This window comes from uncultured Parasphingorhabdus sp., from assembly GCF_963677535.2.
Classification (GTDB): Bacteria; Pseudomonadota; Alphaproteobacteria; order Sphingomonadales; family Sphingomonadaceae; genus Parasphingorhabdus.
The window spans coordinates 512,163-568,783 of the sequence record NZ_CAXXUT010000003.1; the positions used below are offsets into that span (position 1 = coordinate 512,163).

Annotated in this window: 53 protein-coding genes and 1 pseudogene (2 of these 54 cut by a window edge); 25 read left to right on the forward strand and 29 right to left on the reverse strand. The window is 58.8% G+C overall.

All coding sequences use genetic code 11. The features are described from left to right. The 4 genes from ACHZCJ_RS09410 to rplL form a co-directional block, all read left to right on the forward strand. Positions 1-561, forward strand: partial view of a transglutaminase family protein gene (locus ACHZCJ_RS09410; protein ID WP_321325873.1) — the 3' portion only. It extends 219 nt beyond the left edge of the window; only the last 561 of its 780 coding nucleotides appear in the window; the start codon falls outside the window, past its left edge; the stop codon is at positions 559-561. Between the two features lie 81 nt (positions 562-642). Continuing rightward, positions 643-1,023, forward strand: coding sequence for a GFA family protein (locus ACHZCJ_RS09415; RefSeq protein ID WP_321325875.1), 381 nt, complete (start codon positions 643-645; stop codon positions 1,021-1,023). A 523-nt stretch (positions 1,024-1,546) separates the two neighbouring features. Next, positions 1,547-2,059, forward strand: coding sequence for a 50S ribosomal protein L10 (rplJ, locus tag ACHZCJ_RS09420; RefSeq protein WP_159645938.1), 513 nt, complete (start codon positions 1,547-1,549; stop codon positions 2,057-2,059). Positions 2,060-2,101: 42 nt separating this feature from the next. After that, positions 2,102-2,476 carry a 50S ribosomal protein L7/L12 gene (rplL, locus tag ACHZCJ_RS09425; RefSeq protein ID WP_159645941.1) on the forward strand — a complete coding sequence of 125 codons (375 nt, stop codon included), beginning with the start codon at positions 2,102-2,104 and terminating at the stop codon, positions 2,474-2,476. Positions 2,477-2,578: 102 nt separating this feature from the next. Here rplL and ACHZCJ_RS09430 read toward each other — a convergent pair whose 3' ends face one another. Beyond that, entirely contained in the window at positions 2,579-3,814 is a 1,236-nt protein-coding gene (locus ACHZCJ_RS09430; RefSeq protein ID WP_321325879.1) for a cytochrome P450, read from the reverse strand. Between the two features lie 90 nt (positions 3,815-3,904). Between ACHZCJ_RS09430 and ACHZCJ_RS09435 the strand changes: the two genes are divergently transcribed. Next, on the forward strand, positions 3,905-4,444 hold the full coding sequence (locus ACHZCJ_RS09435; protein ID WP_321325881.1) for an adenine phosphoribosyltransferase: 540 nt from the start codon (positions 3,905-3,907) through the stop codon (positions 4,442-4,444). Continuing rightward, positions 4,437-5,156, forward strand: coding sequence for a 5'-methylthioadenosine/S-adenosylhomocysteine nucleosidase (locus ACHZCJ_RS09440; RefSeq protein WP_321325883.1), 720 nt, complete (start codon positions 4,437-4,439; stop codon positions 5,154-5,156). The genes ACHZCJ_RS09435 and ACHZCJ_RS09440 overlap by 8 nt, the downstream gene beginning before the upstream one ends. 65 nt (positions 5,157-5,221) lie before the next feature. Here the strand turns inward: ACHZCJ_RS09440 and ACHZCJ_RS09445 are convergent, their stop codons facing one another. After that, entirely contained in the window at positions 5,222-6,664 is a 1,443-nt protein-coding gene (locus ACHZCJ_RS09445) for a carotenoid oxygenase family protein (protein ID WP_321325885.1), read from the reverse strand. 113 nt (positions 6,665-6,777) lie between these two features. On the opposite strand from ACHZCJ_RS09445, the gene ACHZCJ_RS09450 reads away from it, so the two are divergent. Together ACHZCJ_RS09450 and ACHZCJ_RS09455 are read left to right on the forward strand one after the other, a co-directional pair. Further along, entirely contained in the window at positions 6,778-7,365 is a 588-nt protein-coding gene (locus ACHZCJ_RS09450) for a TetR/AcrR family transcriptional regulator (protein ID WP_394700087.1), read from the forward strand. 159 nt (positions 7,366-7,524) lie between these two features. Continuing rightward, on the forward strand, positions 7,525-9,453 hold the full coding sequence (locus ACHZCJ_RS09455; protein ID WP_321325887.1) for a sulfatase-like hydrolase/transferase: 1,929 nt from the start codon (positions 7,525-7,527) through the stop codon (positions 9,451-9,453). 81 nt (positions 9,454-9,534) lie between these two features. On the opposite strand, the gene ACHZCJ_RS09460 is transcribed toward ACHZCJ_RS09455, so the two are convergent. After that, a complete protein-coding gene (locus ACHZCJ_RS09460; protein ID WP_321325889.1) occupies positions 9,535-9,759 on the reverse strand; it encodes a helix-turn-helix transcriptional regulator in 225 nt (74 codons plus the stop codon). Continuing rightward, on the reverse strand, positions 9,759-10,319 hold the full coding sequence (locus ACHZCJ_RS09465; RefSeq protein WP_321325891.1) for a DUF2975 domain-containing protein: 561 nt from the start codon (positions 10,317-10,319) through the stop codon (positions 9,759-9,761). Before ACHZCJ_RS09465 ends, ACHZCJ_RS09460 begins: the two co-directional genes overlap by 1 nt. A gap of 199 nt (positions 10,320-10,518) precedes the next feature. On the opposite strand from ACHZCJ_RS09465, the gene ACHZCJ_RS09470 reads away from it, so the two are divergent. The 3 genes from ACHZCJ_RS09470 to rpoC all read left to right on the forward strand — a co-directional run bounded on the left by ACHZCJ_RS09470 (position 10,519) and on the right by rpoC (position 20,237). After that, positions 10,519-11,160, forward strand: a complete 642-nt coding sequence (locus ACHZCJ_RS09470; protein ID WP_321325894.1) for a hypothetical protein — start codon at positions 10,519-10,521, stop codon at positions 11,158-11,160. A gap of 221 nt (positions 11,161-11,381) precedes the next feature. Beyond that, a complete protein-coding gene (rpoB, locus tag ACHZCJ_RS09475) occupies positions 11,382-15,785 on the forward strand; it encodes a DNA-directed RNA polymerase subunit beta (RefSeq protein ID WP_394700088.1) in 4,404 nt (1,467 codons plus the stop codon). Positions 15,786-15,848: 63 nt separating this feature from the next. After that, positions 15,849-20,237 (forward strand): DNA-directed RNA polymerase subunit beta', encoded by a 4,389-nt coding sequence (gene rpoC / locus ACHZCJ_RS09480; RefSeq protein WP_321325896.1) that lies wholly within the window; start codon positions 15,849-15,851, stop codon positions 20,235-20,237. Positions 20,238-20,341: 104 nt separating this feature from the next. On the opposite strand, the gene ACHZCJ_RS09485 is transcribed toward rpoC, so the two are convergent. From ACHZCJ_RS09485 to ACHZCJ_RS09495, 3 genes are all read right to left on the reverse strand, one after another. After that, positions 20,342-21,220 (reverse strand): mannan-binding lectin, encoded by an 879-nt coding sequence (locus ACHZCJ_RS09485; protein WP_201295661.1) that lies wholly within the window; start codon positions 21,218-21,220, stop codon positions 20,342-20,344. A gap of 138 nt (positions 21,221-21,358) precedes the next feature. Then, positions 21,359-21,940, reverse strand: a complete 582-nt coding sequence (locus ACHZCJ_RS09490; protein WP_159645974.1) for an FMN-dependent NADH-azoreductase — start codon at positions 21,938-21,940, stop codon at positions 21,359-21,361. 91 nt (positions 21,941-22,031) lie between these two features. Then, positions 22,032-22,748, reverse strand: coding sequence for a pirin family protein (locus ACHZCJ_RS09495; protein ID WP_321325900.1), 717 nt, complete (start codon positions 22,746-22,748; stop codon positions 22,032-22,034). A 126-nt stretch (positions 22,749-22,874) separates the two neighbouring features. Here ACHZCJ_RS09495 and ACHZCJ_RS09500 point away from each other — a divergent pair. The 3 genes and pseudogenes from ACHZCJ_RS09500 to ACHZCJ_RS09510 form a co-directional block, all read left to right on the forward strand. Continuing rightward, a pseudogene (locus tag ACHZCJ_RS09500) lies at positions 22,875-23,501 on the forward strand (LysR family transcriptional regulator); the annotation flags it as partial. A gap of 52 nt (positions 23,502-23,553) precedes the next feature. Then, positions 23,554-23,769, forward strand: coding sequence for a LysR substrate-binding domain-containing protein (locus ACHZCJ_RS09505; RefSeq protein ID WP_321327770.1), 216 nt, complete (start codon positions 23,554-23,556; stop codon positions 23,767-23,769). A 372-nt stretch (positions 23,770-24,141) separates the two neighbouring features. Beyond that, entirely contained in the window at positions 24,142-25,161 is a 1,020-nt protein-coding gene (locus tag ACHZCJ_RS09510) for a M48 family metalloprotease (protein ID WP_394700089.1), read from the forward strand. 1 nt (position 25,162) lies between these two features. On the opposite strand, the gene ACHZCJ_RS09515 is transcribed toward ACHZCJ_RS09510, so the two are convergent. The 7 genes from ACHZCJ_RS09515 to ACHZCJ_RS09545 form a co-directional block, all read right to left on the reverse strand. Further along, positions 25,163-25,432, reverse strand: coding sequence for a DUF6726 family protein (locus ACHZCJ_RS09515; protein ID WP_321325903.1), 270 nt, complete (start codon positions 25,430-25,432; stop codon positions 25,163-25,165). Positions 25,433-25,481: 49 nt separating this feature from the next. Then, entirely contained in the window at positions 25,482-26,351 is an 870-nt protein-coding gene (locus ACHZCJ_RS09520) for a UTP--glucose-1-phosphate uridylyltransferase (protein ID WP_159645989.1), read from the reverse strand. 9 nt (positions 26,352-26,360) lie between these two features. Further along, entirely contained in the window at positions 26,361-26,894 is a 534-nt protein-coding gene (msrA, locus tag ACHZCJ_RS09525) for a peptide-methionine (S)-S-oxide reductase MsrA (protein ID WP_100092828.1), read from the reverse strand. Between the two features lie 10 nt (positions 26,895-26,904). Further along, positions 26,905-29,982 (reverse strand): efflux RND transporter permease subunit, encoded by a 3,078-nt coding sequence (locus ACHZCJ_RS09530; RefSeq protein WP_321325909.1) that lies wholly within the window; start codon positions 29,980-29,982, stop codon positions 26,905-26,907. A gap of 36 nt (positions 29,983-30,018) precedes the next feature. After that, positions 30,019-31,041 carry an efflux RND transporter periplasmic adaptor subunit gene (locus tag ACHZCJ_RS09535; protein ID WP_321325911.1) on the reverse strand — a complete coding sequence of 341 codons (1,023 nt, stop codon included), beginning with the start codon at positions 31,039-31,041 and terminating at the stop codon, positions 30,019-30,021. 166 nt (positions 31,042-31,207) lie between these two features. After that, the gene (gene aqpZ, locus ACHZCJ_RS09540; protein WP_321325913.1) at positions 31,208-31,930 is read right to left on the reverse strand and encodes an aquaporin Z; all 723 of its coding nucleotides are present in this window, start codon (positions 31,928-31,930) and stop codon (positions 31,208-31,210) included. Between the two features lie 116 nt (positions 31,931-32,046). After that, positions 32,047-33,006, reverse strand: a complete 960-nt coding sequence (locus ACHZCJ_RS09545) for an L-threonylcarbamoyladenylate synthase (RefSeq protein WP_321325915.1) — start codon at positions 33,004-33,006, stop codon at positions 32,047-32,049. A gap of 52 nt (positions 33,007-33,058) precedes the next feature. Here ACHZCJ_RS09545 and ACHZCJ_RS09550 point away from each other — a divergent pair, with 52 nt between their 5' ends. Both ACHZCJ_RS09550 and ACHZCJ_RS09555 read left to right on the forward strand, forming a co-directional pair. Beyond that, positions 33,059-34,810 (forward strand): acyl-CoA dehydrogenase, encoded by a 1,752-nt coding sequence (locus ACHZCJ_RS09550; protein ID WP_321325917.1) that lies wholly within the window; start codon positions 33,059-33,061, stop codon positions 34,808-34,810. Continuing rightward, positions 34,810-35,643, forward strand: a complete 834-nt coding sequence (locus tag ACHZCJ_RS09555) for an ATP-binding protein (protein WP_394700090.1) — start codon at positions 34,810-34,812, stop codon at positions 35,641-35,643. The genes ACHZCJ_RS09550 and ACHZCJ_RS09555 overlap by 1 nt, the downstream gene beginning before the upstream one ends. Position 35,644: 1 nt before the next feature. Here the strand turns inward: ACHZCJ_RS09555 and ACHZCJ_RS09560 are convergent, their stop codons facing one another. Beyond that, entirely contained in the window at positions 35,645-37,003 is a 1,359-nt protein-coding gene (locus ACHZCJ_RS09560) for a sorbosone dehydrogenase family protein (protein ID WP_321325920.1), read from the reverse strand. Between the two features lie 51 nt (positions 37,004-37,054). Continuing rightward, positions 37,055-37,258, reverse strand: coding sequence for a hypothetical protein (locus tag ACHZCJ_RS09565; protein WP_321325922.1), 204 nt, complete (start codon positions 37,256-37,258; stop codon positions 37,055-37,057). Between the two features lie 162 nt (positions 37,259-37,420). Between ACHZCJ_RS09565 and ACHZCJ_RS09570 the strand changes: the two genes are divergently transcribed. After that, positions 37,421-37,630: a hypothetical protein gene (locus ACHZCJ_RS09570; RefSeq protein WP_159646016.1), complete on the forward strand. Its 210-nt coding sequence runs from the start codon at positions 37,421-37,423 to the stop codon at positions 37,628-37,630. 1 nt (position 37,631) lies between these two features. Here ACHZCJ_RS09570 and ACHZCJ_RS09575 read toward each other — a convergent pair whose 3' ends face one another. From ACHZCJ_RS09575 to ACHZCJ_RS09605, 7 genes are all read right to left on the reverse strand, one after another. Continuing rightward, positions 37,632-38,339, reverse strand: coding sequence for a GIN domain-containing protein (locus tag ACHZCJ_RS09575; protein WP_321325925.1), 708 nt, complete (start codon positions 38,337-38,339; stop codon positions 37,632-37,634). Continuing rightward, positions 38,336-38,890, reverse strand: a complete 555-nt coding sequence (locus ACHZCJ_RS09580) for a class I SAM-dependent methyltransferase (RefSeq protein WP_321325927.1) — start codon at positions 38,888-38,890, stop codon at positions 38,336-38,338. Before ACHZCJ_RS09580 ends, ACHZCJ_RS09575 begins: the two co-directional genes overlap by 4 nt. A gap of 132 nt (positions 38,891-39,022) precedes the next feature. Next, positions 39,023-39,769: a head GIN domain-containing protein gene (locus tag ACHZCJ_RS09585; protein WP_321325929.1), complete on the reverse strand. Its 747-nt coding sequence runs from the start codon at positions 39,767-39,769 to the stop codon at positions 39,023-39,025. Positions 39,770-39,921: 152 nt separating this feature from the next. After that, the gene (locus tag ACHZCJ_RS09590; protein WP_159646029.1) at positions 39,922-40,452 is read right to left on the reverse strand and encodes a CarD family transcriptional regulator; all 531 of its coding nucleotides are present in this window, start codon (positions 40,450-40,452) and stop codon (positions 39,922-39,924) included. 290 nt (positions 40,453-40,742) lie between these two features. Further along, the gene (gene fdxA, locus ACHZCJ_RS09595; protein WP_159646032.1) at positions 40,743-41,081 is read right to left on the reverse strand and encodes a ferredoxin FdxA; all 339 of its coding nucleotides are present in this window, start codon (positions 41,079-41,081) and stop codon (positions 40,743-40,745) included. Positions 41,082-41,185: 104 nt separating this feature from the next. After that, positions 41,186-41,488: an RNA-binding S4 domain-containing protein gene (locus tag ACHZCJ_RS09600; RefSeq protein ID WP_394700091.1), complete on the reverse strand. Its 303-nt coding sequence runs from the start codon at positions 41,486-41,488 to the stop codon at positions 41,186-41,188. 9 nt (positions 41,489-41,497) lie between these two features. Further along, the gene (locus ACHZCJ_RS09605; protein ID WP_321325932.1) at positions 41,498-44,281 is read right to left on the reverse strand and encodes a helicase-related protein; all 2,784 of its coding nucleotides are present in this window, start codon (positions 44,279-44,281) and stop codon (positions 41,498-41,500) included. Positions 44,282-44,487: 206 nt separating this feature from the next. Between ACHZCJ_RS09605 and ACHZCJ_RS09610 the strand changes: the two genes are divergently transcribed. From ACHZCJ_RS09610 to ACHZCJ_RS09630, 5 genes are all read left to right on the forward strand, one after another. After that, a complete protein-coding gene (locus ACHZCJ_RS09610) occupies positions 44,488-46,056 on the forward strand; it encodes a M23 family metallopeptidase (RefSeq protein WP_321325934.1) in 1,569 nt (522 codons plus the stop codon). Between the two features lie 72 nt (positions 46,057-46,128). Then, positions 46,129-47,130 (forward strand): porphobilinogen synthase, encoded by a 1,002-nt coding sequence (gene hemB, locus ACHZCJ_RS09615; RefSeq protein WP_321325936.1) that lies wholly within the window; start codon positions 46,129-46,131, stop codon positions 47,128-47,130. Beyond that, on the forward strand, positions 47,123-47,692 hold the full coding sequence (locus tag ACHZCJ_RS09620) for a GNAT family N-acetyltransferase (protein WP_321325938.1): 570 nt from the start codon (positions 47,123-47,125) through the stop codon (positions 47,690-47,692). Before hemB ends, ACHZCJ_RS09620 begins: the two co-directional genes overlap by 8 nt. Then, entirely contained in the window at positions 47,689-48,240 is a 552-nt protein-coding gene (locus ACHZCJ_RS09625; protein ID WP_159646044.1) for a gamma carbonic anhydrase family protein, read from the forward strand. Before ACHZCJ_RS09620 ends, ACHZCJ_RS09625 begins: the two co-directional genes overlap by 4 nt. 59 nt (positions 48,241-48,299) lie before the next feature. Beyond that, a complete protein-coding gene (locus tag ACHZCJ_RS09630; RefSeq protein WP_321325942.1) occupies positions 48,300-49,361 on the forward strand; it encodes a class I SAM-dependent methyltransferase in 1,062 nt (353 codons plus the stop codon). Positions 49,362-49,389: 28 nt separating this feature from the next. Here ACHZCJ_RS09630 and ACHZCJ_RS09635 read toward each other — a convergent pair whose 3' ends face one another. Further along, complete coding sequence (locus tag ACHZCJ_RS09635) at positions 49,390-49,905, reverse strand: hypothetical protein (RefSeq protein WP_321325946.1); 516 nt, start codon at positions 49,903-49,905, stop codon at positions 49,390-49,392. Positions 49,906-50,123: 218 nt separating this feature from the next. On the opposite strand from ACHZCJ_RS09635, the gene rplU reads away from it, so the two are divergent. The 3 genes from rplU (at position 50,124) to ACHZCJ_RS09650 (ending at position 51,649) form a co-directional block, all read left to right on the forward strand. After that, complete coding sequence (gene rplU, locus ACHZCJ_RS09640; protein ID WP_321325948.1) at positions 50,124-50,624, forward strand: 50S ribosomal protein L21; 501 nt, start codon at positions 50,124-50,126, stop codon at positions 50,622-50,624. 3 nt (positions 50,625-50,627) lie between these two features. Further along, positions 50,628-50,897 carry a 50S ribosomal protein L27 gene (rpmA, locus tag ACHZCJ_RS09645; protein WP_159646056.1) on the forward strand — a complete coding sequence of 90 codons (270 nt, stop codon included), beginning with the start codon at positions 50,628-50,630 and terminating at the stop codon, positions 50,895-50,897. 197 nt (positions 50,898-51,094) lie between these two features. Beyond that, complete coding sequence (locus ACHZCJ_RS09650) at positions 51,095-51,649, forward strand: GNAT family N-acetyltransferase (protein ID WP_321325950.1); 555 nt, start codon at positions 51,095-51,097, stop codon at positions 51,647-51,649. Positions 51,650-51,657: 8 nt separating this feature from the next. Here ACHZCJ_RS09650 and ACHZCJ_RS09655 read toward each other — a convergent pair whose 3' ends face one another. From ACHZCJ_RS09655 to lnt, 5 genes are all read right to left on the reverse strand, one after another. Continuing rightward, positions 51,658-52,608: a metal-dependent hydrolase gene (locus ACHZCJ_RS09655; protein WP_321325952.1), complete on the reverse strand. Its 951-nt coding sequence runs from the start codon at positions 52,606-52,608 to the stop codon at positions 51,658-51,660. A 182-nt stretch (positions 52,609-52,790) separates the two neighbouring features. Next, complete coding sequence (locus ACHZCJ_RS09660; RefSeq protein WP_159646065.1) at positions 52,791-53,495, reverse strand: tRNA (guanosine(46)-N(7))-methyltransferase TrmB; 705 nt, start codon at positions 53,493-53,495, stop codon at positions 52,791-52,793. Continuing rightward, entirely contained in the window at positions 53,492-54,529 is a 1,038-nt protein-coding gene (locus tag ACHZCJ_RS09665) for a hypothetical protein (protein ID WP_394700092.1), read from the reverse strand. The genes ACHZCJ_RS09660 and ACHZCJ_RS09665 overlap by 4 nt, the downstream gene beginning before the upstream one ends. A gap of 124 nt (positions 54,530-54,653) precedes the next feature. Further along, the gene (metK, locus tag ACHZCJ_RS09670) at positions 54,654-55,865 is read right to left on the reverse strand and encodes a methionine adenosyltransferase (protein WP_159646071.1); all 1,212 of its coding nucleotides are present in this window, start codon (positions 55,863-55,865) and stop codon (positions 54,654-54,656) included. Positions 55,866-55,933: 68 nt separating this feature from the next. Then, on the reverse strand, positions 55,934-56,621 hold the end of the coding sequence (gene lnt, locus ACHZCJ_RS09675) for an apolipoprotein N-acyltransferase (RefSeq protein ID WP_321327774.1). 842 nt of this gene lie beyond the right edge of the window; only the last 688 of its 1,530 coding nucleotides appear in the window; its start codon lies off the right edge, out of view — the gene reads right to left on this strand; the stop codon is at positions 55,934-55,936.

A 56,621-nucleotide genomic window follows, 5' to 3' on the forward strand; every position in this document is an offset into this window, starting at 1 on the left:
GCGCAGGTCGCGATCGATCGCGCCGACCCCGATTTTGCCGCTTTGCTCGCCACCGACCTGCCAGACCTGCCGGGAGAGGCCGTGCCCTATCTCTTCAACTCGCTCTATTGCTCGGTCAACGCCTTTGACCAGGTGGTGACGGAGGAATTTGCCGGGTTGAGCGGTGGTGCTCTGGTGGCCGCCATGGCGGATTATATCCGCCAGACCATGCGCTACGGATCGGACGCCGACAATGTCCACAATGATGCCGGACAGAGCTTTGCCGCGCGCAAGGGCGTGTGCCGTGACTATGCCCATATATTGATCAGCATGGCGCGCTCGGCCAATATCCCGGCCCGCTTTGCCAGCACCTATGCCCCCGATGTCGCGCCGCAGGATTTCCACGCCGTGTCCGAAGTCTTTCTCGACGGCCAATGGCGTCTGGTCGACCCGACCGGCATGGCAAAGCCAAGCGATATGGCGGTCATCGGCATCGGCCGCGACGCCACCGATGTCTCCTTCCTCACCGCCTTCGGCAGCATGCAAATGGTCGAGCAAAGAGTGAAGGTAACCCGCATCTGAGCCGCAACCCGCGATTTCCGGCTTTCAGTACCCGCCCTTTTCGCTTTAGAATTGCTCCCGATCAACTTCCGGGAGGATGATATGCACAAGGGTTCCTGCCTCTGCGGCGCCATCGATATCGAAGTCGCCGGCGACCTGCCCGAGGCCGACGCCTGCCACTGCAGCCAGTGCCGCAAGCAGTCCGGTCATTACTGGGCCTCGATCGACGTGCCGACCAGCGCCGTCACCATCAACGGCGAAGACCATATCCGCTGGTACCAGTCCTCGGAAAAAGTCCGCCGCGGCTTCTGCGATACCTGCGGTGCCTTCCTGTTCTGGAAGCCGGTCCACCACGACAAGATCGCCATCGCCATGGGCTGTTTCGACCAGCCGACCGGCACGAAAATCTGGAGCCATATCTTCGTCGCCGACAAGGGGGACTATTACGAGATTGAAGCGGGGGTGCTGCAGCGGGATCATTAAACCTTCTCCCGTGAGGGAGAAGGATACGAAGCCTTATTCGCGTAGCGGATTAGGCGCAGTTGGATGAGGGTGTTCTGCCCTCAACGGCCCGGAACACCCTCACCCAGCTACGACTAGGCAACAAGTTGCCAAGTCTCCACATCCCTCTCCCTCACGGGAGAGGGGAATAGGCACGCCGTAAAATCGCAGCGGAACATTGACATTGCAGAGAATCCCGCTAATGGCTCCCCTACAAATTGTGCTTCCGTCAAAAGAAACACAATTTCCGTCCGAGACAGCCGGTGAGGGGAATATGCCTCTCTTAATTTCCAGCCTAGACGGGGATCAGTTTTTTCGTGTGGAGACACACGGGCACGCAGCCAGCGTTTTCTAACGCGGCAGAGCGGCCAAAACCCCCCTTCGGATTATACAGGATTGGTTTCGATCAGTCCTTTCGCTCGTCATGCTGAACCTGTTTCAGGATGGTGGTTACTAGAATCGGGTGCGGGCCTTTAAAACCCACGCCCACGTGAAGGAGCAAAATATGGATCGTGGTCAAAAGACCGAAGCGGTTGCCGCTCTGAACGCTGTTTTCAAAGAGGCCGGGGTGGTCGTGGTCACACGCAACCTGGGTCTCACCGTGGCTCAGTCTACCGAGCTGCGGACGAAAATGCGGGACGAAGGCGCAAGCTTCAAAGTCTCTAAAAACCGCCTTGCCAAGCTGGCTCTGGAAGGAACCGACTATGCCCCGATAGCTGATATGCTGTCTGGTCCGGTCGCGCTCGCCACATCGGATGATCCGGTGGCCGCTGCAAAAGTTGCAGTGGAATTTGCCAAATCCAACGATCGTCTTGAAATCGTTGGCGGCGCAATGGGTGACACCCTTCTTGACGAAGCAGGCGTAAAATCTCTGGCCTCCATGCCATCTCTTGATGAACTGCGCGGAACGATTGTTGGTCTGCTTGTCGCACCACAAACGAAAATCGCCCGGGTTGTCAAAGAACCAGCTGGAGCCCTTGCCCGTGTAGTTGGCGCTTTTGCCGCTACCGGTGAATGAATTTAACTTCTCAAATATTTAGAAAATTGGAGCGTATTTAAAATGGCTGATATTGCAAAACTGGTCGAAGAACTTTCGAAACTCACCGTCATGGAAGCGGCTGAACTGTCCAAGGCACTGGAAGAAGAGTGGGGCGTTTCCGCTGCTGCTGCTGTTGCTGTTGCTGGTCCTGCTGCTGCAGGCGGTGGCGAAGCTGCTGAAGAGCAGAGCGAATTTGACGTAATCCTGACCGGCGACGGCGGCAAGAAAATCCAGGTGATTAAAGAAGTCCGTGCGATTACCGCTCTGGGCCTCACCGATGCCAAAGCCCTCGTCGAAGGCGCACCGAAAGCGATCAAGGAAGGCGTTGCCAAAGCCGAAGCTGAAGAAATCAAAGCGAAGATCGAAGCAGCTGGCGGTACCGTCGAACTCAAATAAGCCTGACGGTTTATTGCAGAAAATTCGGGCGGCTTCAGGTTCGGGAGCCGCCCTTTTTCATGCCTGCCGGACAAATTGTCCGCCGGCGCAACAGTTTCCCGCCTAGGCGATCGGCACCATTTTGACCGGCATATGATCGATCTCGTGCAGGAAACAGCTGTCGGAATAGGTCAGCGGCCCGTCCTGCTCGACCCGGACATTGCGGCCGAGAATTTCCTCGAACAGCACCGCCAGCTGCATTTCCGCGAGCCGCGCACCGACGCAGCGGTGGACGCCGTGACCGAAGCCGATATGGCGGCGGGCATTGTCTCTGGTGAAATCGACGACATCGGGATTGGCGAACAGATACTCGTCCCGATTGGCCGAAATATACCAGAGTATGACCTTTTCGCCCGCCGGAATGATCTGGCCGCCCAGTTCGGTTTCGCAGGTCGTGGTCCGCCGCATATGGGTGACGGGCGATTGCCAGCGAATGATTTCCTGTGCCGCATTGGGCACCAGGGACGGATCCTCGCGCAGCCGTTCAAACTGGTCGGGGAACATATTGCAGGCGCGGACAAAGCCGCTCATGCTGTTGCGCGTGGTGTCATTGCCGCCGACGATCAGCAGCGCAATATTCGCCAGCCGCTCGAGTTCGGGCATATTGCCCATCGCGTCGCTGTGGATGATCCGGTTGAGAATCTTGTCGTTAGGCGGGTTTTTCCGCTCTTTTTCGAACAATTCGTCAAACTTGTTCAGCATCTGGTACATTTCGGCGAAAAATTTCTGCAGCCGTTCCTCGCTCTGGTCCGGCGACACTTCGCTGGCGGTGTCCGACCAGCGCTTCATGTCGCGCCATTGCTCCCAGGGGAAATCGAACAATACGCAGAGCATGCCGATGGTCAGCTTGACCGAGACTTCCTCTACCCAATCGAACGTCTCGCCCACCGGAAGCGCATCGAACAGCTCCTTGGTCCGCGCTCTTATCTCGGGTTCCCGTGCCAGCATCTCGCTCGGGTTGAACGATGGCTGCACCACCTTGCGCTGCGCCGTATGGGTCGGCGCATCCATGGCGATAAAATTGGGAAACTCATATTCTCCGCTGCCGTCGGTGATGGTGATCCCGCCTTGCTCATAGGAAGAAGAATAGGTCTCCGGATCGAGCTCCACCTTCTGTACCAGATCATGGGTCACCACCGACCAATAGGGTCCATAAGGGCTGTCGGGCCGATAGCTGACCGGCATTTCGCGGCGCAGCTGGGCGAAGGGAACCTGCCAGCGGTTTTCGGAATAGAGCGCACCATCACTCACATCAAAGGGCGTGATCGCCCGTTTTTCCAGAACGTCGGAATTGGTCATTGCTTCTCTCCTACCTTACAGATTATCCGATGGTTGCGGAAAGGCAAGGCGCTATTTACACAAATGTTAATGAGAGCAGGGACGACGACTATGACCGACAATGACGATCTCAGGGCTCTGGTGCGGACGATCCCGGACTATCCGAAACCGGGCATCCAGTTTCGCGATGTCTCGCCCCTGCTGCTCGACGGACCAGCCTTTCGCCAGACCATCGACCGGATGATTGCGCTGGTCGACCCCGACAGTTTCGACCTGATCGCCGGCATCGAGGCGCGCGGCTTCATCGTTTCGGCGGCGATGTCCTACGCGCTGGAAAAGGGCAAGGTGATGCTGCGCAAGCCGGGGAAATTGCCGGGCCAGTCAGTGAGCATCGACTATGCGCTGGAATATGGCACGGACCGGATCGAAATGCACGACGACGCGATCCGCCCCGGCCAGCGGGTGCTGCTGGTCGACGATCTGCTGGCCACCGGCGGGACGGCCATGGCGGGCGTGGAGTTGCTCCGTGGCCAGGGTGCCGAGGTCGAACGGGCACTGTTCATTGTCGACCTGCCCGATCTCGGCGGGGGCAAGACACTCGAAGCCGCCGGCGTGGAACCCACGGCGCTGATGGCCTTTGCCGGTGACTGATCTGCAACCCCAGATCGATCGAATAGCGGTCATAACCGGCGTCCAAGATGAAGCCGATGCGTTTCTGCGCGGCCACAACGCTGTCAGGCATGGCAGCCCTTTCGGCGATTACCGGACGGTCGATCATCCAAGATTGAACAAGGTCCCGGCAAAGCTTGCGATCATGTGTTCGGGTATCGGCAAGGTCCATGCCGGTGCTGCCGCGATGTTTTTGCGGCAGCATTTCAAACCGGACCTGTTTCTTGTTATCGGAACAGCGGGACAGGTGAGCGACATAGACGGGGACTGCTTCTATCTGCACCAAAGCCTGCAAGCCGACTATGGCACGCTGGAAAGATTTGGCGACCATGAAGGCTTTACCCACTATGACGCGGGCGCATGGCCGATTGGCCCGGCCGACTGGTCGCCGTTTGCAGCACTAGCCCGGCCAAATGGGTTCGACCTTCCTCATGCCCGCATCGCGACCGCCGACTGTTTCGTCAAATGTCCCGATCGCTCAGGCTATCTGCGCGATGTCTTGCAGGCCGATCTGGTTGATATGGAAACCGCTGCGGTGGCCCAGATAGCCGCACTGCTCGGCCTGCCCTGGGCCGGGATCAAGGCGGTCACCGACGGCGCGAACAGCGACAGTAGTGGCGACTTTCATGCCAATCTCGAACGGGCAGCCAACCGCGCCGCCAGCGAGGCAGCGCGGTTCATCGAACTGCTGTAGCCAGAGCCGTTCGTCCTGAGCCTGTCGAAGGACCGCCGCGGACGGATCGGCAAAGGCGGAAAAGCCTAACCCGCCACCCAATTGCCGTGAAAACCCGGCGGGATACGGTGTGGCAGGTGAATCACCGCCTGCGGCTCGCCAAGAAAATCGTCGGCGTTGAGAATCTGCAATTCGCTTTTCTCCTGCTGCGCATCGATCACCAGACCGATCAGCCAGCCTTCATCCTCGGCCGCATCCGGCGCGCGTGGCACGAACACAAATTCGCCCGGATGGCGACCCGGACCGAAATCGCGCACCAGCTTGCTGCCGTCCTGCAGATCATGTTTGAACAATTCGGTACCCGCCATGTCCAGTTCGTCGGGATGGCCGGCCAGCGCGATATCGTAGATAAAGCGATAGGGCTGCATGGTTTTCCGCTCGTCATAGCGGGGGAATTCCTGGGGACGGTCATCGAGGATCTTGCGATCGACTTTTCGGCTCGCCGGGTCGACGGTCCAGCGTTCCAGCCGCGACCATTTTCCACCCGGACCGAAGGTCGAGCGCGCATAGGTGCTCTCGTGTACCACGACATCGACGATCACCGTGCCGTCTGCGGTTTCGAAAGCATTCGCCGGATGATAGACGTAGCAGGGCTCGTCCAGCTCGCACCAGATGGTCTCCATGCCCAGCCCCTCGCGCGGGCACAGGCCGACGCGGGCGCCATGCTCCGGGTTCCAGTCATAGGGGAAGGCATAGCCGGCCAGCATCCGCTTCATCGAGAATGTCGCCGGCAGGTCAAAGACCAGCACATGATTTTCGGTAATCTGGCAGTCATGGATCGACGGCCCCTGGCGCACCGGGATCGGTTCCTCGCGGCGGACCGTACCCTCCTTGTCCAGCACCACGTGCCAGACCTTGTCCATCACCGGCGCGTCATAGCAGATGGCATGCATCTCGCCGGTTGCCGGATCGAGATGGGGATGGGCAGAAAAGGCATGATTCAGGGAATTATCGCACGGATTATGCGCAATTGTGTCCAGTTCTGCAGACATTTCCACCGGAAATCCCCCCGCTTCGACAATCGCGAAAGTGCGGCCATTGATGCCGATGATATTGGTATTGGCATTGTCGGTCCGTGGCTTGCGGGTGCCGGGCTTGCGCGCTTCGCCGAGCGCGTCGCTCACCTTGTTCGACCGGATCCAGCGGTTGCGATACCATTCCGCCTTGCCACCGGAAATCCGCACGCCATGGGCCATGCCATCGCCGGCAAACCAGTGGTAGCTGGCCTCGTCGGGCGTATCGACCGGATTGGGGCCGATGCGCAGATAGCGTCCGTCCAGCGCGGCCGGAATTTCCCCTTCGACGGGCAGGTCCGCCAGCGTCACCTCTTCGGTCATAGGCTTGTGCACACCGGTGAGATAGGGATGCCCATCTTCCGGCGCGTCCAGCCTTTTGCGGTTGAAATTCGACACTGCGCCCATGACGGGTGTGACAGCAGCGCGGATAGTTTTTTCAATTACGGAAGCCATGGATATTTCCTTCTCGCTGAAACCGGGATTGGCAAATCGACTCGGAATGTTTATGCTGTTAACATGACGAACTATGATAACAGTGTCAACATTGCATGTGACGCAGGGCCAACATGCCTCCGATTCTTCCGATGAGTACCGCCTATCATCATGGCGATTTGCGCGCGGCGGCGCTGCAAATGGGGATGGAGCGGATCGAGAATCAGGATCATCCCGACCTCGGCCTGCGCGCGCTGGCCCGCGATCTCGGGGTCTCGGCAACGGCATTATACCGCCACTTCCCGAACAAGGACGCGCTGCTCGATGCATTGGCGCTGGAAGCGCTCGGCCGGCTGGGTGCCAATCAGGCGAAGGCGGCCAGAGACGCCGGCGGCGGGCGCAACGGGTTTATCGAAGTCGGGATCACCTATGTCACATGGGCGGTCGAGAACCCCGCTCTGTTCCGGCTTATCTACACCCGCGTCGAAAAGGTGGATTTCGATTGCGACCCGACCGAAATGGGCGAGGCTTTCAACCAGTTGCGCGCCGGAATTGCAGCGTCGATGCCCGAAGGCATGTCGGCCGAGCAGCGCAATGTCGCGGCCCTGCACGCCTGGTCGCTGGTCCACGGCCTGGCGATGCTGATCCTCGACGGCCAGGTGGAATATGATCCGGAAATGGTCCGCAAAACCGTGGTCATGACGGATTTTCGCCCCGCCTGAACCGCCCGGGTGACCGGTCCCGCAACGATCTGCCCTGCTTAACCCGGCCTTTACCGGCTTTTGCTAGCCTCGCTCTTCACAAGCGGGGCGGGACATAAAATAAGCAAATTACGGGATCTTTTCACCAGAAGTGACAGGCAGAGATCGCTCCTTTGCGGCGTGTTTCTCTGTCTTGCGAGCCTTCTCGCCGCGCTGGAACTCGCCCTAGCTGACCGCAAATATGGTCTGTTTACAGGCGGCTTTGGCCAGTCGCAGGCCGTTGATAGGCTGGCTGAGCGCGCCCTTTTTCTGGTCAGCTATGCCGCTGCAATGGCGATGCTGGTCATCACCGTCTGGTGGATCATCATCCGGATATTCCGCAGCAGAGAGTCTTGGCCGCCGCTGTTCTTTCTGACCACGATCGTCGGTGGCGCCTATATCCTGCTGCTCGCGCTCACCTTCCAGCTGCATCAATATTTCAGCGATACCATGAGCTTCGCACTGATGGCCAATCTCGGCGGTGGCAGCCTGACCGATGCACTGTTATTTGCTTCCGACGAGATTGTCCTCGCCGTTGCCGGACTGGCCCTCGGCCTAAGTGCCTATATTTACGCATATCGCTTTCTGTCCCGTAGATTTCCGAAGAGCTGTGACGATCCTGCATGGCCGGCCTGCGGTCGTCTGGCCGTGGCAGCATTCCTTCTCACATTGATCCTCGCAATCGCTGTGCCCATGATTTCGAGCGACGTTAAAAATGGTCTGAACCGCACCCTTGCCTGGGGCCTGTTTACCACCGCTGCCAATCGACTTACCGATTTTGACAATGACGGCTATGGCTGGGTATCCGACATGCCGGACCGGCATCCGTTCAACAGCACCCGCTATCCACTGGCGATGGATGTGCCGGGTAACGGCATGGACGAAGACGGCTATGGTGGCGATCTCGAGTTGCTCCCCTTGCCACCGCAACCGCCCCTGACCGAAATAGCGGGCAAACGTCCTCATCTGATCCTGATCGTGATGGAAAGCACCCGCTATGATGTGATCGGCAAACGGATCAACGGCAAGACCGTGGCTCCCAACCTCGAGGCCATCGCCAGATCCGGCAGTCTGATATCTCCGGTGCTCAGCCACGTCGGCTTTACCACCGCGTCGCTGAAATCCCTGTTCTCCGGCAGCTTACAACCGGCCAGCGGCTCTCCCTCGCTATTCCGCGAACTGAAAGCCAGCGGCTATGAGATTTCGGTTTTCTCCGGCCAGCCGGAGGGGTTCGGCGATATTGCCGAGACCGTTGGCATGCGCGAGAATGCCGACCTGTTTCTGGATGGCGAAAAGCTGAAACATCTGCGCGCGTTCAGCAACGGCGCCCAGGGCTCGATCCTGATCGACGAAAAGCATCTGCTGGACGCTTTTGCGGAGGCCTATCAAGTGCCGGCAAAATGGGAAAAGCCGCAATTTCTCTATTTCAATTTCCAGTCGCCGCACTTTCCCTATTACCACAAGGACATGACGCTCAATCTGGTGGACCGCCCCCTGCCCCGATCGGAAATCAGTGCGGCCAACAAGGAGGAGCTGCGGCAAACATATTGGAACGCCGTCGCCTACGCAGACCAGCGCCTGGGAGAATTGGTGGTAAAACTGAAGCGTGACGGTCTTTGGGACGACAGCGTGGTGATTATAACCAGTGACCATGGCGAGGATTTGTTCGAAGACGGATTTCTGGGCCACGGACACAATATCAATATCCGCCAGAACGGCATCTTCCTGGTCACCAACCGTCCGGGAGTTTCGGCGAACGGCCCGGTCGGCCTGAGTGATCTTCGCGCCATCATCTTGTCACTGCTCAAGGGGGAGAAACCGGTCATCCCCGCAAACCCGGTGCTGATGACAGTTGGCGATCTCGACAGCCCGACCCAGATCGGTATCTCCGAAGGGACATCGGATATCACATCGCTGCGGCTCGACACCGGCGAAGCCTGCATGGTCGAGCAGAACCACTGCGCTCATGCCGACCATTTGTCCGGCACCTTCAGGCACCGCGTGGACCGGCTTATCCGCATCTGGGGATCCGCAAGATGGCAGAACCGGGCGGAACGAAAGCCCAACTGATCGCAAGCGGCGCTGCCACCGCTTGCCCGCAATGCGGGCCCGGATCTGAATATTGGTCCTTACTGGCAGGTGGATTGGCGATCATTCCGCTCGCCTACCTGCTGCATCTTCAAAAACCAGCAAATCCCCCGGCTGACAATTCAATTCCCGACAAATTGCCTCCAGCGTGGTGAATCGCATTGCCTTTGCCTTACCGGTTTTCAGGATCGACAGGTTGGCAAGCGTGATGTCGACCCGCTCAGCCAGTTCGGTCAGGGTCATACGATTGTCGTGGAGCAGATCGTCGAGCTTTACGGAAATTGCCATCAAACTATGCCTTCCAGCTCTTCCTGCATTTTGGCACCGCTATCAAAGACGCGAGCGAGAATAATCAGGAGCAGCACCAGCAATATACCCGACAGCGAAATGCTGCCGTCAATAGAGAGATGAAAATCCTGTCCCGGCTTTACCTCGCCAAGCATCGTGAGCAAGCCGGTTGCCAGGAGACTGCCAACGAAAGTGACTAGCTGAATCGCGAACACGGCAATGCCCATCCCGCGCAACCTTGTACCATTTATCCGGGTGAAGGGATTGCCCTCGCCGACCGAATCTACAATTTTTCTGAGGCGGTTGATGGCGAAGAGCGTGAGCAGCATGATGACCGCTCCCAGGAACATGAGTATTCCAATCAGGCCGACCGTTTCAGGCGCAGGTTGACTGACAAATATCTCACCCATCTCCGCCAGCAGCTGCCGGTAGGAAAACAATAGAACGGGTAACGCGGCTGCAAGCGCACCAACGCCAAGCACCAGCATCCATTTGGCGAAAATCAACAGTCCACGCGTTGATTTGAGTATGATGTCATTCGGTTTCTTTGTCTGCGTCATATTTCCCTCCAATATCCGGCTGTCATTCCTTATCGCTTATCGATATAGATTTATTGATAAACATCAAGCTTATTATTGTTTTTCGATATATTCTGCTCCAGAAAGCCTCCCTGTCGAGACTCGCGGCGAGGGTGAAAACAATGTCGGTCATCATGCTTGTCCACGTCACCATGGGTGCGATCGCCTATTCGCCGGTGCGATGGCTCTGATCACGGCAAACGGATCGCGACCGCACCGGGTGGCTGGCAATATATTCTTCGTCTCGATGCTGGTGATGGCGATGGCAGGCATCTATATAGCCTTGATCCTGCCCATGGCGATTTCGGTCCTGGCCGGTCTCATCACGATCTATCTGGTCTGCACATCCCGGTCGGCTGCCAAGCGAACCGACGGCGCGATCACTCTAGCCGACTATCTGGCGTCTACATTGATATTGTTTGTTGTCATTGGCGCAATTGCGGCCGGGTTCGAGGCGCAAAACAGCCCGACTGGATTAACAGACGGACTGCCCGCCGCTCCGCACTTTTTCTTCGCAGGATTGGCGACTTTGCTCGCGATGGGCGACATCGTCATGATCGCCCGAAAGAAAATTACCGGAAGGCAGCCTATCGCACGCCATTTGTGGCGGATGTGCCTAGCCTATTTTATCGCAAACGGATCTCTGTTCACCGGCCCGGGAGCAGCACCCTTTCCCAAGAGCGTTCGTGACAGTGGCATTCTGGACATTCCGGAACCACTCGTTTTGCTTGTCATGATCTTCTGGGTTATCCGGGTGCTGGCAACAAAATGGTATGGAGACAAACCGGCCACCTCATCCATATCTCCCAACCCCGCCTCTTGACCCGGCTCCAACATCGCCCTATATCCCGCGCTCACCACAGATTTCGAGACAGGGCGTGCAGTCGCGCGGCGCGCCAGAAGAAATGAAATTTGCACGGTTTTCAGGACGCTAAAAAGCTGCAGTTTCCCACCTTGGGAGACATGCGGCTTTTGTCGTCTTGAAGCGCCTCCACATTTTGATTTTCCGCCGGTTTTCCGGCGATGGCGAGAAGGCAAAACGATATGGCTACCCACGCAGCTTCGGTCAAAACGACGGCTCCGACCCCCACCCGCAAGAAACGCATCCGCAAGATTTTCGGCGACATTCACGAGGTCATCGAAATGCCGAATCTTATCGAGGTTCAGCGCGAATCATATGAGCAGTTCCTGCGTTCGGATCCCTCGATCGGATATGTTTCCGGTCTCGAAAAGACGCTGCGCAGCGTGTTCCCGATCCGCGACTTTGCCGGCACCGCCGAAATGGACTTCGTCAACTATCAGCTCGAAGATCCCAAATATAATGTCGACGAATGCCGCCAGCGGGGCATTACTTATGCCGCACCGATGAAGGTAACCCTCCGCCTGATCGTGTTCGAGGTCGACCCTGAAACAGAAGCACGCTCGGTTCTCGATATCAAGGAACAGGACGTTTACATGGGCGACATGCCACTGATGACCAAGAACGGCACGTTCGTCATCAACGGCACAGAGCGCGTTATCGTCAGCCAGATGCACCGTTCGCCCGGCGTATTGTTTGACCATGACCGCGGCAAGACCCACTCGTCCGGCAAATTCCTCTTCGCCGCCCGCGTCATTCCATACCGCGGCAGCTGGCTCGACTTCGAATTTGACGCCAAAGATATCGTCAACGTCCGCATCGACCGCAAGCGCAAGCTGCCGGTGACCGCATTGCTGCGTTCGCTGGGTGACGCGATTCTGGAAGTCAAAGAGAAGAAGCCTGATTTCAAGGTCGGTGAAATGGTTCGTGTCAGCGGCATGAAACAGCCAGCCGAAATTCTGGAAATTGACGGCAATCTGATCACCATCCGCGAACCGATGGGCGCAATCGAATTTAACGGCGGCAAGATCGAAGACGAAGGCCGCACGAAGAGCGCCGAAATCGTCAAGATCGTCAAACAGGGCTATTCGGAAGAAGATATCCTGAACCTGTTCTACGACCGGATCGTTTACAAGCGCGCGAAAGACGGCTGGACCATTCCTTTCGTCACCGAACAGTGGCGCGGCATCAAGCCGACCTTCGATATCGTTGACGCGCAGAGCGGCGAAGTCGTTTTCGAAGCGGGTACGAAGATCACCCCGCGCGCTGCCAAGAAAGCCGAATCCGACGGCATGACAAACATTGTCATCCCGACCGAAGAAATTTTCGGACGCTACAGTGCCTTCGACCTGATCAACGAGAAAACCGGCGAAATCTACATCGAGGCCGGCGACGAAGTGACGGCGGAAAATCTCGAGAAGATCGACAATGCCGGCATCGACGCGCTCGAACTGCTCGATATCGACCATGTCACAACGGGTCCGTGGATCCGCAACACGCTGAAGGTCGACAAGGCCGAAGACCGTGACGGCGCCCTGTCCGACATCTACCGCGTCATGCGTCCCGGCGAACCGCCAACGCGCGAAACAGCCGAAGCCCTGTTCGAGGGTCTGTTCTTCGATCCGGAACGCTATGACCTGTCCGCTGTGGGCCGTGTCAAACTCAACATGCGTCTCGAACTGGATGCGCCGGCGGATTACACCATCCTGCGCAAGGAAGACATTCTCGCGGTTGTCAAAACCCTGGTCGATCTGAAAGACGGCAAGGGCGAAGTCGATGACATCGACAATCTCGGCAACCGTCGTGTCCGTTCGGTTGGCGAGCTGCTGGAAAACCAGTATCGCGTCGGCCTCCTCCGCATGGAGCGCGCAGTCAAGGAGCGGATGAGCAGCGTCGACGTATCCACCGTGATGCCGAACGATCTGATCAATGCGAAACCTGCGGTTGCAACGGTTCGCGAATTTTTCGGCTCCTCGCAGCTGTCGCAGTTCATGGATCAGACCAATCCGCTTTCGGAAGTCACCCATAAACGCCGCGTATCAGCCTTGGGCCCCGGTGGTCTGACCCGCGAACGGGCCGGCTTTGAAGTCCGCGACGTTCACCCGACCCATTATGGCCGTATCTGCCCGATTGAAACGCCGGAAGGCCCGAACATCGGCCTGATCAACTCGCTGGCATCGTTCAGCCGCGTTAACCAGTACGGCTTCATCGAAACGCCATACCGGAAAGTCGTGGACAACAAGGTCACCAACGACGTTGTCTATCTTTCTGCCATGGAAGAACAGAAGCACACCGTGGCGCAGGCCAACGCCGAGCTGAATGAAGACGGCAGCTTCGTCGAGGAAATCGTTTCCTCGCGTCAGGCTGGCGAATTCCTGATGGCGCCGCGCGATATCATCACCCTCATGGACGTTAGCCCGAAACAGCTGGTTTCGGTCGCTGCATCGCTCATTCCGTTCCTGGAAAACGATGACGCCAACCGCGCGCTCATGGGATCGAACATGCAACGTCAGGCTGTGCCTCTGGTGAAAGCCGAAGCACCGTTTGTCGGCACCGGCATGGAAGAAACCGTGGCTCGCGACTCCGGCGCAGCCATCGCGGCCCGCCGCGCCGGCATCGTCGATCAGGTGGACGCCACCCGTATCGTCATCCGCGCATCGGGTGCGGTCGAAGCCGGCAAGTCCGGTGTCGACATCTACACGCTGCAGAAATTCCAGCGGTCCAACCAGAACACCTGCATCAACCAGCGTCCGCTGGTGAAGGTCGGCGAAATCGTCCAGAAGGGCGACACGATCGCCGACGGTCCGTCCACCGACATGGGCGAACTGGCACTCGGCAAGAACAGCCTCGTCGCCTTCATGCCCTGGAATGGCTACAACTACGAGGATAGTATCCTGATCTCCGAACGGATCGTGAAAGACGACGTCTTCACCTCGATCCACATCGAAGAATTTGAAGTCATGGCCCGCGATACCAAGCTTGGCCCCGAAGACATCACCCGCGACATTCCGAATGTCGGCGAGGAAGCCCTGCGCAACCTCGACGAAGCAGGCATTGTCTATATCGGTGCGGAAATCGAACCGGGCGATATTCTCGTCGGCAAGATCACGCCCAAGGGCGAGTCGCCAATGACGCCGGAAGAGAAGCTTCTGCGCGCCATCTTCGGTGAAAAAGCGTCTGACGTGCGTGACACCTCCCTGCGCCTGCCACCCGGCGTCGCCGGAACGGTCGTTGAAGTCCGTGTCTTCAACCGCCACGGCATCGACAAGGACGAACGTGCGCTGGCGATCGAACGCGAGGAAATCGGTCGCTTTACCAAGGATCGCGACGACGAACGCGCCATTCTCAACCGTGCAACCTTCAACACGCTGAAAGACATGCTGATCGGCCAGACCGCGACTTCCGCGCCCAAGCCAATGAAGAAGGGTGCCACGATCACCGAGGAAAGCCTGTCCGAACTGGAACAGGTTGATTGGTGGAAGATTGCCGTCAAGGATGATCAGGTTCAGGCCGATTTCGAAGCTACCCGTCAGCAATATGACGAAGCGATCAAGCGGATCAACGAACGGTTCGAGGACCGTCGCGAGAAGCTGGAACGCGGTGACGAACTGGCTCCGGGCGTTCTGAAAATGGTCAAGGTCTTCGTCGCGGTGAAGCGCAAGCTGCAGCCAGGCGACAAGATGGCCGGCCGTCACGGCAACAAGGGGGTTATCTCCCGCATACTGCCGCAGGAAGACATGCCGTTCCTCGAGGATGGTACGCCGGTTGACATCGTGCTCAACCCGCTTGGCGTGCCTTCGCGAATGAACGTCGGACAGATTTTCGAAACCCATCTGGGCTGGGCCGCACGTGGTCTAGGCCAGCAGGTCACCGAAGCGCTGGAAGAATGGAAACTCGCCAACCCCGATCCGCAGGCAGCATCGCCGCCAGATGCGGTCAAGGAACGGCTGAAGGTGATCTACGGTGAGCAATATCACGAGGATATCGACAGCCGTGAAACCGCCGACATCGTTGAAATGGTGGGCCATCTGCGCCACGGTGTCCCGATGGGAACGCCGGTGTTTGACGGCGCCCACGAAGGCGACATTTCCGACATGCTCGAACTGGCAGGTCTGGATCGCAGCGGTCAGGTCGATCTTTATGATGGCCGGACCGGTGACAAGTTCGACCGCAAGGTGACCGTGGGCTATATCTACATGCTCAAGCTACACCATCTGGTCGACGACAAGATCCACGCTCGTTCGATCGGTCCTTACAGCCTGGTCACGCAACAGCCTCTTGGCGGTAAAGCGCAATTTGGCGGACAGCGTTTCGGGGAAATGGAAGTCTGGGCACTGCAGGCTTATGGCGCGGCTTACACGTTGCAGGAAATGCTGACGGTCAAGTCGGATGACGTGATCGGCCGGACCAAGGTTTACGAAGCAATCGTCAAGGGCGACGATACATTCGAAGCCGGTGTTCCGGAAAGCTTCAACGTTCTGGTCAAGGAAATGCGGTCGCTCGGCCTCAACGTCCAGCTCTCCAGCTTCGGTGACGAGGATGAAGACGGCGACGATGATGACGACGGCATTGCGATAGCGGCGGAGTGAAGCGCTAGTTTCACGCCACCCAGCATTTGAAATTTGGGGCGTAAGCCCAAAAGGAATTAAGACATGAACCAAGTAACAAATTTTGCAAATCCGATCGCAAAGCCGGAAACATTCGACCAGATCCAGATCGGCCTCGCCTCGCCGGAGCGGATCCGCAGCTGGTCCTTTGGTGAAATCAAGAAGCCGGAAACCATCAACTACCGGACCTTCAAGCCGGAACGCGATGGCTTGTTCTGCGCGCGCATCTTCGGTCCGGTAAAGGATTACGAATGTCTGTGCGGTAAATACAAGCGCATGAAATACAAAGGCATCGTTTGTGAAAAATGCGGTGTCGAAGTCACGGTGACCAAGGTCCGCCGCGAGCGCATGGGTCATATCGACCTCGCTGCGCCGGTTGCCCATATCTGGTTCCTGAAATCGCTGCCATCGCGCATCGGCCTGCTGCTCGACATGCAGCTCAAGCAGCTCGAGCGTGTGCTCTATTTCGAAAGCTATGTGGTGATCGAGCCCGGCTTGACCGCGCTGGAAAAATTCCAGCTGCTGACCGAAGACGAACTGCTCGAAGCACAGGATGAATATGGCGAAGACGCTTTCTCTGCCGGCATCGGCGCGGAAGCGGTCAAGATCATGCTGCAGGACCTGGACCTGAAGCAGGAACGCGACGATCTGATGGAGGAACTGCGGACGACCAAGTCGACGCTGAAGCCCAAAAAGATCATCAAGCGCCTGAAAGTGGTCGAAAGCTTCATCGACTCCGGCAACAAGCCGGAATGGATGATTCTGGAAATCATTCCCGTCATTCCGCCCGAGTTGCGCCCGCTGGTGCCTCTCGATGGCGGCCGTTTCGCGACTTCCGATCTCAACGATCTCTATCGCCGCGTGATCAACCGGAACAACCGTCTGAAACGCCTGATGGAACTGCGCGCGCCGGATATCATCGTCCGTAACGAGAAGCGCATGCTTCAGGAATCGGTCGACGCATTGTTTGACAATGGCCGTCGTGGCCGGACCATCACCGGTGCGAACAAACGCCCGCTGAAATCGCTGTCCGACATGCTCAAGGGCAAGCAGGGCCGTTTCCGCCAGAACCTTCTCGGTAAGCGCGTCGACTATTCCGGTCGTTCGGTTATCGTGACCGGTCCCGAGCTGAAATTGCATCAGTGCGGTTTGCCGAAGAAAATGGCTCTCGAGCTGTTCAAGCCGTTTATCTACGCGCGCCTTGATGCCAAGGGCCTTTCGATGACGCTCAAACAGGCCAAGAAATGGGTCGAAAAAGAGCGCAAGGAAGTCTGGGACATTCTCGAGGAAGTGATCCGCGAGCATCCGGTGATGCTTAACCGCGCACCAACGCTTCACCGTCTCGGCATCCAGGCATTCGAACCGGTATTGATCGAGGGCAAGGCCATCCAGCTTCACCCGCTGGTCTGCTCCGCGTTCAACGCCGACTTTGACGGTGACCAGATGGCGGTCCACGTTCCGCTGAGCCTCGAGGCCCAGCTGGAAGCGCGCGTATTGATGATGTCGACCAACAACATCCTCTCTCCCGCAAACGGCAAGCCGATCATCGTTCCTTCGCAGGATATGGTTCTCGGCATCTATTATCTGACAATGGATCGCAAAGGCGAACCGGGCGAAGGCATGATGCTGGCCGACATGGCCGAAGTGCATCAAGCGCTCGAAATCGGTGCCGTAACCTTGCACTCCAAGATCACCACCCGGGTTCCGCAGACCGATGAGGATGGCAACCCCATTCTCAAGCGGTTCGAAACCACGCCGGGCCGTCTGCTGATCGCCGAATGTCTGCCGAAATCGCACCTGGTGCCGTTCGACATCGTCAACCGGTTGCTGACCAAGAAAGAAGTCGGCGACGTGATTGACCAAGTCTATCGTCACACCGGCCAGAAGGACACGGTCCTGTTCGCCGATGCGATCATGGGTCTTGGCTTCCGTCACGCTTGCCGTGCCGGTATTTCCTTCGGCAAGGATGACATGATCATTCCGGATTCCAAGGATGCCACGGTTGAAGAAACCCGGGCCCTGGTTGCGGACTATGAGCAGCAATATCAGGATGGTCTGATCACGCAGCAGGAAAAATATAACAAAGTGATCGACGCCTGGTCCCGCTGTGGTGACACGGTTGCGAACGCGATGATGGACGAGCTGGCCGCGACGCCAGAGGACGAACATGGCCGCGAGCGCGAGATCAACGCGATCTACATGATGAGCCACTCCGGCGCGCGTGGTTCGCCAGCCCAGATGAAGCAGCTGGGCGGCATGCGCGGCCTGATGGCCAAGCCTTCCGGCGAGATTATCGAAACACCGATCATCTCGAACTTTAAAGAAGGCCTGACGGTTCTGGAATATTTCAACTCCACCCACGGTGCCCGTAAGGGTCTTGCGGATACGGCGTTGAAAACGGCAAACTCGGGTTATCTGACCCGTCGTCTGGTCGATGTTTCGCAGGATTGCACGATCGTCGAAGAAGATTGCGGCACCGAAAATGCACTGGAAATGAAAGCCATCGTCCAGGGCGGTTCGGTTATCGCATCGCTGGGAGAACGTATCCTTGGCCGGACCATGGCCGAAGATATTATCGACAGCAAAGACGACAGCGTCGTGATCAAGGCCGGTACCTTGCTGGACGAAGCTGCCATCCTGGTGATCGAGGAGCTCGGCATCCAGTCCGCGCGCATTCGCTCGCCGCTGGTTTGCGAATCCAAAATGGGCGTTTGTGGCACCTGCTACGGTCGTGACCTTGCTCGCGGTACTCCGGTGAACATCGGTGAAGCGGTTGGCGTTATCGCCGCCCAGTCGATCGGTGAGCCGGGCACGCAGCTGACGATGCGGACCTTCCACATCGGCGGCGCGGCACAGCTCAACGAGCAGTCCAATCTGGAAGCCGTAGCCGAAGGTACGGTCCAGTATCGCGACATGCCGGTGATCGAGGACAAGAACGGACGCTTCCTGTCGCTTGCCCGCTCGGGTGAAATCGCGGTGATCGACAATGACGGTCGCGAACGGTCCGCCGACAAGCTTCCATATGGTACTAGCGTGCTGGTCAAGGACGGCCAGAAGGTGAAACTGGGCGATCGCCTGGCAGAATGGGATCCGTTCACCATGCCGATGATCACCGAGAAACCCGGTGTGATCAAGTTCCAGGACGTCATCGAAGGCAAGACGATGACCGAGCAGACCGACGAAGCCACTGGTATCGCGCAACGCGTGATCACCGAATATCGGGCTTCCGGTCGCGGCGCGAACAAGGAAGATCTCCGTCCGCGCCTGACCCTGCTGGACGAGAACAGCGGCGAAACCGGTCGCTACATGCTCGCCAACGGTGCAACCCTGTCCGTCGAAGACGGTGCCAAGGTTGCTGCCGGTGACGTGCTCGCCCGTGTCTCTCGCGAAGCGGCGAAGACCCGTGACATCACGGGTGGTCTGCCACGGGTTGCCGAACTGTTCGAAGCGCGCATTCCGAAGGACAATTCGATCATCGCCAAGATCGACGGACGGATTGAATTCGTTCGCGATTATAAAGCGAAGCGGAAGATCGCGATTGTGCCGGAAGAAGGCGAGCCGGTCGAATATCTGGTGCCGAAGACGAAAGTCATCGACGTTCAGGAAGGCGATCTGGTCAAGAAGGGCGACAACCTCGTTTCCGGTTCTCCCGATCCGCATGACATTCTGGAAGTCCTCGGGGTTGAGGCTCTGGCCGAATATCTCGTGTCGGAAATCCAGGAAGTTTACCGACTGCAGGGCGTGAAGATCAACGACAAGCACATCGAGACGATCGTTCGTCAGATGCTGCAGAAAGTTGAAATCACCAATGGTGGCGACACCACCTTGCTGCCGGGCGAACAGGTCGATCTGGAAGAGATGCTCGAGTATAACGCCAAGCTGACCAAGAAGCAGATTCCTGCCGAAGGCAAGCCGGTTCTTCTCGGCATCACCAAGGCCAGCCTGCAGACGCGCAGCTTCATCTCTGCCGCGTCCTTCCAGGAAACCACCCGGGTGCTCACCCAGGCGGCGGTCGAAGGCAAGAAGGATCAGCTGATCGGTCTCAAGGAGAACGTGATCGTTGGTCGCTTGATCCCGGCCGGTACCGGTGCGGGCATGAACCGCGCGCGGATTGCGGCCACCAGCCGTGATGCGGCGCTCCGGGCGCAACAGCAGAAGATGCTCGACGCGATGCAGGCTGCGGCCGATCTGAAGGCGGAAGAAGTGGCCAGCGCCGCGGCTTCTGCTGCCGAAGCCGAGCCTACGGCCGAGGATGTTTTCGGTGAAACGCCGGTCGAGGAAAACCTGATCGCTGCGGACAGTGCGGAAGAACAGCACGAAGCCGAACTGGCGCAAGGCGATGAAGCCGCAACCGGCGATTCCCACATGGCCAAAACCATGGGTGAAGGCATCGAGGAAAGCGATACCGAAGCGGCCCAGACCGACGAAGACTAAGACCAATAGTCTTCCGCGTCAGGAACCATATTGAAAAAGGCCCCGCCGGAGATAATCCGGCGGGGCCTTTTTTCATACCAGAGCCACAAGGGCTGCCGTAAAAACTAGAAGCGTATCTCGCAGACCGACATTTTGCCCTGCACCGTGGTCCGCCACTGGCCGGTCCACTCACCACCCTGTGAAGCGGCGACCGCCGGACATTTTCTGCGCGCATCCTGCTGGTTCCAGATCGGACCGGCATTTACGTCGCGGGTACGACTGGCCGGAGCAGGAGCTCGCCGCGGCGCCGGACGGGACACGGTCGCCTGCCGCGAACTCGATGTAATTTGATACAGATCGGACTTTGATCCGCCGTTCTGGCCATAGCCGACCCATTTGCGATAGAGGTCGAGCTGCAATTGCACATTGCGTGAAGAATCATTCAGATAGACCGACCACTGATCACGCCCGGTTTCTGTGAACCGGAACGTGGCCTGCCCCCGGTCGTTAAATTCGGCCCAGCGGCCCGGCCCGGTCTGCCTGAAGCTGCCGCCAGAGAAGAACACCTGTTTGACATTGCGACCGTTGGTCTCGGCGCGCGGTGCCGGAGACGGCGAACGCACGCGACCATCATTGCGATAGGCGCTGGCGATTCGATAAAAGTCGCGCTTCGGACCGCCATTGTCGCCCAGAAGGATCCAGTTGCGGTGAATGTCGATCTGCAATTGCACATTGCGCGAAGGATCGTTCAGATAGACCGACCAGTCATCCCGACCGGTTTCGTTAAAGGTAAATTTTACCCGTCCGTCGGCACCATATTCGGTCCATTTCCCTCTCCCCGTATTCCGAAAATGCCCGCCATTGAAGCGCACTTCCGAGACATTATATCCGTTCACACCCTGCTGTTGCCGCTGGGCAAGCGCTGTTTCAGTGAAGGTCAGGGAAGTCGCTCCCAGCGCGGCAACGGTCAGGCCCATTGCCACCGCTCTGTTTAGAAATTGCATGGATTCTCCACATTTATTGGCGCGACCCGCAAACGGGGTTGCACAAAGCGGCCATACTTATCAAGAATCTTCGGTTTTTATCTTCCCTTCCGCCAGCGCCTTACCGGCGGACGGTCTGTTTGGCGATGCCCAGACGGATCAGGCCGATGTCACTTTCTCGAGCGCCTGGTCGAGCGCCGCTTCGCCCCTCATCATCTGCCGGTCCGCCGCGATGACTGTCAGGTCGGTGATTCCGACAAAGGCCAGTATATGGCGCAGATAGCCGGACGCGAAATCAATCTCGCTGCCCACTTCGGTCCCTCCCGATGCAATCAGCACATAGGCTTTCTTGCCCGTCAGCAGCCCTTCCGGCCCCTTGGCGGTATAGTGGAAGGTTTTTCGGGCGCGGGCGATCAGATCGATCCATGCCTTGAGAGCCGCCGGCACGGCAAAATTGTAGATTGGCGTGCCGATCACCAACGTGTCCGCAGCGACCAGTTCATCGACCAGCGAGTCCGACAAGGCCAGTTCCGCCTTCTGTGCATCGTTGCGTTCGCTTTCATCGGTGAAATTCGCACCGACCCAGTCCTCGGTCACGAAGGGCAAGGCCTCGGTCAGATCGCGGGTGACGATATGGTCCGGCGCCAGCCGTGCAATCAGCGCATCGGTCAGAGCGCGGGAGGTTGAGCCGGCTTTGCGCGCGCTGGCGTCAACACGAAGGATATTGCTGGACTGGGTCATGATATTGGTACCTTTTGCTTGAAGTTGAGACAGAATGGGAGGGACGCTCCGGGGGTCAGGGGATAAAGAGCGCCCCTCCAGGGGCGGGGAGTTAATCTTGGGGCTCCCACGCTTCGACAAAGACGAACTCGGCCGCGTCAATCGCTTCGATCTTTAGCGATGCGACGTCCCGGATCGCCAGGGAATCGCGCGGACCGACACGCTCGCCATTGACCCGGATCCGGCCGGTGGAGCCGACCAGATAGACATGGGCGCCATCGGCAATCCGATGCGCGATCGTCGTGCCTGCGCTGAGCGTAGCGCCATAGAGGCGCGCATCCGCCCCTATCATTAGCGCACCACCCTTGATGTCCTCCTCGAAACCGCTGGCGAGGATTTCCAGCTGGCCGGAACGGTCGCCTCTTGGAAAGGCTTTCGCATCCCAGCGCGGTGCACCGCCGGCGGCGCGCGGTTCGATCCAGATCTGGAACAGGCGGGTCTGTTCGTCTTCCAGATTATATTCGCTGTGCATCACGCCGGTGCCGGCGCTCATCACCTGGACATCGCCGGCCTCGGTACGGCCTTCATTGCCTATATTGTCGCGGTGGGTAATCGCTCCATCGCGGACATAGGTGATGATTTCCATATCCTTGTGGCCGTGCATCGGAAAGCCGGTCTTCGGCTTGATCTCGTCATCATTCCACACCCGGATCGGGCCAAAGCCCATGCGGGCCGGATCCCAATACTTGCCGAACGAAAAATGATGCCGGGCCTGCAGCCAATCATGGTCTACATGGGCCAGATCCTTGAACTCTCGTTTCTCCATCATTGTATTTCTCCTGTTCGAGCGGGCCTTGTTTCCGCTCTGCTTGAGAAAGAGATAGGGCGATCCCAGTGTTTCTGAAATAGCCGAAATTGAATTTGATTGTTTCCATTTTTTGCTTAATGTAACGCCATGGCATTACCCGATTACGAAGCCTGGGCGATTTTTGCAGCGGTTGCGCGGCTGGGCAGCTTTACCGCTGCCGCGCAGGAACTGGCATTGTCCAAACCGACGATCTCGAAGGCCATATCGCGGCTGGAAGAGTCGCTCGGCACGGTGCTGTTCCACCGCACCTCGCGCAGGATTTCGCTTTCCACCGCAGGCAAGGCGCTACTCCCGCATGCGCGGCAGATCGCTATGGACGGTGAAGCAGCGATGGAGGCCGCGCGCGATACAACGCATCTGTTACAGGGGCAGGTGCGTCTGGCTGCCCCGCTCAGCTACGGTCTTTCGCATCTCGCACCGGTGATCGCCGACTTCATGTGCGCCTATCCGGAAATCACCGTCGACCTGCAGCTCAATGACGCGCGGGTTGATCTGGTCGAGGAAGGCTTTGACTGCGCGATCCGGATCGGCGCGCTGCCCGACAGCAGCCTGAGAGCGATCAAGCTGCGCAGGATGAACGGCTATTTCATCGCCGCCCCGAGCTATGTCGAGCGCAAGGGCCAGCCGGCAACTCCGGCTGACCTGAACGACCATGATTGCTTCATTTATTCCAACACGCCGAGCCCGGAGATATGGCAAATCACCGGCCCGGATGATCAGACAACCCACATCCGCCCGAAATGCCGGTTCCGGAGCAACAATGGTGATGTCATGCTCCCGGCGGGCGCTGATAGCCGGACGCGGAATCGGATATTTGCCCGATTTTCTGTGTCAAAAGGCACTGGATGCAGGAGAGCTGATCGATATTCTTCCGGGTTTTCGCATCGGGGATATCGCCCTCAATATCGTCATGCCCCCTTCCCCCTTGCGGCCGGCCCGGGTGGATGCCCTGGTGGATTTTCTGAAGGACAATTTGCGCTGACGGAGGAATCGACAGTTTTGCTGTCCTACACCGCCAGGATTTAGTAGCCTCGCGTAATGACCAGAAAGATACTGATCCGCCCCAGTGACACTCGACCACTTCCCGCCAGATATCCGGCCTGTCCGGCTGCGACCGGATTGGCAATATTCGAAGAGAAGATGATTTTTTCTTAACAGTGTAAAGTTTGTAAAGTTCATCAGGAAGACCGGCCCGATAATAAATGCTGATTGAATCCATCTTGCCTCGTCTCGTCGCGGACCCGATAACACGCTGGTCGCAGACAACGCTACGATGGCCGCCGTCCGAAAGACCTGGAGAAACGCCATGCCAAGCGCATTCAACCTGCCGCAAGGCACAACCGGTTAGATAGTTATGATGATCCGGATCTGGCTTCCCCTCTTCGCCCTGAGCATCGCCGCCCCCTTGTCCGCGCAGGAAGCAGCGGATAACGGGATCGATGCCGAGACAATTCTGGCGATCAAGGGCCTGCAACTGCTGGACCAGCGGATGAATACCATCGGCTTTCGCCTGATCAGTGCCAATGCGGCTTATTGCGATGAGCAAACCGCTAGCAGCGGCTTGCTGCTCAATGATGTTGCCCAATATGCCGATCAGGATACCGCCCGTTTCGCGCTCGGATTTGACGGCTCGATCGGAATCACCGCGGTGGCACCGGACAGTCCCGCTGCAAGGGCGGAATTGTCACCGGGCAACAGCCTGCTGGCAATCAACGATATCGCAATCGAGGACATTGTGGTCGATGAATCGCAATCATCGCTCCAGCCGCCGGCCTATCGACGGATCGATACGATCAACCGGATGTTGCGCCAGCAGCTCGCTACGGGCGCGATTGAGCTGACCATAGCGGAAGGCGGTGTCAACAGGACTGTAGCGCTCACGCCGGTCCAGACCTGTCCAGGACAATTTCAGGTCCGGGTCAGCGCCGACCGCAGCGCTACGGCGGATGGCAAGCTGGTCAGCGTTTCCTCGCGTCTCGCCGAATATTTTCTGAGCGATGACGAATTTGCCGCGGTCGTCGCCCATGAACTGGCGCATAATCTGCTGAAACACCGCGACCGGCTCGATGCGCAACAGGTCAATCGCGGCTTTTTCGGCCAGTTGGGCAAGAGCGCCGGCCGGATCAGGGAAACCGAGATTGAAGCGGACCGGCTATCGGTCTGGCTGATGGCCAATGCCGGCTATGACCCGCAGGCCGCGATCACTTTCTGGACCCGCTACGGCAAGGAACATGGCAAGGGCATCTTCTCCGCCTCGACGCATTATCGCTGGAAAAAGCGGGTGCAGCTGTTCGAAGAGGAAATTGCGAAAATGGACGCGATGGAAACCGTCGACGGCAAATATGCGCCGCCACTGCTGAGCGGACCCGACTGACTCAATCGTCGTCCTTGTAGGCGTCCTTGCAATTGCGGCGTTCCTGCTTGTTGCGCGCTTCATCAAGGCACAGGTCGCGCTGCTTTTTCCGGTCGGCCAGCGCCTTGCGCCCCAGATCCTCTTCCCTCTCGGACTGGGTCTGGGTGGTCGCATCCACTGCGGTCTCGACAACCGTACCGGCGGCCCTGAACGGCGCGGTTACGATTTTGCTGACGCAACCGGACAAGAGCATGGCAACAAGAGCGGCCGTCAATATGGGTGATATGCGCATGATATACTCCTCAGCTGCTCCCCGCCGGCATCGTGACCGCCTGAACGGCTCAGGACTCCGCCAGCAATGTCTCTGCTATTTCCCTGATCTCGCTGCCAATCTCCGGATGGGCCAGCGCCAGCGCCAGATTGGCTTCGACATAGCCCTGTTTCGATCCGCAATCATAGCGCTTGCCGTCAAAGGTCATGCCGTGGAACGGCTGCTGGCCGATCATCTGCGCCATCGCGTCGGTCAGCTGGATCTCGCCGCCAGCGCCCGCTGCCTGGGTTTCCAGAATCCGCATCACTTCGGGTTGCAGAATATAGCGGCCGGGCAGAATGAGGTTGGATGGCGCGGTGCCGGCCGCAGGCTTCTCGACCAGCCCCTTGACCTCGGTGATGGGACCGTCGCGATAGCCGGGATCAATGACACCATAAGAGGGCGTTTTCTCGATCGGAATTTCCAAGGCACAGACGATATTGCCGCCAAGCTTGTTATAGGCGTCGACCATTTGCTTCATGCAACCAGGCGAACCGACCATGAACTCGTCGGGCAGGAAGATGGCAAATGGCTCGTCACCGATGATGTCGCGCGCGCACCAGATGGCATGACCGAGCCCCAAGGGCTCCTGCTGCCGGACAAAAACACAGTCACCGGGCTTGAGCCGGGTCCCTTCGAGCACCGACCGGTCTTTTCCCCGGTCCGCCATGTTGCGCTCGAGTTCAAACGCCATGTCGAAATGATCCTCGATCATGCCCTTGCCCCGACCATTGACGAAGATCATCTGCTCGATCCCGGCCTCCAGCGCCTCGTCGACGGCATATTGCAGCAGCGGGCGGTCGACGATCGGGAACAGTTCCTTGGGCATGACCTTGGTCGCCGGCAGAAAACGGGTGCCCATTCCGGCAACAGGGAACACGGCTTTTTTAATCGGTTTCATATTTCTGTCCTAGTCCTTCAACTTGTTGGCGAAGCTGGTCCGCAATTTTTGCAGTTTCGGCGGGATGGTGGCGACACAATAAGGATTGGAGCGCCCTTCGTCAGCCCAATATTGCTGATGATAGTCTTCCGCCACATACCAGGGGGCCGGCCCCTCGATAGTGGTCACAACCGGTTCGGCGCGCCCCTCTGCCGCCCGCTTTATGCCGGCTTCGGCTTCGGCGCGCTGCTGATCGTCGAGCGGGAAAATCGCCGAGCGGTACTGGGTGCCGATATCATTGCCCTGCCGGTTGAGCTGGGTCGGATCATGGGTAGCGAAGAAAATATCCAGCAGATCGGCATAGCTGACGACCGCATCGTCGAAACCGATCTTGATCGCCTCGGCGTGCCCCGTGGTCCCGGAACAGACTTCACGATAGGTCGGGTCGGGCTTGGCGCCGCCAATATATCCGCTTTCGACGGAAGTGACTCCGGCGATATCGTTGAAGACCGCTTCGGTGCACCAGAAACAGCCACCGGCAAAAATGGCTTCCTGCTTGGCCATATAAACTCCTTTACAGGGTGGCAGTCTCGCCCCCTTCATTTGCAATGCCACGCGCGTCATCGCGCCTGGCGACAAGAAGATACATGGCGGGTGTTACCACCCGAGACAAGAGGGTCGAGCTGATCAGCCCGCCGATGATGATCCCCGCCAAGGGCGCATATAGTGCTCCGCCCCATAGAGCGAGCGGCGTCAAGCCGCCGATCGCCGTGATCGATGTCAGCAGCACCGGCAGGAACCGGACCTCCCCGGCTTTCTCGATCGCGTCGCGCAATTCCATCCCCTGCGCGCGCAACTGGCTGGTAAAATCGACCAGCAGAATCGAGTTTTTGATTTCGATCCCGATCAGCGCGATAAAGCCGATCAGCGCCATGACACTGAGCGAATTGCCGGTAAAATACAGCGCGAGTATACCGCCAAAGGTCCCCAAAGGAATGACCCCCGCCACGACAATCGTTTCCCGGAACCGCCGGAACTCGGCTACCAGCACCGCAAAGATCAGCATGAACGCGGTCAGGATCAGCGGACCGAAATTACCGAATGTTTCGCCGATTTTCTCGGCCTCGCCACCGATGGACCAGTCATAGCCTTCGGGAAATTTGATCTGCTCCAGCTGTTCCACGGCACGGTCATTGACCGTCGAGGGAACTTCGCCGAAATCGACCTGGGCGGTAACCAGCACCGTCCTGCGCAACTGATGCCGCTGGATTTGCGGAGTGACGTTGGTCAGCCTGGGATCCGTGATCTGCGCCAGCGGCACCGGGTCGCCAGCGCGCGTGGTGACGTAAATCTTGTCCAGCACCGATATCGGCAGATTACCCTCAAACGGGAAGCGAACGGTCACCGGATAATTATCCCCTTCCTGATCGCGGAAAGAGGCCGCCTGTTCGCCGCTGATTGCCAGCCGGATAGCCCGCCGTGGCTCCCCCGATGGAATATTGAGCAGGGCCGCCTTCTTGTCGTTCAGGCCAATGTCGAGATCTATCTTGTCCGTCTCCACCGGATTGACAATATCCCGGGCACCCGGCGTCTTGCGCAAGACATCGGCAATCTTGCCGGACAATTGCTTGAGCGTGTCCAGTTCCGGGCCGGACACCCGGATGACAATCGGCGCCTCCACCGGCGTACCGTTCTGGAAAAGTTCGATCTTCACCCGCGCGCCGGCGATCTGATCGAGCTGTTTGCGCAACCGGTCGATCATCGCCGGGCCTTCCCGGGTATCCCACTCGTCCATCACCGCCAGCACTTCGCCATAGTTGATGCGCTCGGCCCTCGGACCGACATTGTAGAAAACTTGCGGATTGCCGTTGCCGATATTTTCCGCCCGTACTTTGATACTGGATTCGGTCTCCAGAATTTTCGTCACTTCCGACACGATCCGGTCGGTACGATCCAGACTGCTGCCCTGTTCCGCTTCGACCGAAACCCGGAAGTAGGGAGCGTCGGCAAAAGGAAAAAGCGAAAAGCCCAGTTTTGGTACCAGGGCAAAGGCCGAAAAGCACAAGAGCATGGCTATTAGTACCGTCTTGACTGGCGCGCCCAAGGCGATGTGCAGGATAGGACGATAGAAGCGCTGGATATTGCCATTGACCCAGCGCAACGCGCGATTGCCCTCCGGATTTTCGTCGCGCCGCAACATGCGGCTGGCGAGGAAGGGAATCAATGACAGCGAGATGACCAGCGACGAAATGACCGTTGCGATAATCGCGATGAAGAAAGAGCGCGTATAGGCTCCGGCACCGCTGGGCAGAAACAGCAATGGTACAAAGGCCAGAACCAGAACAGCGGTAGACCCGATGACCGCCGCGCGAATTTCGAGACTGGCCTCGATCGCCGCCTGGGTTCTGGTTTTACCCATGCGCAGATGGCGGGCAATATTCTCTGTAACAACAATGCTGTCATCGACCAGCAAGCCGAGCGAAACGATGAATCCGGCAATTGAAAGCTGGCTGAGATTATATCCCATCGCGTATAGCACCAGCAATCCTGACGCGAGCGAGAGCGGGATCGAGATCATGACGATGCCCGAAGACCGCAATCCAAGGGGCAAAAGTGTAAAGATCACCAAAGCAATTGCGATCGTAAAGTCGCGGGTGAGTTCGTTCAACCGCCGCTTGACGTCGCGACTCTGGTCGAACTGCATCACCAGTTTGATGTCCGGAGGCAGGACAAGCCGCTGCTGTTCCATCACCACATCAAGTTCGCTTTTCAGACGCGTGACGTCGACAGCATCTTTCTGCGTGACCGTGAGGAACACCGCCCGCTCGCCATTGTGCCGCGCCCGGTAAAGCTGTTCTTCCGCCCCCCAGTTAACCTCGGCAACATCATCGACCGTCAGCAGCGATCCGCTCGACGCCCGTAGCGGCAATCCGCGGATGGCATCGAGATCACGAAATGCACCGCCTGCCTCGACGTTCAACCTGCGCTCGCCGCTCTGGACCGCGCCGCCGGGCAGGTCAGCGCCGCCCAGCCGGACGGCATCGGCGACAGCACTGGCAGGAACCCGCAATTCGGAAAGACGGTCCGGTCTTACCTCGACGCTGACTTCAGGTTGCGGGAGCCCGAATATCCGGGCTTCCCGGACACCGGAACTGCGCATGAAAATATCGGCCAAATCTTCCGCATATTTTTCCATCCGCCGCCAGGAAGCCGTTTCGCTGACCAGAGCCACTTGCATAACCGAGGCTTCGGTCGTGCGGATCTTGCGAAACTCGAGTTTCTGCAACTCGGCCGGCATATCATCGCGGATCGCGGAGACTTCCCGCACCACGTCATCGAAATAGCCGTCTACATCGCCCGACCATTGGCTGAACTCCACCCGAATGACGGTTCCGCCATCGGTGCTTGTCGAACGCACTTCAGCGATATCATCGAGGCCCTGCACCACATCTTCGATCGGCTTGGCGATCGTCTCTTCCATCTCCTGCGCATCGGCACCGGGCTGAATCGCGATGATATTGACAGCGGGAATCGGGAAATGCGGATCGACGGCCTTGGGAATACCGCTGAGCGCGCTTAGCCCCAGCAACGCAAGCAGGAGAAACAGGACCGAAGAGAGCTGCCAGCGGGAAATGACGAAGCGGGCGAGCATCTCAGACCCGGATATCCCTATGGTGGCATGTCGTGATCATCGCACCCGCCGGATCGGCTTTATCAAATCGCCGTTCCTAAGCTTCTCAACGCCCCGGCTCACAATCGTCTCGCCGGCCTTCAGACCGGCCAGAATTTCCAGATTCCTGTCGGTCAGCTTGCCAATCTGGACATTTCTCTGCTGCACCCGATCCTTTTCATCAACCACGAAGACCAGGCCTTCACCGGTGCGGACACCGAAAATTGCATTGGCCGGGATGACGAAAGCCGCCCTGCCCTCCCGGGGCACCTGCACTTCGACCATGCCCAGCTGACCGGAACGCAGACGATCGCTGGCCGGGAGCAGAAAATTCACTTCGAACGTTCCGGTCCGCTCGTCTGCCCGCCCGTCCTTTTCGCTGACCACCGCATCCACTGCCTCGTCGGAAACTGCGGACAGCAAGACCTTGGCCGGCATACCGACGCTGATACGGGCAGCATCGGCATCGGTCATCGGCACTCGCAGCACAAATCCCTTGTCGATTTCGCCCAGCACCAGCGCGGTCGTACCCGCAGTCACGATCTGCCCGGCATCGATATTACGGGACAGAATGATCCCGCTGCTCGGCGCGCGAATATAGGAAGTGCGGCTGGCAAATTCCGTGGCCTCGATCTGGGCGCGAGCAGCGCGTGCGGCCGCTTCCGACTGCTCCAGCCGGGATTTGGTCACCCAGCCGTCTTTGTACAATTTCTCGATGCGGTCATATTCCGCTTCGGCACGATCACGCTCCGCGCGCGCCGCGCTCAGATCCGCGGCAACCGTGCTGCCATCCAGCGCTGCCAGAATCGCACCCCGCTTGACCCGGTCACCTTCTTCATAACGGACGGAAGCTACTTTGCCGTCCGTTGTAAAACCCAGTGCCGTTTCGCGGCGCAAGCGAACGGTGCCGGCGGCGTTTAGAATTTCATTCTCGCTGGCCGGCTGGACCGTTGCCACAGCTGCCGGAATCGGCTCGGTTGAACTGGGCTTTGCTTCCGGCTCGCTGACGCTGCACCCGGTCACGACGACCAGACTGCTCAAAATCGATATTAACGTCCTGCCAAGCGTCATATTGCGCACTACCACCCCTGCTCAATTTGTCTTAAGTCGCTATCGGACAGGGACCAACAGAAAAATTGTGAAATAGAACCAAAAAGGGCCGGATTTCGCATACCGGCCCTCTAAATGTGTTATTATAGAGTCAGTGTTAATTTTCTGTGCCGACGATCTCCTGGCCGGAACCGCCCATGATCTTGTAAACGATACCCGCCAATATTGCGCCGACAATCGGCGCGAGCCAGAATATCCACAATTGAGTCAAGGCAATGCCACCTTCGATCAGCGCGGGCCCGGTGCTTCTCGCCGGATTGACCGAGGTGTTGGTCACCGGAATGCTGATCAGGTGAATCAGCGTCAGTCCGAGCCCGATCGCGAGCGGCGCGAAGCCTTCCGGTGCCCGACCATCGGTGGCACCGAGGATGATCATCAGGAAGAAGAAGGTCAGCAATATTTCGATCGCGATGCCTGAACCGATTGCGAAACCGCCGGGCGAATGTTCGCTAACACCGTTCGAGGCCAGACCGTTTACCGCAAGACTGTAATCCGCATTTCCGGAAGCAACCAGATAGAGAGCCGCAGCGGCAATGGTCGCGCCTGCAACCTGTGCGATAATATAGACCGGAATTTCTTGCGCAGGAAAGCGTCCGCCCATCCAGAGGCCGATAGTGACAGCCGGATTGAGATGGCACCCGCTGATATGGCCAATAGCATATGCCATGGTGACGACGGTCAGGCCGAAAGCAAGCGAAACCCCCAGAAGACCGATGCCGACTTCGGGAAAGGCTGCCGAAATCACAGCGCTCCCGCATCCCCCGAATACAAGCCAGAAAGTTCCCAGAAACTCGGCCAAAGACTTTTGCAATACGGTCATGATATTTCTCCCACTGCGGTCAAGACGCAGCATGAGTCCGGACCATATCGGGTTATCCTATGGCGGATATCCGGTTTCTCCAAGGCAACCGCCTGTAATGTTATGTAAAATGCGCGCTATTTCGGGCTTGCCGCGCGACGCAACCGGTCGTTCAATGCTATTCCTATGCCGTTGTTGGTGATCGGAGCGACGGCAATTCCGGCTTTTGAACTGGCATCGGCTTCGTGGAGAGCAGCAAACAATTGACTGGCGGCTTCTGCAAGATCGCCATCCGGTGACAGGTTCCGGTCTCCGGGTACAGGCCCGAAGCCGATATGATATTCATCCGCAGTGGCGGTCTCCGCATCGAGGCGCAGCGACTTCGAGGGTGCATAATGCGACAGCATTTGTCCTGGAGCCTCAATTAGGTCCGTCTTCGCCAGAAGCGGCGCTGTGCCGGCAATTGCTTCCAGTTGCGCCTGCGTTACCGGACCAGGGCGTAATATTCGGTAATTCCCACCGGCAACGGCGACGATCGTGGACTCAATTCCCTGCTGGCATGGACCACCATCCAATATCATCGGTGCATTCCCGCCCAGACTGCGTGCGACGTGATCCGCCGTTGTCGGACTTATCCCGCCGCTGCGATTAGCCGAAGGCGCAGCCAGGTAGAGTCCTGATTCTTCGAGCAACTGCCGCATGACCGGATGCGCAGGGCAACGCAGGGCGATTGTCTCGAGACCGGCGGTAACCGCCGCCGTCACCGGGCAATCTTTGCCCTTCGGAACCACGAGGGTCAACGGCCCTGGCCAGAACTCTCCGGCAAAACGTAGCGCGAGTCCGTTCAATCGCCCGAGTGATCGGGCCGCTGCGATATCCGGTACATGCACGATCAACGGGTTGAAATCCGGACGGCCTTTTGTCCGGTAAATCTCTGCCACGGCGACTGCATTGGTCGAATCGGCAGCCAGACCATAGACCGTTTCCGTGGGCACAGCGACCAGTCCGCCCGCACGCAAGCGGGCCGCAGCCTCGCCAATCGTCGCCTTGCCGTAACGACGTGCTTCACCGCCAATATGATCATTTGAGCCTGACATGACCCTGCGCTATAGCCCAGCGGAAAATCAGGCAACAACGGATAGCAATTAGATGAGTTTTACAGCCCCCGGTCGCGAACAGAATTTTGTCCTCAAACATATCGCCGGGATTGGCGACCTTGCGACCCATGACCGCTTTGCCGGTGCGAGCGAAGATATGGTTGAAGCGATCGTCGAAGGTATCGGACAATTTGCCGCGGGCGAATTTGCTCCGCTCAACAGGATCGGCGACACCGTCGGAGCCCGCTGGAACGAAGGCAATGTGACCTTGCCGGATGGCTTCAAGGAAGCTTATGCACAATTTGTAGAAGGCGGCTGGGCATCAATTGACGGACCGGAAGATTTTGGCGGACAGGGGCTGCCCTATTCGCTCTCGGCGCTGATCCTCGAGACCTGCGGCGCGGCCAATTTCGCGTTCACCCTCTGCCCGATGCTCAGCTTTGGCGCGATCGAGGCGATTCATGTCCACGGTTCCGACGAGCAGAAAGCGCAATATCTGCCCAATCTGATTTCCGGTGCCTGGACCGGCACGATGAACCTGACCGAGCCGCAGGCCGGCTCCGATGTCGGCGCTCTGCGTTCGACCGCCGAACCGATTACCGAGGGCGAACATGCCGGCAAATACCGGATCAAGGGGCAGAAAATCTATATCACCTTTGGCGAACATGAACTGACCGACAATATCATCCATCTCGTGCTTGCCCGCACGCCCGGAGCGCCGGAAGGCACGCGCGGCATTTCCCTGTTCATCGTACCCAAATATCATCTGGATGCGGATGGCAATCCCGGTGCGCCCAATGATGTGACCTGTGTATCGATCGAACACAAGATCGGTATTCACGCTTCGCCGACCTGCGTCATGGCTTATGGCGAACAGGACGAATGTATCGGCGAGATGATCGGCGGCGAATTTGGCGGCATGAAGGCGATGTTCACGATGATGAACAACGCCCGTATCAACGTCGGCTCGCAAGGCGTGCAGATCGCCGAACGCGCCACCCAGCAGGCCTGCCATTATGCCACGGAACGGGTCCAGTCGGCCCGCGCCGGAAGCGGTAGCAAGGAACCGGTTGCGATTATCGAACATCCCGATGTCCGGCGGATGCTGCTCCGGTCCAAGGCGCTGACGCAGGCTGCCCGTGCCCTGCTCTATTACGCAACGTCGAGCGTGGACCGCGCTACCCTCGGCATCGAGGGAGCCAAGTCCCGCGCCGAAATCCTGACACCGCTGATCAAGGGCTATGGCACGGATATCGGCAATGAAGTCGCGTCTATTGGCGTACAGGTGCACGGCGGGATGGGCTTCATCGAAGAAACCGGTGCCGGCCAGCATTTCCGCGACGCCCGGATCGCGCCGATCTACGAAGGCACCAACGGCATCCAGGCCGCCGATCTGGTTGGCCGGAAACTGGGTCTGGATGGCGGCGAGGCGATGAAGACATTTATCACCGAAATCCGCAACGAGGCGAAGGATGAAGAGAACCTGCTAGCGCTTGCCGACAGCTGCGAGAATATCAGGCAGTGGATGGCGAGCGGCGATGCGTCGATTGATGACCGGCTGGCGGGAAGCTATGCCTTCATGACCATGCTGGCGACCGCGACCTGTGGCATGCTGATGAAAAAACAGCACCGGATTGCCTCGGCCGAACTGGGCGATGGCAACGATGTGTTTCTCAAGGCCAAGCTGGTCACAACCCGCTATTATCTGGATCATATTGTTCCCGAAGCGCTCGGCCTGGAGGCTGCGGCCAAAGGTGGCGCGGATATATTGTACAGTCTGAGCAGCACCGATCTGGCGGGCTAATGATGGCTGATATCGGTAACAGGGAACTGCTGGAGCGGATTGCCGATGCGCTAGAGCGGATAGCACCACCAACCATCAGCGCAAGTGATCTATCCTCGGGCGACGCGTTTCTTTGGGACGGGCTTGCTCCCCAAGCCATTGCAGCTTTCGACCCGACCGACATTGATCTGCTGACCGGGATCGACACACAGAAGACCCGTCTGCTGGACAATACGAAGCGTCACGCGCAGGGTCATGCTGCGCATGATGTGCTGCTATGGGGTTCCCGTGGCATGGGCAAATCAGCGCTCGCCAAGGCGGTGGTCCGGACGCTGCAGAAGCAGGGTGAAGACATTGCCCTGATCGAGGCGCCGTCGGATCATCTGGAGACGCTGCCGGCGCTGTTCACCCTGCTGGCATCGACCAGACGGCGGTTTGTCATATTTATCGATGATATCGGATTTTCAGAGGGTAGCAGCGAACCGCGCACGCTACGGTCGATGCTGGAAGGCGGAGCCAGCCAGCGGCCGGCCAATGCGCGCCTCTTTGTCACCTCGAACCGCCGCCACATCGTACCGCGCCAGATGAGCGAACAGGACGACCCGGTCAATCCACGCGATGCGGTCGATGATCAGTTGGCGCTGTCGGACCGGTTCGGCTTGCGGCTCGGCTTCCACGCCGCATCACAGGAGGACTATCTCGCGATCATCGCCCGCTATGCCGAGGTCCACGGGCTGGAATTCGATCGCGAGGATGCCCTGCTCTGGGCGAAGCAGCGCGGCAGCCGGTCGGGCCGGGTAGCGTGGCAATATATTGTCGAATTGGCCGGACGCGCCAGCACCAGCCTGACCTGATCTATTCTTCCGACGCTGCGGCCGGTTTGGCCGCATCTTTGCGCGACACCCGCCAGATGATACCGCCGACGTCATCGCTGACCAGCAAGGCACCGGTCTGGTCAAAAGCAACCATCGTCGGGCGACCACGGGCCTGCTGGTCCTCGTCAACGAAACCGCTCAAAATGGTGAGCGGCTTGCCTTCGGGCTCACCGCGCTGATCGAAATTGACATAGATGACATCATAGCCGGACAAAGGCTGACGGTTCCATGAACCATGTCGTGCAACCACCGCACCGGTGGCAAAGGGCTTGCCCAGCGCCTGGCCATGGGAAAAGGCGAGTCCCAGCGGTGCGACATGCGCGCCAAGCGCGTAGTCCGGACGCCGCTCATATTGCCGGTGATCAAGATTTTTCGGATCAACCCGAGGGTCGACATGACCGCCCCAGAAATGCCAGGGCCAACCATAATGCGCGCCCCAGCGGACTTCGGTCAGATAGTCGGGCACCATGTCGCTGCCCAGCATGTCGCGTTCGTTGACCACTGTGTAGAATTTGTCGGTCCCGGGCAGATAGGCCATGCCCACCGGGTTGCGCATGCCATCGGCGTAGATGGACTTCTTGTTAGTTGCGAGCTCGACCTGCAAAATGGCGGCACGCTGCTTTTCTACATCCATTCCGTTTTCGCCGATATTGCTGTTCGAACCGACCGAAATATAGAGATATTTGCCATCCTGACTGGCCAGCAGATCGCGGGTCCAGTGATTGTTCGGCGCCTTCGCGTTCAGATTGGCCACCTTGCGGCCTTCGGCGGTTATTTTCGTATCGCCTTCCACATAGGGATAGGCATAGACCGCATCGGTGTTGGCAACATAGAGCGTGTCATCAATCAGCGCCATGCCGAACGGTGAATTGAGATTTTCCAGAAAGGTGAATGTCTCGTCCACCTGACCGTCTTTGTCGCTGTCGCGCAGCAGGCTGATCCGGTTGGCCGATTCGGTTCCTGCTCCGGCCTTGCTCATCAGATTGCGCATCACCCAGCCTTCAATCCCCTTGTTGGTGCGTGGCGGGCTGTTCGTTTCTGCCACCAGCAGGTCACCATTGGGCAGGCGGAACATGCTGCGCGGATGGTCCAGCCCTTCGGCAAAGCGCTCGACAATGAATCCTTCGGCAGCAACCGGCCCCTCGCCTTCGCCCCAGGGCGAAGCTTTGGCAATATTGATGGTCGGGAATTTTTCCGTACGGACGTTGGTGAGATCCGGTTCCACGCCTGTGGTAGCTTCAAGAGGCAAGCGGGCAGTATCGCCACGGGTGAAATAATATCCTGCACCGATTCCCAGGACGACAAGCAGAATCGCGATATTTCTAATATGTTTCAGCATGGGCCGATAATAGGTGGCGTCAATCGTCCTGACAAGCGCGCTCTGAAATGCTCAGCGGCCCTTCCACCAGATCAGCAGCGCCGCCAGCACGCCCAGCGCCAGACCGGTCAGCAAACCGGCAGAGGGCTGCCCCATAAAGCCGCCGACAACAGCGCCGGCGATCGCGCCAATCGCAATGAATATACCGCCGCCGCTGCGGTTTTTGGCGCCGCGACTGGAAGAATTGGAAGCATGTTTCGGAGTTTCTGGATTCATGGCCGCTGCCCTAAACCACTACGCCATGATTGGCTAGCGCTTCCCGTCAGGCTTATGCTTAACCTTCCGGTAACCCTGCCTTTTGAAGATATTTCTACCGGTCAACCGTAGAGCTCGTTGTCAGGCAGGAGACGAAGAGGTCTCCCGAAACAGGAGCCAAAGATGCAATTACCCGTGTTCATTGACTCCACCCATTATAGCGATGCCGAACGGCTGATCACCAACTATGGCGAGGAAGCCGGTCTGGAAGCAGCCAATCGGGCCGACAAAAGCCGGTCTCTCGGCAATCATCTCCATTATTGCAAATGGCGGCAGGTGGAACGCCTCTGCGTTCTGCTAAGCATCGACCAGTCGATCGGCACAGTGCACTGATCTAGCGGTCGGGGTTGCACAGGATAGTGGCGGCCCCGTCGGTCCTTACCAGACAATTGGGCTTCCCGGCGATATTGATCTGGCCGGTACCATTGTTGGTGATGACCGCCTCCCTGGTCACTGTCATGCGGCTGCTCGCCGGGCCCCGGTGGATCAATGTCAGCTTTTCAACGGTCAGGTCGGGGCTTTCAAACATGCTGGCGCCCTGCAACTCGATCCGCGCGTCGCGAACCTCGCCTGCCAAGGTGACCTGACCGCCGCCGGTCATGGCCAGATCGAGCCGGTCCGCCTCCACCGCATCGACCTGCAAAGTGCCAAAGCCGCCAAGCCGGACGTGTGGAGTGCGACCGGACAATTTGTCCAGCGTCACCCGACCCGAGCCAAGATGTGATATCCTGCTGACCGCATGGCTGCTGAGATACAGGGTGACCGGGCCGTCACTGTCATGATCGTCACCGTTCAGCGATTTGCGCTTTAGAGAGACAATCAGCTGCTTGCCGTTTCTCTGCAGCGAAACCCGGTCCAGAATTTCACGCGTTTCCCCTTCCGCCCGGGCCGAGGGGCCTTTGCCGGAAACAAGCACCACGTTCACGCCATTGCCGATCCGGATGTCTTCAAACCCGAATATGGAAAATTTGCGTTCTGCCGCCTGTGCCGCAGCCGGCAGCAACAACGCAAGGGTGAGCAGCGCGACCGAGACCAGTCTCATTGCGGCCTCGCTTCGCCAAATTCCATCCAGCCGAGCCATCGTGGCGTCTTGGGCGCATAATGGCCGGCATTTTCGACCAGCCTGAATCCGTTGGCCGCAATTGCCTTGGCGACCGGTCGATGCAGGTGGCAGCCGCCGGCAATATGTTTCCACACCGGTTCGATCCGCCTTTGCCATTTTTCCGGTCCCTTGTCAGGTGCCCGGCCATGTTCGAGAAAGAGGATCTTGCCGCCGGGCTTCAGGACCCGCCGCATTTCCGCCATCACCTGGTTGCCGTCCTGTACCGAACACAGCGTGAAGGTGGTCAGCACCGTATCGAAACGGGCATCGGCAAAGGGCATGGCTTCCCCTATACCATCGCATATCTCCATGTCGAAACCGCGCTCGCGCGCTTCCTCGCGGGTATAGTCGAGCAATTCGGCAGAGGGATCGAGACCGGTTAGACTGTTGACCTTCGACCGGTCATAAAATTGCAGATTGATCCCGCCACCGCAGCCGAGTTCCAGCACATCGCCATCGGCTTTCGGCACGATCGCGCTACGATCCTTCATGACCGCCGGCTGCGAACAGGCGCAGCGGATCAACCTCGGAACCGCATATTTTTCCCATAGATTAGCCATCGCTGGGGAAACTGCCACATGCGCGACAGATCGCCAAGCGATTTCAGCATGTTGGCTATGTGATCAGCCGCAGCTGATGTTGCCAGAGCCCGTTGCCCGTGCCTTGCACGTGGCATCGCCGTGAATGCGGACATCCCCCGAGCCCATGACCTTGGCGTCGACCGATCCGTCGGAGGACAGCTCCACATCGCCGCTACCGGCGACCGATATGCTCGCGCTCCCGGCGTTCAGGTCCTTGCCGCTAATATCCCCCGAACCGGCAATCGATATATCAACCGATTCGGCGGTACCCGCCAGGTCCAGATTGCCCGACCCGGCGATCTTGGATCTGAGCGAGGCCGTTTCAATATTCTTCACCCTGATATTGCCCGACCCGGCAATGCTCAGCTCGGCTGCGTCCGCTTTCATTGCATCCACGTCCATATCGCCGGAACCGGCCAGCTTCGCGCTCTTCAGGGCCGGGCCACTGATATAGATGGTCGCCTTGCCGCCATCGCCCCAGAATTTGTCATCGTTATCCCGGCCAATTTTGATCTGGTCTCCGGATATTCTGTAACGCAGCTGTTCGATTGCATCGGAATCGCCCTCCGCCCGGATCGAAAAATCATCCGCGGTGGTGAAAACAACATCATCAGGTCCTGCCAGAGTTACACCTTCAAACGCTCCCGGATTGCTGGCGGTCGAGCCGATGGGCGTACCGTCGGAAAAGCTGCTGCCGGCGCTGGATGCGGCATCACCCACGGCATCTGCAATCGATCCTTCACAGGCCGCGAGCGCCATCAAGGGTGCCAGAAACAATATCGTCTTCATCCAAACCTCCGTTGCTGTATTACCTCAGTAATACGCTCTGTCGGAATAGAGATCAACTGAAAAATGCGCTTCGTCCGGACATGAAAAAAGGGGCCGGCACAACTCTGTGCCAGCCCCTTTTTTCAACACGACAGACGCCGAAACGGTATCGATCAATCTTCCTTCACTTCATAATATTGCGGTGCCGCAATATTGAGAATCTCGAGAATCTTCGCCAGAGCCGTCGGCTCGTCGGTTTCTTCCATCGCCGCCAGTTCGCGGGCCAAACGGCTGGACGCCGCTTCGAAAATCTGCCGTTCGGAATAACTTTGCTCCGGCTGGTCATCGGCGCGGAACAGATCGCGGGTCACCTCGGCAATCGATACCAGATCGCCGGAATTGATCTTCGCTTCATATTCCTGTGCCCGGCGCGACCACATCGACCGCTTGACCTTGGGCTTTGCCTTCAGCGTTTCCATGGCTTCCTTGAGTGTCTTGTCGGAAGACAATTTGCGCATGCCGACGCCTTCGGCCTTGTTGGTCGGGACCCGCAGGGTCATCCGTTCTTTTTCAAAGCGCAAAACATAGAGTTCGAGTTGCATGCCTGCAATTTCTTCATTTTGCAGTTCGATAACCCGGCCAACGCCATGTTTGGGGTAAACAACATAATCGCCCACATCAAAGGACAGCACATTCGCAGCCATAAAAAGCCTTTCTTGATTCAATGGAAAAGAACGTTGCTAGCGTTCAGATTTCGTATATTTCGACGAAAAAACCCTTCCGTACATATATTTAGCGACCGAACACCACCCGTTACGTCAGGTGTCCAGCCGCCAAGTGATCCATGTGTAGCAGATTCGTCACAAAAAAGCAATTTATCGTTGCATTGCACAACTGATCATGGCCGGAAATGAACGTTTCCGGCAATTTGTGTCCGATTCCCAACCCCGCGGCGCGACACTATCGTCAACGGCCGTTCGGGCCCAATTCGGTCTTAATCGCCCTCGCCGGGTTTTTCGGAGAAGAAGGCCTCGAATTTGCCCTCCATGCCCTTATATTTGTCAGCATCGGCCGGCGGATCACGGCTGACCGTAATATTGGGCCATTCTTCGGAGAATTTGGTGTTGACCTCGAGCCATTTTTCCAGCCCGTCCTCAGTATCCGGCAGAATCGCCTCGGCCGGACATTCGGGTTCGCAAACGCCGCAGTCGATGCACTCGCTGGGATTGATGACCAGCATATTGTCGCCTTCGTAAAAGCAGTCCACCGGACAGACTTCCACACAGTCCATATATTTGCATTTGATACAGTCTTCGGTAACAACGTAGGTCATCTGATCTTGAACTCCCCAACACCGGCCCACAATCTCGAGACGGCAGAATTTGTCCTAGCTATTGCGCAATTTCTGACACGTCAACAGTTGGTTTCGCCGCTATTTCAATTACCAGTCTGCAATTTCTCATAGCAGGATTGCGCCTGCACAGCGCTGCTGCGGCGCTCCGGCAACAAGATGATCCGCACCACGTGCACTTCCTGCCCCTGCGGGACGGTGAGAATGTCGCCTTGCCGCACCCTGACATGGCCCCGTTCGATCCGCCGTCCATTCAGCCGGACATGCCCCTTTTCCGCCAGCTTGCGCGCCATCACCCGGTTGTGGGCAAAGCGCAGATACCAGAGCAGCTTGTCAATCCGCAGCACAGGCTGTGCCGGGGAAGAGCGATCCGCTGCCTTGCCGCTCAAGCCTGCATCCTATTTTTTCATGCTGTCGCGCAGCGCCGCCAGCTCGGCAAAGGCGCCGCCGGCGGTAGCGAGAACCGGTTCCGCCTTGCGTTTGGCCGGCGCTCCTTTGCCCTTCGTTTTCTTCTGATGCTTTTCACGCGGTCTGGATTGATGCTGGTTCTTCTTGCGCGCCATCCCTTTCCAGCGCCAATATTGGATGGCGGGCCCGGGTTCTGCAGGCGTAGCATCGGCTGGCTTTTCCTCCTCTTCGGCCGCTGTCGCTTCGGTCTCGCCGGCTGGAACGGCAGGCTTTTCGGCCTCTGCCCCGCTTTCCGCTGCGCCTGTTTCTGGTGCGCCCGTTTCCGATGCAGCTGCCACGGTGGCGGGCGCTTCAACCACCGCCGGCCGGTCGTCGGTTTTGACAAAACCTGCCAGATCAAGCAGCGCTTCATGGCACGCTTGCGAGAGGCCCAGAGACGTCGCCAGAGCCGGATCCACGGCAAATACCGCATCCTGCTTGCGCGCTTCATGCGCCTGCTTGACCAGCCGTTCGACCATGTCGACCCGAACATATTCGTCACCAATCTTGCGGAAACCGAGCCGTGTGGCATGACCGGCAGAGGAAAATGTCCCCTGTTTCAGATGCACCGCATTGTCTGGCGCCTGCTCGATCATCGGCTCTTCGTCATAGGCGGCGAACAGCGCCGTCCGCCAGAGCACAGCACCGGGCTTCATCAGCGCGTGATGGAATATATCGAGCGCGCCAAAGACCAGACCGGCGCGTCGCGCATGGCCGCGCATGTCATTATCCAGCGCCCGGACCGCCTGATCGATATCGCGGCGCGAGAGAATGCCCCCGGCGTCGACAATCTGCGCAAACAGCGCCCGCACCGCCGCCGGCGTCTCCGGTTCGTTGGCGAGCGCATCAATTCTGACCAGACCCTGAAGATGCTTCGCCTTCATCGCATCGACCCAGGCCTTGACCCGGTCCATGACCTTCTGGCTGTCCTCGGGCGTCATATCCTTGATCGAGCGCTCGAACCTGATCTCGGGCTGCAGCAGGGTCTTGCCCCTGACCAGCACCGCAAGCCGGCTATCACCCCACAGAATAGCCGGCTGACCGTCGGCATCGGGTACCAGCTTCAGGACGGAGTCCGGTGCCTTGGCAAGAGCGTCTGCATTGTCCGTCATAATCCGTCCCAAATATCTTTCTGCTGCAGCCAGCAGCATTTTTCGATCTTCTCTCCGGCTATCGGAAGGCACGACAAATTGAAAGCCCTTGAGTGTTCCTATTTCCTGTCCCTCGACCAGGACCTTGCCGTCGTCATCGACGACGACATCCTGATGCAGCATATCTTTCAGCAGACCGCGCATCAACACCCGTGTCCTCTTGTCAACAAATCGCTGGGTCAACTGGCTGTGCATTGCATCGCTCAACCGGGATTCCAGCGCACGGGTGCGCTCGACCATCGCTTCGGGCTGTTCCACCCAGCGCGATTTTTGCGCGATATAGCTCCAGCTGCGAGCGGCGGCGATCCGCGCGCCCAAAGTGGCGATATCGCCCTGGACATTTTCCAGCCGGGCAATTTCCTGTGCCATCCGGGCGTGGGGAATGCGGCCAGAGCCGCTGGCGAGATGCGGCCAGAGAGAGGCGACAAAGCGGGCCTGGTGATCGGCGCCGACCTTGCGGAAATCGGGTATCGAGGCCGCCTCCCAGAGCAGCCTTATGGTGTCGGGTGATCGCGCCAGACCGGCCACTGCCTGATCCTGCGCCAGTCGCTTCAGCACCGCGAGATCGACCGCTTCGGGCGCGGCGTGCAGTCGTTGCCCCTGCGGGAATTCCTCCAGCGATCCGATCAGGCGGTCGAGCGAACCGAAATCCGGTTCCGCATTGCGCCAGTAGAGCCATTCCAGCTTCGGGAAATGATGCGATTCGAGTTTCTCGATATCTTCGGGCGTCAATGCGTCCGAGTTGGCGAGACCGGTCAGCACGCCGAAGCTGCCGTCCTTCTGGTGCCGTCCGGCGCGACCGGCAATCTGGCCGATTTCCGCCAGGGTCAGCGGCCGGCGCCGGCGGCCGTCAAATTTCTTCAGCGCGGCAAAGGCGACATGGGTGACATCGAGATTAAGGCCCATGCCGATCGCATCGGTGGCGACGAGATAGTCGACTTCGCCGTCCTGATACATTTCGACCTGGGCATTGCGGGTCTGCGGCGAGAGGCTGCCCATCACGATCGCCGCTCCGCCATGCTGGCGCCGCAGCATTTCGGCGATCGCATAAACATCTTCCAGCGAAAAGGCGACGATTGCCGATCGCCGGGGCAGCCTGGAAAGTTTGCGCGGCCCGGCATAGCTGAGGGTAGAAAACCGCGGCCGGGTGACAATTTCGGCATCGGGCAGCAAGGCCTCGACCAGCGGCCGCAGACTTTCCGATCCCAATATCATCGTCTCCTCGCGGCCCCGCGCGTGCAGCATCCGGTCGGTAAAAATATGTCCGCGTTCGGGATCAATGCCGATCTGCGCCTCATCGATCGCGACAAAGGCGAATTCCCGGTCCATCGGCATCGCTTCCGCGGTGCACAGGAACCATTGCGCGTCTTTCGGAATGATCTTTTCCTCGCCCGTGACCAGCGCTACCCGGTTGGCACCTTTCAGCGCCACAACCCGGTCATAGACCTCGCGCGCCAGCAAGCGCAGCGGAAAGCCGATCATCCCGCTCGAGTGGGCACACATGCGTTCGATGGCAAGATGGGTTTTGCCGGTGTTGGTCGGACCGAGAACGGCGACAAGAGACGACTGTAAGAACGGGGACATTGCCGACACCACAGCCGATCAGGCGCGCAGTTGCAAGAGGCTTGCCGCAAAAAGCGCCGGCGCCGACCGGACAGCCTTGATTTTACACGATTCACCGCATGTAAACGGCCTGCACGGCGCCTTAATTTGACTTTAACCAAGTTCCTGCACAGAGGTTGCTCACATAGAGGATGCAAAGTCATGACTTGCATCGCCAAGGGGTTCGTTTGTTCAAGAGTATCGACGATATCAACATGCAAGTTCAGGGGTCTGCGGCCATAGCAGCGACTCCCCTCTCCGCGTCGTCGACCGAAACGAACCTTTCCGATGACAAATTTGCCGAATGGCGGGAATATCTTGCCGAAATTGACTGGGTACCCGATCTCGGTCTGGACATCGGCAGTTTCACCTGGTTTCGTGGCCTGATAACGCTGACAGCGCTGTGCGGCATTGCCATCAGTGCCCTGCCGGACTTCGGACCGATTGCGGGGCATCGGGCCGATCCGCTGAGCGGCTATCGCGCCGATCAGGCCCGTTCACAGATGATTGCACCGCTGGCTTACGGATCCGACACCGGCATCAGAATGGCGGCGACCGATGCGGTGCGACCTTTGGCAGAAAGCCCCGAACGCCCGTCAATCGAGCTGGTCGCGACGCTCGGACGCGGCGACAGCCTGCGCCGGGTATTGCAGCGCGCTGGCGTTGCCAGCAGCGAAGCCGCCCGGGCCAATGACCTGATCAGCGGCGCGGTTTCGCTCGCCGATATCAAGCCGGGAACCAAGATCGACGTGATACTCGGTCGTCGTCCCGCGAAAAACCAGGCCCGACCGCTCGACCAGCTGGCCTTTCGCGCTCGCTTTGACCTCAATCTCGAAATATTGCGCGACGGCGACCAATTGAAGCTGAACCGCAAGCCGATCCTCGTCGACGATACGCCTCTGCGAATCAAGGGCACTGTCGGTTCGAGCCTTTACCGTTCGGCCCGCGCGGCCGGTGCACCGGCCGATGCAGTCCAGAAATATCTGAAAGTCATCGGTTCGAAACTGTCTGTATCCCGCGATATTCGCGCGACCGACGAATTTGATATCATCCTCTCCTATCGCCGCGCCGAAACCGGCGAAGTGGAAGTGGGCGACCTGATTTATGCTGGCCTCGAACGGGACGGCAAACCGACAGCACAATTGTTGCAATGGCAGAGCGGTGGCCGGACCAACTGGTTCGAGGCTTCCGGCATTGGCCAGTCCAGCGGCGAACTGGCGCGGCCGACCAACGGGCGGATCACCTCCAACTATGGCATGCGCCGCCATCCGATCCTGCGCTACAAGCGCATGCACAGCGGCCTGGACTTTGGCGGCGGCTATGGCGCGCCCATTTATGCGGTCACCGACGGAACGGTGATCTATTCCGGACGCAAGGGCGGTTTCGGCAATTATGTCAAGCTGCAGCATAGCGGCGGCCTCGCCTCCGGTTACGCCCATATGAGCCGGATCGCAGTGCGCAACGGGCGGCGCGTGCGCAAGGGCCAGATCATCGGCTATATCGGCTCGACCGGCCTGTCGACCGGCCCGCATCTCCACTATGAGCTCTATCGCGGCGGCCGGACGATCAACCCACGGTCGGTCAAATTTGTTGAACGGGCGCAACTGGGCGGACGCGAACTGCGCCGTTTCAAGGGCGAGTTGCAGAAGCTGCAGCAAGTGGCACCAGGAGCGGCGCTGGCGCCCTTGAAGAGCGCCGCTATCCACAGCAAACCGGAACGCGAGATCAACCGCCTGACCAAGCCGCTCAAGAGCTAGGCTGGCGCGCCGCCCGGCAAAGTTTTTCTCAGAAGAGTTGAGCGCCGCTGCCAGCTCCGCTAAGCCTCTCCCATGTCACAAGATGCCACCTTCCCGCGCAGCCGATTGCGCCGCACCCGGACCCATGGCTGGAGCCGGGACATGGTCCGCGAGACACAGCTCTCGCCATCCGATTTCATCTGGCCGCTGTTCATCACCGAAGGCTCCGGCATCGAGGAACCGGTCGCCGCTCTACCCGGCGTCTCGCGCTGGTCGATGGACGGCATTGTCGAACGGGCAAGGGAAGCCCGCGAGCTTGGCATTCCCTGTCTTGCCCTGTTTCCCAACACGCCGGCGGACAAGCGCAGCGACGACGGCAAGGAAGCGCTCAATCCCGACAATCTGATGTGCCGCGCCACCAGGGCGGTGAAGGACGCGCTGGGCGACGATATCGGTATTCTCACCGATGTGGCACTGGATCCCTATACCAGCCACGGCCAGGACGGGCTGCTCGACGACAAGGGCTATGTCGAGAATGACCGCACGCTTGATGTCCTGACCAAGCAGGCGCTGAACCAGGCCAATGCGGGGGCCGATATTATTGCACCCTCCGACATGATGGACGGACGGGTCGGCGCGATCCGCGATGTGCTCGAACTGGCGCACCATCACAATGTCCAGATCATGGCCTATTCCGCCAAATATGCGAGCGCCTTTTACGGCCCGTTCCGCGATGCCGTGGGTTCGGGGGGCCTGCTGAAGGGCGACAAGAAAACCTACCAGATGGATCCGGCCAACAGCGACGAGGCAATTCGCGAAATCGCCTTTGATATCGCCGAGGGCGCCGACAGCATCATGGTCAAGCCGGGCCTTGCCTATCTCGACATCATCTATCGCGCCAAGTCGGAGTTCAACGTGCCGGTCTTCGCTTATCAGGTATCCGGCGAATATGCGCTGATCAAGGTTGGCGCCGAAGCCGGCGTCGGCGACCATGACGCGCTGATGATGGAAAAGCTGCTGGCCTTCAAGCGGGCGGGGTGCAGCGGCATCCTCACCTATTTTGCTGCCGATGCGGCGCGCTTGCTCAATGGCTGAGAAAGCCGACGATATCGTACTGGAAACCGACCGGCTGATCCTGCGCAAATGGCGCGCGAGCGATATCGAGCCGTTCATGGAGCATCTCAACACCCGCAATGTCATGCGCTGGCTGGGCGGGGTGCAGAGCCGCGAGAAATTCGACGCCGCGATGCAGCGGCTGGAAGGCTATGACCGCGACTTCGGCCACACATTCTGGATCGTCGAGCGCAAGTCCGACCGAGAAATTCTCGGTTTCTGCGGCCTCAAGAGGGTCAACGCGCCGCAACCCAAGCTGACCGGTGCCCACGAAATCGGCTGGCGGCTGCGCGAGGATGCCTGGGGCAAAGGCTATGCGCGGGAAGCCGCAACGGCCTGTCTGGACGCTGCCTTCACCCGCTGGAACGCACCCTATGTGGTCGCCCTGACGGTTGCCGGCAACGAGCCGAGCTGGGGCCTGATGAAACGCCTCGGCATGACCCACCGTCCGGAACTGGATTTTCACGATCCCGATTATGGCGCAGAGCTGAACCCGACCATTGTCTATAAAATCGAAGCTGAAGACTGGAGCTGCAAAACATGACCCAAGCCCTGATCCTGCCGTTCAACGGCAAGACCCCGAAAATCCATCCCAGCGCCTTTATCGCGCCGGGCTGCAAGATCATCGGCGATGTCGAAATCGGACCCGAATCGAGCGTCTGGTACAATTGCGTGATTCGCGCCGACGTGAATTTCATCCGGATCGGCGCGCGCAGCAATATCCAGGACGGCACCACCATCCATTGCGACAGCGCCACGCCGGCGACGCCCAACGGCCATCCGACGATCATCGGTGATGATGTACTGGTCGGCCATATGGTGATGCTGCACGGCGCGACGCTGGAAGACCGGGCCTTTGTCGGCCTGAGCACGACGGTGATGGACGGCTGTGTGATCGAGGGCGATGCCATGCTCGCCGCCGGTGCGACGCTGACCCCGAACAAGCGAATCCCCTCGGGACAGCTCTGGGCCGGATCGCCGGCAAAATATATGCGCGACCTGACCGAACCGGCAATCGCTGGCATGCGGATGGGCGTCGCCCATTATGTCGAGAATGCCAAGGCGCACAAGGCCGCGATCGACGCGCTGTAGCTTATTGATTTTTTATGCTAATGTCCTGACCGGGTCGCTGTTCTTCGGGAGACGGCGAGATGACGGAAGTAATTGACGCAAGCAAGGTAGAGCAGCTGGCAGGCAAGGTCATCGGGGATGTGGCCGGCGCGATGGCCGTTTTCATGTCCTATCTCGGTGATCAGGCAGGCGTCTATGCCGCCATGGACGGGGCGGGAGCGCTGTCGGTCGACGCGCTCGCCGAGAAAACCGGACTGAACCCGAAATATCTGCTGCAGTGGCTCGGCTCCAACGCCGCCGCCGGCTATGTCACGCACCATCCCGACGGCGATCTTTTTTCCCTGAGCCCCGAACAGGCGCTGGTCCTTTCCCGCGAAGGCCAGCCGGCCTGCATGCAGGGCTTTTTCCAGAGCGTCATCTCCCAGTTCGAAACCCAGGCCGAAGCGGTGGAAACCTTCCGGTCCGGCAAGGGCAGGCCCTGGGGCGACCATTCGACCTGCTGCTTCTGCGGCACCGACCGCTTCTTCCGGCCCGGCTACGAAGCCTGTCTGATCGATCAATGGATTCCCGCGCTGGATGGCGTCGACGCGAAACTCAAGGCCGGGGCCAAGGTCGCCGACATCGCCTGCGGCCACGGCTCCTCCACCGTATTGATGGCAAAAGCCTATCCCGAATCGATAATTCACGGAATCGACTTTCACGAACCGTCGATTATCGAGGCGCGCGCCAAAGCCGCAGCGGCGGGCGTGACCAATGTCGAATTCCAGGTCGCTTCAGCCCAGGATTTCCGTGGCGAGGATTTCGACTTCGTCTGCATTTTCGATGCGCTGCACGACATGGGGGACCCGGTTGGCGCCGCCGCGCATATCCGCAAGGCCCTGCGCCCGGACGGCAGCTTCATGCTGGTCGAACCGCTCGCCGGGGACAATATGGCAGACAATCTCCATCCCCTCGGCCAGATCTTCTACGCCTTTTCGACCACCATCTGCACACCCGCCTCGCTGGCGCAGGATATTGGCCTGGGGCTCGGCGCACAAGCGGGACAAAAGCGGCTGACCGAAGTGCTCAATCAGGCCGGTTTCTCGAACGTCAGGCGCGCGACGGAAACGCCGACCAACATGGTGCTTGAAGTAACCGGCTGAACCGGAAGGGAGGACCGGCGGGCGCGAATCAGCGCAGCCGGTTCTTCATCGCCTCGATGTCGGCCTGCTGTCGCTCAACCTGAGCTTGCACCAGGTCGCGCTGCGCGGCAATGATCGCGGTGCCGCCCGATTCGTCCGCCGCGGTCTCGCGCTCGAGCTGATCCCGGTAAAGCGCGTCAATATCGGCCAGTGCCTCGACCGACGGACTGCGCACGATCTCCAGCGCTGCCAGTTCCATCTGGGCAACAACCCAGGCTTCGCTCGATTCCGCCGCGCCGCGGGCCGCATCCACCCGATTTTTAACCGCCGGCAGGCGCTCCCGGTATTTTGCGTCTGCGTCGCCGCTGCTGGCTACCGCTGCGCCGAGCCTGGCTTGCAGATCTGCCGGCAGCGAGGAAATTGCAGTCACCGGAGCAGCCGTCTCTCCGGCCATCGGCGCGCTTTCATAAGGCCGCTTCAGAAGCGATGGAAAGTCGCCATCCTGCATCGCGCATCCGGACAGCGTAACCGTGATAATCGTCACCAAAGCAGGGAGTTTTTTCATTGCCCTGTCTTTACGAGAGGCTTATCCGCTCTGCAACGGCGAATCTCCAGACATGAAGCGGAGCGTTGCCGGGTCACATCGAATAGCCAAAAATCGCCTTAAGCCGGTTGACAGTGCCAGCCCCATCGGTTAGCTGCCCACTCTTTCCAGCGTGAGCCGAGAGACTCGCGTTAACGGCCTTGTGCGCTGGAACCATAAATTTGAAACGGAAAATAGCCATGTTCGCAATTGTGCGCACCGGCGGCAAACAATATCGGGTTGCCGCAGGAGATATTATCGCAGTCGAAAAACTAGCTGGTGAAGCTGGTGATTCGGTAACTCTCGACGACGTTCTGCTTGCCGGAGACGGTGATGACATCAAGGACGTCAAGGGTCTGACCGTTGCGGCCGAGATCCTCGCCCAGGAAAAAGGCGAGAAGGTCATCATCTTCAAGAAGCGCCGCCGGCATAATTATCGCCGCAAAAACGGCCATCGCCAGCAGCACACGGTTCTGAAGATCAGCGCTATCGGCTCCGAAAAGGCCCCGAAGAAAGCCGCTACCAAGAAGGAAGCGACTCCCGCCGAAGACAAGCCCGCTGCGGAAGCCAAGGCTGCCCCCGCCAAGAAAGCACCGGCGAAAAAGGCTGCTGCGAAGACTGAAACCAAACCAGCTGCGGCCAAGAAGGCTCCAGCGAAGAAGCCAGCCGCCAAAAAGCCGGCTGCGAAGAAAGAGGACTAAACCATGGCACATAAAAAAGCAGGTGGTTCATCCCGCAATGGGCGCGATTCAGAAGGTCGTCGCCTGGGCGTCAAGAAATTCGGTAGCGAAGCCGTTGTCGCCGGTAACATCATCATCCGCCAGCGTGGCACGAAGACCCATCCGGGTCGCAATGTCGGCATGGGCAAGGACCACACCTTGTTCGCGCTCATTGATGGCAAGGTGGAATTCCACAAGGGCAAGCTCGGCCGCAAATATGTGTCTGTCGACGCCATGGCGGAAGCCGCAGAATAATCGGACAATCAATAAAGGGTTGTCCACCAGAGGGATGACCCGACAGGTTCTACGGGACCGGTAATTTCAGGGAGAGGGTCATCCTCTCCCTTTTTTTATGTCTCCCTGTCATAACGTCACGATCTTGTCATGACACCGTTCTAGCGGTCTCATCATTCAAGCCGGGGGCGTCGCGAATTTGATGATGGAGAGTCCCGATGTTTGCCGTTACACCAAGATTGCTTTTAAGGCCCGGCTGGCCCGAGGACAGGGACAGCCTGTTTGCCGCGATCAATGACGAAACGGTCATCCGCAATCTGGCGAGTGCGCCCTGGCCCTATCGGCGCGAAGATGCCGCACATTTTCTGGCTATGTCCCGCTCCGCGATCCATCCCAATTTCCTGATCTTCAGCCGCAATGGCCGGACTCCGGTGCTGCTCGGCGGTATCGGACTGGACGATCAGGACGAGGGGCATCCCGAACTTGGTTACTGGATTGCCCGCGATCACTGGGGCTGCGGCTATGCCACCGAGGCCGGCCGTGCGGTGCTGGATATCGCCGGGGCCCTCGGTCATCGGGAGATCAGTGCCGAACATTTTTCCGACAATCCGGCTTCGGGACAGGTGCTGAGAAAACTCGGTTTCAGACCGACCGGCCGATGCACGCCGCGCTATTCAAAAGGCAGAGGGCTGAAGGCCGATACGGTCCGGTTCAGCCTGTCCCTGTCGGAAGATGAAGCGGCCGACGAGATGATGCGAGACATCGCCGCCTAGCGGCAGCCTCAGGCGACTTTTTTCAATTGGTCGACGGCCGTCAGGTCCTTGATCGGTGTCACCTTCGCGTCATCCATGATGGCCGCTTCATACTCGCTCTCGGCGAGTTTGATCAGCGGACGGTGGTCGATGTCCCAGGGGTGGAAGCCCGGCTTAAAAAATGCCAGCAGCGGCCGCAATGTCCGGCGGAACGGCGCCTTGCCAAGCAGCAGATAATGGGCGAGCCCGAACCAGGCGCGCGGCCCGGAAATGCCGTCCTGACGCAACAGCTCCAGAATACCCTTGCTGCGGTTCTTGGCGAATCCAAAGGATATTCGGGCCATGAAGCTGCAGCGGACAAACCAGCATTTCAGAGGGCTCCAGTCCTTCGTCATGTGCAGCCAGGTATCATAGGCAACACCCTTGTGCTCGATCTCTTCCGAAGCATGCCACAGCCAGAGATTGCGCTGATCTTCGTCGGCATCTTCCAGATGGGCCGGGTTGCCGATCACTTCGGCCGCCAGTATCGCGGTAATATGCTCGATGCACATGGTCGCCACCAGCTGGTCATATTCCGGCTTTTTGCGGATTTCTGTCACCACGTGGCAAATCGCCTGCTCCAGCAGTGTAATATCGAAATCACAGTCTTTCAGATGCTCGTTGAAGCTATGATGCTCCCGGCTATGGATCGCTTCCTGCTGGATAAAGGCGCGGATTTCACCGCGCAGCTTCGGCGGGACCTGCTTGATGAATTTCTTGAGCGAATCGATAAAGAACAGTTCGCCTTCCGGAAAGGTCACGGAAAGCGCGTTGAAAAAGGCGGAAGCAAAGGGGTCGCCACCGACCCAGCGGCGCCGGTCGATCTCGGCGCGGGCAAAATTCAGATTGCGCGGTTGAATATGAAGATCATGGGGTGTCGCGCTCTTGTTTTGCGCAGAAAATTCGGATGCTGAATCAGCGATGGTCGGAGCAATGTCCATATCTTTTCGTGAACCTCCCAGTTCGATTCTTCTCGGCGCTAACCGATTTTGGTTAAGCAGCAATTAGACAAGGAAGGTTAAGCTTCGGCATAGCAACATCCCTAACAGACATGGTTAAAAGTCTGTTACGGTAGCCGTAATTGGCTGAAATCAGCCAATTCACATTCTAAACGGCTTTGATTTTATTTGGTTTGTTTCCGCTGGTACCGGAAATACCAGACATCATGACCCTGCCGGCGCGCCTTGGCTTCGTAGCGCGTCTCCGGCCAGCCGCCAGGACGGATCTTCCAGTCTTTCGGGCTTTTGCACAGCCAGTCGAATTCGTCCCGCTGGTTCATGATCATGCAGGCCCATTCCAGATAGACCGGATGGTCGGTGCCGAAGCGGAATTCGCCGCCGGGCTTCAGCTTCGCCGCGATCATGTCGACCGGCCCGTGGTTCATGAAGCGTCGCTTGGCATGGCGCGCCTTGGGCCAGGGGTCGGGATGGAGCAGATAGACAAAGCTCAGCGCGCCGTCTGGAATCCGTTCGAGCACATCGAGCGCATTGCCCATATGCAGCCGGACATTGGCAAGATGGCTGTCGCGGACATGCTGCAACGCGCCCACAACGCCATTGAGATAGGGTTCACAGCCGATGAATCCGTGATCCGGAAGCATGTCGGCGCGCGAAGCCAGATGCTCGCCCGCCCCGAAACCGATTTCGAAATGCAGCGGCCGGTCGGTGCCGAACAGCGACGCCGAGCTGACCGGTCCTTCGGTCGGCACAGCAATTTGCGGCAGCAGCTTCTCGACCAGCTCTACCTGCTGGTCGCGCAGGGCATGCCCTTGCCGACGGCCGTAGAGCTGGCGGATGGTTGTCGGGTCGCCGTCTTTAGATTTTGTCATTGATCCTCATCGGCTGGTACGTTGACGGTTATCGTCGATCCGGACGATGGAGGCCATGTCGTGACGGCCGAAATCGCGGCGCCGTCACCGGTGGCCGACAGCAGAACGCCCGGGGTCGGCAATTTGTCCAGATCGGGAAATATGATATTCTGGTCCAGCCGCATCATGACCGGGGTAAATCTCGGTTCCCGGCTGCCACCGGTCAGACCGCCAAGCCGGTTTGCGTGAACCGAAGCGGCGCGTCCGGCGTCCCCCAGAGGCATCAGATATCCGTCTTCCGATCCACCGGCACGATAGATGGAAAAAGGACCGAAATCCTGCGGATCCCGGCAATAGATAGCGGGTTCCTCGCCATCGGCTGTATCATCGACCGGGATGTTCAGGATACCAGCCGACAGGGCATCGGTCATTGTCGGCTTGATCCGCTTGATCCTGTCACTCAGCTTCAATGCATTTTCGCATGGCAGAATTACGGTGGCGGCGGGCCCGGAGACAATCTCTTCCGGCCAGCCTATATCATGCAATATCGGCATCAGCGAGGCCGCCAGTTCCTCCGCCGACAGTTCGGCAGAGGTGAAACGGATTTTCACCAGCCAGCCATTGAGCGGCAACATGGCAACCCCGGTGCTTTTGAATTCGTTTCCGGACGTGCTGTACACCGCCATCAATCCGCTCGCTTCGGACTGGCCCGGCGGGGTGAAAGCCGACGAGAGATATTCGCTGGTGCCCGGCAGCAATTTGACATTGCCGCGCAAGGCCTGATTCGCCGCATCGAACCACAGGGGCACACTGTTGACCGCGGCGCGATAGAAGAACAGCGTCAGCCGGGTCTGCCCGTCCTTCCCGTAATATTGCCCGTACACATCCAGCCCATCGTCCGTCAGGTCGCGGATATATTGCCTGTCGAAACCGCCAAGCCGGGCCGGCATGGTCATGCCGCTATTCTGGTGATCCCAGTCTTGGCCTGCCGTCGCCTCGATTGTCCTCTGTTCGGGCTGCGCTTGTACGGGAGCCGCGAAAACTAGGGCCGACATGCAGATGACGCCCCATAGGGTCCTGCCATATGATTTTAGCGGTCCGCGCATGATGACTTCTCTCCCTCCGGATATCGATAGAGAATAGACGATATTCGGGCGCGCGAATAGCCGGGTTGTGGACCTAGATGGCCGCTTTCAGCGCGTCCACCAGATCGGTCTTCTCCCAGGTGAAGAAATCGCCGGCCGCTTTCCGGCCGAAATGGCCATAAGCCGCGGTTGGCGAATAGATCGGCTTGTTCAGGCCGAGATGGGTGCGGATGCCTTTCGGCGTCAGGCGGACCAGCTGCGGCAATATTTCCTCCAGCTTCTCCTCGCTCACCTTGCCGGTGCCGTGCAGGTCAACATTGATCGACAGCGGTTCGGCCACACCGATCGCGTAGGACAGCTGGATCGCGCACCGCTTGGCGAGACCGGCGGCGACGATATTCTTGGCGAGATAGCGGGTGATATAGGCTGCCGAACGGTCGACCTTGGTCGGGTCCTTGCCGGAAAACGCGCCGCCGCCGTGCGGGCTCGCACCACCATAGGTGTCGACGATGATCTTGCGACCGGTGAGGCCGGCGTCACCATCAGGGCCGCCGATTTCAAAACGACCGGTCGGATTGACGTGGATCACCGTATTGTCGGTGATAAAACCGTCGGGCAGTATCTTGCGGAATACACCCATCACATAATCATATAATTCTTCATAGAGTGCCGGATTGTCGCTGCCCTTGAAATAGCCTGGCGCGTGCTGCGTCGAGACCACCAGGGCAACGGCTTCCACCGGCACTTCATTGACATAGCGCAGGGTGACCTGGCTCTTGCTGTCCGGCTCCAGAAACGGCGCCTTGCCGCTATGGCGGTCAGCGGCCATCTGCTTCAGTATCTCGTGCGAATATTGCAGCGTTGCCGGCATCAGGTCCGGCGTCTCGTCGCTGGCATAGCCGAACATGATGCCCTGGTCGCCGGCACCCTCGTCCTTGTTGCCGCTTTCGTCGACGCCTTGGGCAATATGCGCCGATTGCGGGTGGAGGTAATTTTCGAAGGTCAGATTCTGCCAGTGGAAACCCTCCTGCTCGTAACCGATTTTCTTGACGGTTTCGCGCACCGCAGTCTGGATTTCTTCCTGCGCGCCCGGCGCCCAGTTGCCATCGGTATCGATCATGCCCTTGCCGCGCACCTCGCCGGCGAGAATCACCCGGTCGGTCGTGGTCAGGGTTTCGCACGCAACCCGCGCTTCCGGATCCTTGGAAAGGAACAGGTCGACGATGGCATCGGAAATCTGGTCCGACACCTTGTCGGGATGACCTTCGGAAACCGATTCGGACGTAAAAATAAACTCTGAACGCATGGCAAAATCCTGATTTTGGGCCGAAGCAACGTCAACCACAGGGACATAAGGAAAAGTTTATATCTACTTTAACGGGCGCGCACGCGGATGGCAATGGCCGATAGGAGCAAAAGCAGCGCCAGCCCCAGCGGCAGGAGATTACCATATAGCGCGAAGGGAGTTGGAGCCTTGGCCTCCGGCATATGACTGTCGATGCGGCCCGCCTGCCCCATCGGCACGCTGGACCGGATTGCGCCATTGGCGTCAATGACGGCGGAAATGCCGGTCGGGGTCGAGCGGATTACCGGCAGCCCCTCCTCGATCGCCCGCAGACGCGCCTGAGCCAGGTGCTGCGGCGGCCCCCAGCTTCCGAACCACGCGTCATTGGACGGGTTGAAGATGAAGTCCGGCCGATTGTCACGATCGACAACCTGTCCCGAGAAGATGATTTCGTAGCAGACCTGCAGCCCAGCTTTGCCAAGCGCGCCCAGATCGAGCGACCGGGCCCCGGGCCCCGGCCAGAAATCGAAGTCGCCCGGCGCCAGACGCGACAGGCCGATCGCGGAAAGCAGGGGCCGCATCGGCAGATACTCGCCATATGGCACCAGATGCGACTTGTCATAGCGGCCGATCAGTTGATGATCGGAGTCCATCGCAAAGACGCTGTTGCGCGCACCGACTGCGCGCCCCTCGGCTTCGTCAAATTCCAGTTTGAGCGCGCCGAGCACGAGCATGTCGCCGGGTTTCATCAGCATGCCGAGCTGCTGACGGACAAAT

Bases quoted from the DNA above. Each gene is read 5' to 3' on its own strand.
- ACHZCJ_RS09415 (WP_321325875.1), top strand. From the start codon at position 643: ATGCACAAGGGTTCCTGCCTCTGCGGCGCCATCGATATCGAAGTCGCC.
- rplJ (WP_159645938.1), top strand. From the start codon at position 1,547: ATGGATCGTGGTCAAAAGACCGAAGCGGTTGCCGCTCTGAACGCTGTT.
- rplL (WP_159645941.1), top strand. From the start codon at position 2,102: ATGGCTGATATTGCAAAACTGGTCGAAGAACTTTCGAAACTCACCGTC.
- ACHZCJ_RS09430 (WP_321325879.1), bottom strand. From the start codon at position 3,814: ATGACCAATTCCGACGTTCTGGAAAAACGGGCGATCACGCCCTTTGAT.
- ACHZCJ_RS09435 (WP_321325881.1), top strand. From the start codon at position 3,905: ATGACCGACAATGACGATCTCAGGGCTCTGGTGCGGACGATCCCGGAC.
- ACHZCJ_RS09445 (WP_321325885.1), bottom strand. From the start codon at position 6,664: ATGGCTTCCGTAATTGAAAAAACTATCCGCGCTGCTGTCACACCCGTC.
- ACHZCJ_RS09450 (WP_394700087.1), top strand. From the start codon at position 6,778: ATGCCTCCGATTCTTCCGATGAGTACCGCCTATCATCATGGCGATTTG.
- ACHZCJ_RS09460 (WP_321325889.1), bottom strand. From the start codon at position 9,759: ATGGCAATTTCCGTAAAGCTCGACGATCTGCTCCACGACAATCGTATG.
- ACHZCJ_RS09465 (WP_321325891.1), bottom strand. From the start codon at position 10,319: ATGACGCAGACAAAGAAACCGAATGACATCATACTCAAATCAACGCGT.
- ACHZCJ_RS09470 (WP_321325894.1), top strand. From the start codon at position 10,519: ATGGCTCTGATCACGGCAAACGGATCGCGACCGCACCGGGTGGCTGGC.
- rpoB (WP_394700088.1), top strand. From the start codon at position 11,382: ATGGCTACCCACGCAGCTTCGGTCAAAACGACGGCTCCGACCCCCACC.
- rpoC (WP_321325896.1), top strand. From the start codon at position 15,849: ATGAACCAAGTAACAAATTTTGCAAATCCGATCGCAAAGCCGGAAACA.
- ACHZCJ_RS09485 (WP_201295661.1), bottom strand. From the start codon at position 21,220: ATGCAATTTCTAAACAGAGCGGTGGCAATGGGCCTGACCGTTGCCGCG.
- ACHZCJ_RS09490 (WP_159645974.1), bottom strand. From the start codon at position 21,940: ATGACCCAGTCCAGCAATATCCTTCGTGTTGACGCCAGCGCGCGCAAA.
- ACHZCJ_RS09495 (WP_321325900.1), bottom strand. From the start codon at position 22,748: ATGATGGAGAAACGAGAGTTCAAGGATCTGGCCCATGTAGACCATGAT.
- ACHZCJ_RS09505 (WP_321327770.1), top strand. From the start codon at position 23,554: ATGTCATGCTCCCGGCGGGCGCTGATAGCCGGACGCGGAATCGGATAT.
- ACHZCJ_RS09510 (WP_394700089.1), top strand. From the start codon at position 24,142: ATGATGATCCGGATCTGGCTTCCCCTCTTCGCCCTGAGCATCGCCGCC.
- ACHZCJ_RS09515 (WP_321325903.1), bottom strand. From the start codon at position 25,432: ATGCGCATATCACCCATATTGACGGCCGCTCTTGTTGCCATGCTCTTG.
- ACHZCJ_RS09520 (WP_159645989.1), bottom strand. From the start codon at position 26,351: ATGAAACCGATTAAAAAAGCCGTGTTCCCTGTTGCCGGAATGGGCACC.
- msrA (WP_100092828.1), bottom strand. From the start codon at position 26,894: ATGGCCAAGCAGGAAGCCATTTTTGCCGGTGGCTGTTTCTGGTGCACC.
- ACHZCJ_RS09530 (WP_321325909.1), bottom strand. From the start codon at position 29,982: ATGCTCGCCCGCTTCGTCATTTCCCGCTGGCAGCTCTCTTCGGTCCTG.
- aqpZ (WP_321325913.1), bottom strand. From the start codon at position 31,930: ATGACCGTATTGCAAAAGTCTTTGGCCGAGTTTCTGGGAACTTTCTGG.
- ACHZCJ_RS09545 (WP_321325915.1), bottom strand. From the start codon at position 33,006: ATGTCAGGCTCAAATGATCATATTGGCGGTGAAGCACGTCGTTACGGC.
- ACHZCJ_RS09550 (WP_321325917.1), top strand. From the start codon at position 33,059: ATGAGTTTTACAGCCCCCGGTCGCGAACAGAATTTTGTCCTCAAACAT.
- ACHZCJ_RS09555 (WP_394700090.1), top strand. From the start codon at position 34,810: ATGATGGCTGATATCGGTAACAGGGAACTGCTGGAGCGGATTGCCGAT.
- ACHZCJ_RS09560 (WP_321325920.1), bottom strand. From the start codon at position 37,003: ATGCTGAAACATATTAGAAATATCGCGATTCTGCTTGTCGTCCTGGGA.
- ACHZCJ_RS09565 (WP_321325922.1), bottom strand. From the start codon at position 37,258: ATGAATCCAGAAACTCCGAAACATGCTTCCAATTCTTCCAGTCGCGGC.
- ACHZCJ_RS09570 (WP_159646016.1), top strand. From the start codon at position 37,421: ATGCAATTACCCGTGTTCATTGACTCCACCCATTATAGCGATGCCGAA.
- ACHZCJ_RS09575 (WP_321325925.1), bottom strand. From the start codon at position 38,339: ATGAGACTGGTCTCGGTCGCGCTGCTCACCCTTGCGTTGTTGCTGCCG.
- ACHZCJ_RS09580 (WP_321325927.1), bottom strand. From the start codon at position 38,890: ATGAAGGATCGTAGCGCGATCGTGCCGAAAGCCGATGGCGATGTGCTG.
- ACHZCJ_RS09585 (WP_321325929.1), bottom strand. From the start codon at position 39,769: ATGAAGACGATATTGTTTCTGGCACCCTTGATGGCGCTCGCGGCCTGT.
- ACHZCJ_RS09590 (WP_159646029.1), bottom strand. From the start codon at position 40,452: ATGGCTGCGAATGTGCTGTCCTTTGATGTGGGCGATTATGTTGTTTAC.
- fdxA (WP_159646032.1), bottom strand. From the start codon at position 41,081: ATGACCTACGTTGTTACCGAAGACTGTATCAAATGCAAATATATGGAC.
- ACHZCJ_RS09605 (WP_321325932.1), bottom strand. From the start codon at position 44,281: ATGTCCCCGTTCTTACAGTCGTCTCTTGTCGCCGTTCTCGGTCCGACC.
- hemB (WP_321325936.1), top strand. From the start codon at position 46,129: ATGTCACAAGATGCCACCTTCCCGCGCAGCCGATTGCGCCGCACCCGG.
- ACHZCJ_RS09620 (WP_321325938.1), top strand. From the start codon at position 47,123: ATGGCTGAGAAAGCCGACGATATCGTACTGGAAACCGACCGGCTGATC.
- ACHZCJ_RS09625 (WP_159646044.1), top strand. From the start codon at position 47,689: ATGACCCAAGCCCTGATCCTGCCGTTCAACGGCAAGACCCCGAAAATC.
- ACHZCJ_RS09630 (WP_321325942.1), top strand. From the start codon at position 48,300: ATGACGGAAGTAATTGACGCAAGCAAGGTAGAGCAGCTGGCAGGCAAG.
- ACHZCJ_RS09635 (WP_321325946.1), bottom strand. From the start codon at position 49,905: ATGAAAAAACTCCCTGCTTTGGTGACGATTATCACGGTTACGCTGTCC.
- rplU (WP_321325948.1), top strand. From the start codon at position 50,124: ATGTTCGCAATTGTGCGCACCGGCGGCAAACAATATCGGGTTGCCGCA.
- rpmA (WP_159646056.1), top strand. From the start codon at position 50,628: ATGGCACATAAAAAAGCAGGTGGTTCATCCCGCAATGGGCGCGATTCA.
- ACHZCJ_RS09650 (WP_321325950.1), top strand. From the start codon at position 51,095: ATGTTTGCCGTTACACCAAGATTGCTTTTAAGGCCCGGCTGGCCCGAG.
- ACHZCJ_RS09655 (WP_321325952.1), bottom strand. From the start codon at position 52,608: ATGGACATTGCTCCGACCATCGCTGATTCAGCATCCGAATTTTCTGCG.
- ACHZCJ_RS09660 (WP_159646065.1), bottom strand. From the start codon at position 53,495: ATGACAAAATCTAAAGACGGCGACCCGACAACCATCCGCCAGCTCTAC.
- ACHZCJ_RS09665 (WP_394700092.1), bottom strand. From the start codon at position 54,529: ATGTCGGCCCTAGTTTTCGCGGCTCCCGTACAAGCGCAGCCCGAACAG.
- metK (WP_159646071.1), bottom strand. From the start codon at position 55,865: ATGCGTTCAGAGTTTATTTTTACGTCCGAATCGGTTTCCGAAGGTCAT.